The sequence below is a fragment of the Candidatus Sysuiplasma jiujiangense genome (genome assembly GCA_019721075.1).
Classification (GTDB): domain Archaea; phylum Thermoplasmatota; class Thermoplasmata; order Sysuiplasmatales; family Sysuiplasmataceae; genus Sysuiplasma; species Sysuiplasma jiujiangense.
The window spans coordinates 1-56,844 of the sequence record JAHEAD010000010.1; the positions used below are offsets into that span (position 1 = coordinate 1).

The 56,844-nt window shown below is 52.3% G+C and carries 55 protein-coding genes, 1 tRNA gene, 1 rRNA gene and 1 other RNA gene (1 of these 58 only partly in view); 30 read left to right on the top strand and 28 right to left on the bottom strand.

Translation table 11 applies throughout. The features are described 5' to 3' along the window. Positions 1-788: 788 nt before the first annotated feature. Entirely contained in the window at positions 789-1,172 is a 384-nt protein-coding gene (locus KIS29_06735; GenBank protein MBX8640016.1) for a helix-turn-helix domain-containing protein, read from the bottom strand. 100 nt (positions 1,173-1,272) lie between these two features. Here KIS29_06735 and KIS29_06740 point away from each other — a divergent pair, with 100 nt between their 5' ends. From KIS29_06740 to KIS29_06755, 4 genes are all read left to right on the top strand, one after another. Beyond that, the gene (locus KIS29_06740; protein MBX8640017.1) at positions 1,273-1,677 is read left to right on the top strand and encodes a DUF302 domain-containing protein; all 405 of its coding nucleotides are present in this window, start codon (positions 1,273-1,275) and stop codon (positions 1,675-1,677) included. A 13-nt stretch (positions 1,678-1,690) separates the two neighbouring features. Further along, positions 1,691-2,116, top strand: a complete 426-nt coding sequence (trxA, locus tag KIS29_06745; GenBank protein MBX8640018.1) for a thioredoxin — start codon at positions 1,691-1,693, stop codon at positions 2,114-2,116. A 51-nt stretch (positions 2,117-2,167) separates the two neighbouring features. Continuing rightward, complete coding sequence (locus KIS29_06750) at positions 2,168-2,752, top strand: methyltransferase domain-containing protein (GenBank protein ID MBX8640019.1); 585 nt, start codon at positions 2,168-2,170, stop codon at positions 2,750-2,752. A 109-nt stretch (positions 2,753-2,861) separates the two neighbouring features. After that, positions 2,862-3,011 carry a 50S ribosomal protein L40e gene (locus tag KIS29_06755; GenBank protein ID MBX8640020.1) on the top strand — a complete coding sequence of 50 codons (150 nt, stop codon included), beginning with the start codon at positions 2,862-2,864 and terminating at the stop codon, positions 3,009-3,011. Between the two features lie 79 nt (positions 3,012-3,090). On the opposite strand, the gene KIS29_06760 is transcribed toward KIS29_06755, so the two are convergent. Beyond that, positions 3,091-4,110 carry a replication factor C small subunit gene (locus KIS29_06760; GenBank protein ID MBX8640021.1) on the bottom strand — a complete coding sequence of 340 codons (1,020 nt, stop codon included), beginning with the start codon at positions 4,108-4,110 and terminating at the stop codon, positions 3,091-3,093. 96 nt (positions 4,111-4,206) lie between these two features. On the opposite strand from KIS29_06760, the gene KIS29_06765 reads away from it, so the two are divergent. Next, on the top strand, positions 4,207-5,115 hold the full coding sequence (locus KIS29_06765; GenBank protein ID MBX8640022.1) for a TIGR00269 family protein: 909 nt from the start codon (positions 4,207-4,209) through the stop codon (positions 5,113-5,115). Here KIS29_06765 and KIS29_06770 read toward each other — a convergent pair. Further along, entirely contained in the window at positions 5,108-6,406 is a 1,299-nt protein-coding gene (locus KIS29_06770; protein ID MBX8640023.1) for a serine hydroxymethyltransferase, read from the bottom strand. The genes KIS29_06765 and KIS29_06770 overlap by 8 nt on opposite strands. A gap of 143 nt (positions 6,407-6,549) precedes the next feature. Here KIS29_06770 and KIS29_06775 point away from each other — a divergent pair, with 143 nt between their 5' ends. Further along, positions 6,550-7,284 carry an RAD55 family ATPase gene (locus tag KIS29_06775; GenBank protein MBX8640024.1) on the top strand — a complete coding sequence of 245 codons (735 nt, stop codon included), beginning with the start codon at positions 6,550-6,552 and terminating at the stop codon, positions 7,282-7,284. A 143-nt stretch (positions 7,285-7,427) separates the two neighbouring features. On the opposite strand, the gene KIS29_06780 is transcribed toward KIS29_06775, so the two are convergent. Beyond that, positions 7,428-8,895, bottom strand: a 16S ribosomal RNA gene (locus tag KIS29_06780). Positions 8,896-9,380: 485 nt separating this feature from the next. Then, positions 9,381-9,524 (bottom strand): hypothetical protein, encoded by a 144-nt coding sequence (locus tag KIS29_06785; GenBank protein ID MBX8640025.1) that lies wholly within the window; start codon positions 9,522-9,524, stop codon positions 9,381-9,383. On the opposite strand from KIS29_06785, the gene KIS29_06790 reads away from it, so the two are divergent. The 3 genes from KIS29_06790 (at position 9,523) to KIS29_06800 (ending at position 11,744) form a co-directional block, all read left to right on the top strand. Beyond that, a complete protein-coding gene (locus KIS29_06790; protein ID MBX8640026.1) occupies positions 9,523-9,702 on the top strand; it encodes a hypothetical protein in 180 nt (59 codons plus the stop codon). The two genes, KIS29_06785 and KIS29_06790, sit on opposite strands and share 2 nt — an antisense overlap. Positions 9,703-9,975: 273 nt before the next feature. Further along, on the top strand, positions 9,976-11,451 hold the full coding sequence (locus tag KIS29_06795) for an ATP-binding protein (protein ID MBX8640027.1): 1,476 nt from the start codon (positions 9,976-9,978) through the stop codon (positions 11,449-11,451). Beyond that, positions 11,448-11,744 (top strand): DUF357 domain-containing protein, encoded by a 297-nt coding sequence (locus tag KIS29_06800; protein ID MBX8640028.1) that lies wholly within the window; start codon positions 11,448-11,450, stop codon positions 11,742-11,744. The genes KIS29_06795 and KIS29_06800 overlap by 4 nt, the downstream gene beginning before the upstream one ends. Before the next feature lie 22 nt (positions 11,745-11,766). Here KIS29_06800 and coaBC read toward each other — a convergent pair whose 3' ends face one another. The 5 genes from coaBC to KIS29_06825 all read right to left on the bottom strand — a co-directional run bounded on the left by coaBC (position 11,767) and on the right by KIS29_06825 (position 17,158). After that, the gene (gene coaBC / locus KIS29_06805) at positions 11,767-12,945 is read right to left on the bottom strand and encodes a bifunctional phosphopantothenoylcysteine decarboxylase/phosphopantothenate--cysteine ligase CoaBC (protein ID MBX8640029.1); all 1,179 of its coding nucleotides are present in this window, start codon (positions 12,943-12,945) and stop codon (positions 11,767-11,769) included. Next, the gene (gene tmk / locus KIS29_06810) at positions 12,945-13,580 is read right to left on the bottom strand and encodes a dTMP kinase (GenBank protein ID MBX8640030.1); all 636 of its coding nucleotides are present in this window, start codon (positions 13,578-13,580) and stop codon (positions 12,945-12,947) included. Before tmk ends, coaBC begins: the two co-directional genes overlap by 1 nt. Positions 13,581-13,648: 68 nt before the next feature. Further along, complete coding sequence (gcvPB, locus tag KIS29_06815) at positions 13,649-15,109, bottom strand: aminomethyl-transferring glycine dehydrogenase subunit GcvPB (protein MBX8640031.1); 1,461 nt, start codon at positions 15,107-15,109, stop codon at positions 13,649-13,651. After that, the gene (gene gcvPA, locus KIS29_06820) at positions 15,106-16,428 is read right to left on the bottom strand and encodes an aminomethyl-transferring glycine dehydrogenase subunit GcvPA (GenBank protein MBX8640032.1); all 1,323 of its coding nucleotides are present in this window, start codon (positions 16,426-16,428) and stop codon (positions 15,106-15,108) included. The genes gcvPB and gcvPA overlap by 4 nt, the downstream gene beginning before the upstream one ends. A 46-nt stretch (positions 16,429-16,474) precedes the next feature. Next, complete coding sequence (locus KIS29_06825; GenBank protein MBX8640033.1) at positions 16,475-17,158, bottom strand: DNA replication complex GINS family protein; 684 nt, start codon at positions 17,156-17,158, stop codon at positions 16,475-16,477. A 77-nt stretch (positions 17,159-17,235) separates the two neighbouring features. Here KIS29_06825 and KIS29_06830 point away from each other — a divergent pair, with 77 nt between their 5' ends. Beyond that, complete coding sequence (locus tag KIS29_06830) at positions 17,236-17,637, top strand: DNA primase (protein MBX8640034.1); 402 nt, start codon at positions 17,236-17,238, stop codon at positions 17,635-17,637. A gap of 55 nt (positions 17,638-17,692) precedes the next feature. Here the strand turns inward: KIS29_06830 and KIS29_06835 are convergent, their stop codons facing one another. After that, on the bottom strand, positions 17,693-19,480 hold the full coding sequence (locus KIS29_06835; protein MBX8640035.1) for a Rieske (2Fe-2S) protein: 1,788 nt from the start codon (positions 19,478-19,480) through the stop codon (positions 17,693-17,695). Positions 19,481-19,942: 462 nt separating this feature from the next. On the opposite strand from KIS29_06835, the gene KIS29_06840 reads away from it, so the two are divergent. The 5 genes from KIS29_06840 to KIS29_06860 all read left to right on the top strand — a co-directional run bounded on the left by KIS29_06840 (position 19,943) and on the right by KIS29_06860 (position 24,762). Further along, positions 19,943-20,039, top strand: a tRNA-Lys gene (locus tag KIS29_06840). 248 nt (positions 20,040-20,287) lie between these two features. Beyond that, the gene (locus tag KIS29_06845; GenBank protein ID MBX8640036.1) at positions 20,288-22,756 is read left to right on the top strand and encodes a penicillin acylase family protein; all 2,469 of its coding nucleotides are present in this window, start codon (positions 20,288-20,290) and stop codon (positions 22,754-22,756) included. A gap of 13 nt (positions 22,757-22,769) precedes the next feature. Then, complete coding sequence (locus tag KIS29_06850) at positions 22,770-23,153, top strand: hypothetical protein (GenBank protein ID MBX8640037.1); 384 nt, start codon at positions 22,770-22,772, stop codon at positions 23,151-23,153. 470 nt (positions 23,154-23,623) lie between these two features. Beyond that, complete coding sequence (locus KIS29_06855) at positions 23,624-24,394, top strand: ATP/GTP-binding protein (protein MBX8640038.1); 771 nt, start codon at positions 23,624-23,626, stop codon at positions 24,392-24,394. A 143-nt stretch (positions 24,395-24,537) separates the two neighbouring features. Further along, complete coding sequence (locus KIS29_06860) at positions 24,538-24,762, top strand: hypothetical protein (protein ID MBX8640039.1); 225 nt, start codon at positions 24,538-24,540, stop codon at positions 24,760-24,762. A 67-nt stretch (positions 24,763-24,829) separates the two neighbouring features. Here KIS29_06860 and ilvD read toward each other — a convergent pair whose 3' ends face one another. Both ilvD and KIS29_06870 read right to left on the bottom strand, forming a co-directional pair. After that, the gene (ilvD, locus tag KIS29_06865) at positions 24,830-26,503 is read right to left on the bottom strand and encodes a dihydroxy-acid dehydratase (protein ID MBX8640040.1); all 1,674 of its coding nucleotides are present in this window, start codon (positions 26,501-26,503) and stop codon (positions 24,830-24,832) included. 65 nt (positions 26,504-26,568) lie between these two features. Continuing rightward, on the bottom strand, positions 26,569-27,861 hold the full coding sequence (locus tag KIS29_06870; protein MBX8640041.1) for an adenylosuccinate synthase: 1,293 nt from the start codon (positions 27,859-27,861) through the stop codon (positions 26,569-26,571). Between the two features lie 122 nt (positions 27,862-27,983). On the opposite strand from KIS29_06870, the gene KIS29_06875 reads away from it, so the two are divergent. From KIS29_06875 to KIS29_06890, 4 genes are all read left to right on the top strand, one after another. Next, on the top strand, positions 27,984-28,388 hold the full coding sequence (locus KIS29_06875) for a DUF302 domain-containing protein (protein ID MBX8640042.1): 405 nt from the start codon (positions 27,984-27,986) through the stop codon (positions 28,386-28,388). Between the two features lie 62 nt (positions 28,389-28,450). Further along, on the top strand, positions 28,451-29,161 hold the full coding sequence (locus KIS29_06880; GenBank protein ID MBX8640043.1) for a hypothetical protein: 711 nt from the start codon (positions 28,451-28,453) through the stop codon (positions 29,159-29,161). Beyond that, positions 29,162-29,407 (top strand): hypothetical protein, encoded by a 246-nt coding sequence (locus KIS29_06885; GenBank protein ID MBX8640044.1) that lies wholly within the window; start codon positions 29,162-29,164, stop codon positions 29,405-29,407. It begins immediately after the preceding gene. Between the two features lie 16 nt (positions 29,408-29,423). Beyond that, the gene (locus KIS29_06890; GenBank protein MBX8640045.1) at positions 29,424-31,553 is read left to right on the top strand and encodes a hypothetical protein; all 2,130 of its coding nucleotides are present in this window, start codon (positions 29,424-29,426) and stop codon (positions 31,551-31,553) included. Here KIS29_06890 and dnaJ read toward each other — a convergent pair. From dnaJ to KIS29_06915, 5 genes are all read right to left on the bottom strand, one after another. Further along, entirely contained in the window at positions 31,540-32,679 is a 1,140-nt protein-coding gene (gene dnaJ, locus KIS29_06895; GenBank protein ID MBX8640046.1) for a molecular chaperone DnaJ, read from the bottom strand. The genes KIS29_06890 and dnaJ overlap by 14 nt on opposite strands. A 29-nt stretch (positions 32,680-32,708) precedes the next feature. Then, on the bottom strand, positions 32,709-34,592 hold the full coding sequence (gene dnaK, locus KIS29_06900; GenBank protein ID MBX8640047.1) for a molecular chaperone DnaK: 1,884 nt from the start codon (positions 34,590-34,592) through the stop codon (positions 32,709-32,711). An 18-nt stretch (positions 34,593-34,610) separates the two neighbouring features. Next, positions 34,611-35,285, bottom strand: coding sequence for a nucleotide exchange factor GrpE (locus KIS29_06905; GenBank protein MBX8640048.1), 675 nt, complete (start codon positions 35,283-35,285; stop codon positions 34,611-34,613). Positions 35,286-35,423: 138 nt separating this feature from the next. Continuing rightward, on the bottom strand, positions 35,424-37,070 hold the full coding sequence (locus KIS29_06910; protein ID MBX8640049.1) for a TCP-1/cpn60 chaperonin family protein: 1,647 nt from the start codon (positions 37,068-37,070) through the stop codon (positions 35,424-35,426). Positions 37,071-37,353: 283 nt separating this feature from the next. Next, positions 37,354-37,971, bottom strand: coding sequence for a class I SAM-dependent methyltransferase (locus KIS29_06915; GenBank protein ID MBX8640050.1), 618 nt, complete (start codon positions 37,969-37,971; stop codon positions 37,354-37,356). 685 nt (positions 37,972-38,656) lie between these two features. Here KIS29_06915 and KIS29_06920 point away from each other — a divergent pair. Next, positions 38,657-39,283 carry a hypothetical protein gene (locus KIS29_06920; GenBank protein ID MBX8640051.1) on the top strand — a complete coding sequence of 209 codons (627 nt, stop codon included), beginning with the start codon at positions 38,657-38,659 and terminating at the stop codon, positions 39,281-39,283. After that, entirely contained in the window at positions 39,276-39,761 is a 486-nt protein-coding gene (locus tag KIS29_06925; protein MBX8640052.1) for a DUF2240 family protein, read from the top strand. The genes KIS29_06920 and KIS29_06925 overlap by 8 nt, the downstream gene beginning before the upstream one ends. 27 nt (positions 39,762-39,788) lie before the next feature. Here the strand turns inward: KIS29_06925 and KIS29_06930 are convergent, their stop codons facing one another. Beyond that, positions 39,789-40,295 carry a TIGR00270 family protein gene (locus KIS29_06930; GenBank protein MBX8640053.1) on the bottom strand — a complete coding sequence of 169 codons (507 nt, stop codon included), beginning with the start codon at positions 40,293-40,295 and terminating at the stop codon, positions 39,789-39,791. A gap of 229 nt (positions 40,296-40,524) precedes the next feature. Here KIS29_06930 and KIS29_06935 point away from each other — a divergent pair, with 229 nt between their 5' ends. Beyond that, positions 40,525-41,739, top strand: a complete 1,215-nt coding sequence (locus KIS29_06935; GenBank protein ID MBX8640054.1) for a proteasome-activating nucleotidase — start codon at positions 40,525-40,527, stop codon at positions 41,737-41,739. On the opposite strand, the gene KIS29_06940 is transcribed toward KIS29_06935, so the two are convergent. Continuing rightward, positions 41,726-41,902 (bottom strand): TFIIB-type zinc ribbon-containing protein, encoded by a 177-nt coding sequence (locus tag KIS29_06940; GenBank protein MBX8640055.1) that lies wholly within the window; start codon positions 41,900-41,902, stop codon positions 41,726-41,728. The two genes, KIS29_06935 and KIS29_06940, sit on opposite strands and share 14 nt — an antisense overlap. 266 nt (positions 41,903-42,168) lie before the next feature. On the opposite strand from KIS29_06940, the gene KIS29_06945 reads away from it, so the two are divergent. Further along, positions 42,169-42,513, top strand: coding sequence for a winged helix-turn-helix domain-containing protein (locus tag KIS29_06945; GenBank protein MBX8640056.1), 345 nt, complete (start codon positions 42,169-42,171; stop codon positions 42,511-42,513). 266 nt (positions 42,514-42,779) lie between these two features. Next, positions 42,780-44,381 carry a B12-binding domain-containing radical SAM protein gene (locus tag KIS29_06950; protein MBX8640057.1) on the top strand — a complete coding sequence of 534 codons (1,602 nt, stop codon included), beginning with the start codon at positions 42,780-42,782 and terminating at the stop codon, positions 44,379-44,381. A gap of 9 nt (positions 44,382-44,390) precedes the next feature. On the opposite strand, the gene KIS29_06955 is transcribed toward KIS29_06950, so the two are convergent. From KIS29_06955 to KIS29_06965, 3 genes are all read right to left on the bottom strand, one after another. After that, positions 44,391-44,852, bottom strand: a complete 462-nt coding sequence (locus KIS29_06955; GenBank protein MBX8640058.1) for a hypothetical protein — start codon at positions 44,850-44,852, stop codon at positions 44,391-44,393. 120 nt (positions 44,853-44,972) lie between these two features. Next, positions 44,973-46,043: an AmmeMemoRadiSam system radical SAM enzyme gene (gene amrS, locus KIS29_06960; GenBank protein ID MBX8640059.1), complete on the bottom strand. Its 1,071-nt coding sequence runs from the start codon at positions 46,041-46,043 to the stop codon at positions 44,973-44,975. Positions 46,044-46,098: 55 nt separating this feature from the next. Beyond that, a complete protein-coding gene (locus KIS29_06965) occupies positions 46,099-46,836 on the bottom strand; it encodes a PAC2 family protein (protein ID MBX8640060.1) in 738 nt (245 codons plus the stop codon). A 523-nt stretch (positions 46,837-47,359) separates the two neighbouring features. Here KIS29_06965 and thiL point away from each other — a divergent pair. Next, on the top strand, positions 47,360-48,304 hold the full coding sequence (thiL, locus tag KIS29_06970) for a thiamine-phosphate kinase (GenBank protein MBX8640061.1): 945 nt from the start codon (positions 47,360-47,362) through the stop codon (positions 48,302-48,304). Then, on the top strand, positions 48,195-48,986 hold the full coding sequence (locus KIS29_06975; protein MBX8640062.1) for an endonuclease III domain-containing protein: 792 nt from the start codon (positions 48,195-48,197) through the stop codon (positions 48,984-48,986). The genes thiL and KIS29_06975 overlap by 110 nt, the downstream gene beginning before the upstream one ends. Here KIS29_06975 and KIS29_06980 read toward each other — a convergent pair. Then, positions 48,970-49,842 (bottom strand): hypothetical protein, encoded by an 873-nt coding sequence (locus tag KIS29_06980; protein MBX8640063.1) that lies wholly within the window; start codon positions 49,840-49,842, stop codon positions 48,970-48,972. The genes KIS29_06975 and KIS29_06980 overlap by 17 nt on opposite strands. A gap of 55 nt (positions 49,843-49,897) precedes the next feature. Beyond that, positions 49,898-50,791 (bottom strand): cation diffusion facilitator family transporter, encoded by an 894-nt coding sequence (locus KIS29_06985; GenBank protein MBX8640064.1) that lies wholly within the window; start codon positions 50,789-50,791, stop codon positions 49,898-49,900. Positions 50,792-50,929: 138 nt separating this feature from the next. Here KIS29_06985 and KIS29_06990 point away from each other — a divergent pair, with 138 nt between their 5' ends. From KIS29_06990 to KIS29_07005, 4 genes are all read left to right on the top strand, one after another. Next, positions 50,930-52,090 carry a DUF373 family protein gene (locus KIS29_06990; GenBank protein ID MBX8640065.1) on the top strand — a complete coding sequence of 387 codons (1,161 nt, stop codon included), beginning with the start codon at positions 50,930-50,932 and terminating at the stop codon, positions 52,088-52,090. Beyond that, complete coding sequence (locus tag KIS29_06995) at positions 52,087-52,812, top strand: DUF115 domain-containing protein (GenBank protein ID MBX8640066.1); 726 nt, start codon at positions 52,087-52,089, stop codon at positions 52,810-52,812. The genes KIS29_06990 and KIS29_06995 overlap by 4 nt, the downstream gene beginning before the upstream one ends. Before the next feature lie 96 nt (positions 52,813-52,908). Further along, positions 52,909-54,471, top strand: a complete 1,563-nt coding sequence (locus tag KIS29_07000) for a site-2 protease family protein (GenBank protein ID MBX8640067.1) — start codon at positions 52,909-52,911, stop codon at positions 54,469-54,471. 90 nt (positions 54,472-54,561) lie between these two features. Then, complete coding sequence (locus tag KIS29_07005) at positions 54,562-55,137, top strand: hypothetical protein (protein MBX8640068.1); 576 nt, start codon at positions 54,562-54,564, stop codon at positions 55,135-55,137. 19 nt (positions 55,138-55,156) lie between these two features. Here KIS29_07005 and ffs read toward each other — a convergent pair. The 3 genes from ffs to KIS29_07020 all read right to left on the bottom strand — a co-directional run. Further along, positions 55,157-55,466: signal recognition particle sRNA (ffs, locus tag KIS29_07010), an RNA gene on the bottom strand. A gap of 61 nt (positions 55,467-55,527) precedes the next feature. Next, entirely contained in the window at positions 55,528-55,866 is a 339-nt protein-coding gene (locus KIS29_07015) for a winged helix-turn-helix domain-containing protein (protein ID MBX8640069.1), read from the bottom strand. A gap of 140 nt (positions 55,867-56,006) precedes the next feature. Next, a protein-coding gene (locus tag KIS29_07020; protein MBX8640070.1) for a hypothetical protein crosses the window boundary here: on the bottom strand, positions 56,007-56,844 show its 3' portion. Its footprint extends 806 nt past the window's final position; 838 of the gene's 1,644 nt are visible here — the last part of the coding sequence; the start codon falls outside the window, past its right edge; its stop codon occupies positions 56,007-56,009.

Here is a 56,844-nt window from a genome sequence, read left to right on the forward strand (position 1 = left end):
CACGGCTGACACTGCTCCTGCAAGAATGGAAGGTCGGTCATGTTTCAGAAGCTGATGTATCTGCGGCACTCATTGCCTAACCCTTTATGTCCGCCATAGCTGAATGACGGGCATCTCCTGCGTCTACGCCGTTGCGTAAATGCACGGAGACGAAAAACGGAAACGATCCGACATCCAAATATATGTCCCATCATTCCCCGGACAGTTGTCGTTACATTAAGGTTGCTTTGCGCTTTATGTTCCGGCAGGCAATAAAACAGGTGAGTGACAGAAACACGGTTATTCCTGCGCGTTCAAGTTGAGTAGGCTGAATCCGTTATCATCGCAATATTCCAGCGGTGTAGACCTGAGAAACGGGAAACACATCTTAACAATTGACCTGTTGACATCTTCATACACGCCGTCTTCCTCATCATCCTGTGTATCTCTTCCCATGGTCCGGGCACGGGGCACCGCAGGCTTTTTCCGGCGTTCGATTTACAGAACGGTCTGTCATTCGGGGACACAGCAGTTGCAATATCCCTTTATGGAACGCTGTGCAACGGTTTGGATATAAAACAACATATTTCGGAATAACTGATGATATCAGACCCCTCCCACGTTGTTATTCATTACCGCCTGTCTTGACCGGTTGTCCGCCTCAATCGGAATTCACTTTTTGACGCCAAAATCTGTGCCTGCCTGTATCACATCTATCGGACTGCATTATGTTATTTTCCTTCAGCAATATTGTGTGTCCAGTCTGTGCACTGCATAGCACGGGCGATACCTTTTCCAAGCATTCCGTTTCAAATTCCGCCAACCATCTTTTCAAAATTCCGGCTGAAATTTGAAATAAGCAGGTCGAGGGCTGCCACCATTTCCCTTACATCGCCATCCACTTTCCTCCTTATCTGTTCGGTGTCGACCAGGCCGTAGACGTGATAATAGCCGCCTCCGCGAATTCCTTTCTTTGTCCTGTAGCACATTCCGAGGACCAGAAGTTTTGAGAGGCTCCTGTGCACGGTGCTTCTGTCCCTCGAAAGGGCGGCGGAGAGCTCATCAAGGGACGACTCCTCCTTCGATGCCACTGCGCGCAGTACGGCGATATCACCCTCCCCCAGATCGTAGAGGCAGGAGAGGAGGCTGGAACATTCGCTGCCCGGACCGAGTAGAGATTTTATGCCTTTCATGCTGGCGGACATACAGGTCACAGGCTAATAAAGTATTGCATAATATTGGCAATACCATCAAATATTTATACTTGAAAAATCTCTCGACATCAGGAGCAGAATGAAAACAGAAAGTCAGCCTGACATACAGTTTACAGCAAGAACCGGACTGCCCCTGACAGCGACAGTCGACCGGCTGAGTGAGCGCCTGAAATCAAGCGGTTACGGCGTCCTCTCTACCATCGATGTGGGCAGAACGATAATGGAAAAGACAGGAAAGGACACGGGTGAAATGATCGTGCTGGAGGTGTGCAAACCCGCTCATGCCCTGACGGCGATTCAGGGCGGAGGCCCCGGAATGCTTTTGCTTCCGTGCAGGATTACACTGCGTGCAGAGGGAGATCACACGGTCGTTTCCACAATAAGTCCGCGGTTGATGATAAAGATGGTCGGAGACAGAGGGCTTGAGGAAATGGCGGGAAAGGTAGAGGAAGATCTCAGACAGGTGATGGCAGACATTGAATGAGGGTGTTGAAACAATGGATTTCGACAGCGAGATAGAGGAGATCAGAAAAAGGAAACTGCAGGAGATGATGAACACCAGCAGGGAGAGCACTGCGAAGCCGGCACAGCCGAAAGGCGTTACTGTCCTCACAGACACCACCTTCAGGCCTTTTGTACAGGGTAACAGTGTTTCACTCGTCGATTTCTGGGCACCATGGTGCGGTCCCTGCAGAATGGTATCCCCGGTAGTGGAGCAGCTCGCAGTTGAATATGACGGCAGGGTAGCGTTTGGAAAATTAAATGTTGATGAAAATCCCGGTACTTCCGCTCAGTTCAACATAATGGGGATTCCAACGCTGCTGATTTTCAGGAAGGGCAGAAATGTGGATTCCATCGTCGGAGCGCAGTCGAGAGGAGCTATTGCTGCCAGGCTCAACAGGGCGATCAGCCTTCCCGGCTGAGGTGCCGGCAGGGGAATGACGGCAGTTGCTGTGTAGCTGAAGGCAGTTGAAATGCGCATGACAGAGACACCGCATGACAGGCATCCGCCTCCCCGCCTTTTTGATCTCGGTATACGCAAGCTTATGGAAAGGCAGAGTGCGTTTGACGCATATATTCACAATGGAGACAGTGTGGCCGACATAGGATGCGGACCAGGATACTTCACTATTCGCTTCTCCAGGCTGGTCGGCCCTTCCGGAAAGGTCTATGCAGCCGATACAGGCTTGAAGGCAATTGAAATACTGAAGAAAAAAATCAGTGAAAACAGCATACGGAACATAGAGTGTTACACGGATTCAGCGGCTGATCTCAGGGGAATACCGGATTCGAGCATCGATTTCCTCCTGTCCCACAGGGTAATTTGCTGCATGTCCGACCACAGAAGGGCGATTTCTGAGATAAGGAGGGTCCTGAAAAAAGAGGGTGTGGCGTTTCTCAGCGTAACCTCCTTCGGCAGGAGGGGGGACAGCAGACATGTGGGCGCCGCAGAGTGGGAGGACCTTCTTTCAGGATTCAGGATTGTCAAACACGGGAAAACGCTTACCGGAAGATGGTCACTTGTATCCTTTCCCCGGGAAGTGCAGGAGACGCGTTAAATTCAATTCGGCCCGGAGGAAGCCGGACTGCAGGCAACTTCCTTACTGCCATCCGCGCCAAATGCGCAATTTCTATATATGGATTGCAACTCTGCTCAACAGAATCCAAATGGCGAAGTTCAAAGAGGCGGAAGCGAGACTTCTGAACAAGAAGGTATGTATGAACTGCTCTGCAACCAATTCTATCAGGGCCACCAGGTGCAGGAAATGCGGTTACACAAAGCTGCGCATAAAGGCAAAGGAAATCAGGAAGGTATAATTCACGCCCGTTACCTCTGCGGCACAGGCTGGATTCCCAGCTGCTGAAAGCGTTGCATGTGGATGGTCTGCCGTAGATCCTAGCGAAACGTCTTCTGTCTTATCGCTCTGCTGTCTTCACGTTTGCCTATCAGCCCTATCTGTGCTATGAGCGATTCAAGCTGTATTCTGTCGTTCCCCCCCTGAACGACATGGAACTCTGTTTCACCTATCCTGCTTATTATCTCGAGGAGGGCATCCTCCGGGATGTCCATTTCGAACACTGTCCTGTGCATGGAGGATATAACATCGGGAGCGCTCATGCCCCTGTCGAAGAGAAAGGCGTCCAGAACGCTCCTTGCCTTGAGGAAATGACCATGGAGCGCGTACTCTATCAGCTGCTTCATTTCCTTCGGATCAGGCGTGGATGTTGCCAGATATACAGTATTCTGATCGATATCGCTGCTCAGAAATGCGCTTGCCTGAAGTGTGTTTATTGCTCTCCGGGAATCTCCCCTTGAGTAACGGACGATGTATTCAACGGCAGCCCTGCTGATGCGAATGCCCTCATTGTCTATGATCTTCTGCAGACACTTTTCTATGTCTGCATCGGCAAGAGGGGAAAACTGGAAGACTGCGCATCTGGACTGGATTGGATCTATTATCCTGCCCGGATAGTTTGCTGAGAAAATGAACCTGCAGCTCCTCGAATAAAGTTCCATCGTCCTCCTGAGAGCTGACTGGGCGTCGGGCGTAAGCGCATCGCTCTCATCCAGGAATATAATTTTGAATGAAGCATTGCCCAGAGGGGCAGTTCGCGCAAAATTCTTGATCTTGCTCGGCACATTGTGCTCCGGATCCCCACGGACGATCTTTATACCCCTTTCATCGGAAGCGTTGAGTTCCATGAAATTTTCCTTCCAGGACTCACCGAACAGCTCCCTGGCAAGTACTATGCTGCATGTGGTCTTGCCTGTTCCCGCGGGTCCTGCGAAGAGGAGGTGCGGAAGATTCCTGCTCTCGGCGTATGAACGCAGCCGGGACACAATGGCCCCCTGTCCCACGATGTCGTCAAATCTTTTTGGCCTGTACTTTTCAACCCAGAGTTCCGTTTCGTCCATGAAACCGCAACATCATTGAAGAGCATACTAAAAGCGTTTTGCCCATGATGCCCGGAAAACAAAATATCTTTATTCGCGATGCAGCTGCTTAATGCCGTGAAATGTTCCTTCTGCAACCTGAATGCAATTTATTTTGCACGATACAGCGGCAGGCACTACTGCACACGGCATTTCAGCGAATCTGTAGAAAAAAGGGTGAACAGGGAAGTAAGAAGACAGAATATACTGTCAAGGAATTCGACGGTATGCGTGGCTGTTTCCGGCGGGAAGGACAGCATGACAGCCCTCAAACTGATCAGGAAGGCGGCTGAAAACAGGAATGACATCAGGCTGATTGCGATTACTGTCGACGAGGGAATCACAGGCTACAGGTCAGAAGCTGCAGGGATCGTGGGGGAGTACTGCCGCAGGGAGGGGATTGATTGGAGGTGCAGATCGTTCCGTGAAGAGGCGGGTTTCACAATGGACAGGCTTGCAGCGGCGGAGCGGCAGCGGACCACCTGCGCCTACTGCGGCGTCTTCAGAAGAAATCTGCTCAATTCAATGGCGAGGGAAGCGGGCGCGGAACGGCTGGTCACCGGACTGAATCTCGATGATACAGCACAGTCTGTAATGATGAACATGGCCAGGGGGGATACCGGAAGAATGGCAATGATGGGACCGCATTTGAATAAGGTGGAGGGCCTCGTACCGCGTGCCCAGCCACTCCGCATGATACCTGAAAATGAAGTTCTCCTCTTTGCAATGCAGAACGGCATACCGTTTCTTCGATCGTCATGCCCTTACTCGGAAGAAGCCTCAAGAAACCTTTTCAGGGAAATCGTCCTGAAAATGGAGAGCGAAATGCCGGGAGCAAGATACTCCATTGCCAAATCTGCCGCCTCCTTTTCATCCGCGCGGAAGAAAATGAATGCGTCTAAATGCACGGCATGCGGCGATATCACCTCCGGGAATGTGTGCAGGGCGTGCACACTCAGGGAGGAGCTGAAGCACATACTCAACTGATCGAGCGAAGGAAATGCTCGTACCTGTAAGCAGGGTAGCCTTCACCATAACAGTATTTCAGCCTGCTGTAGCGGCGTTTGAACTTCACCACATCCTTCCTGACCGAAGCAACATCCTCCTTCCTTATCAGCAGTCTCTCGAAGAAAGATGCTATCTCCTCCATTTCATCCTTCTTCATCCCCAGATGCGTCACTTCCTGCGTTCCCAATCTCAGACCGCTCGGATTCACCGAACTGGTGTCGTCCGGAAGAAGATTCTTGTTGACGATTATATTCGCCTTTTCGAGGAGCGTCGCGCATCCGCTGCCTCCCCCGATCTTCGAAACATTTACGGCCAGTGTGTGAGACTCTGTGAAACCGTAATTGGAGGCAAGAACATCGAAACCCCTGTCATAGAGGGACTGCGCAAGCGCCTTCGAGTTGGCGACGATCTGCCTTGCATAGCTCCTGCCGAACCTTATCATTTCATCGAGCGCTATGCAGAGCGCGGCCATCTCATGCAGATGGTGGTTGCTTGTCACGCCGGGAAAAACGCCGCGCATAAGAGCCTTCTCCATCTCCTCGCTTTTGGGATTTGCGAGGACTATGCCGTGATTTGGACCGGGAAACGTCTTGTGGGTGCTCGCCGATATAACATGCGCGCCTTCCCTCAGCGGGTCCTGGAACTGTTTTCCCGCAATCAGTCCGAGAACATGGGCACCGTCATACCAGACAGTGCATCCCACTTCACTGAAAACATCCGAAAGCTCCCTGAGCGGAGCGGGAAACAGGAAAAGCGACATGCCGAAGAGCGCAACCTTCGGTTTCACTTCCCTCAGTACTTTTGCCGTGCCGTCAATATCGAGCGCCATTCTTTCCCTGTCGAACGGATATGTCACCGTCTTCAGTCCCCTGAAGCCCACTGCGCCGAACCTTGCTGTTGAAATGTGTGCCCCGTCAGACAGCGCCGGTGCGGTAATTGTTTCGCCCGGAGCGGTCAGGCCGAAAAGAACAGCCATATTTGCGACTGTGCCCGATATTGGCCTGAGGTCGGCGAAATTGCAGTTGAAGAGCTTCTTTGCGAGCTCGATACCCTTCAGCTCCACCCTGTCCACAAACTCGTTTCCCTGGTAGTACCTGTGACCGGGCCATCCCTCGGCGTATCTTCCGTTGAAGTCCGAGTTGAGCATTTCCCGCTGAAGGGGGCTTATAACATTCTCCGATGCAATGAGCGGAATTGATTCTTCAAAAAATCTGTTGTGCCTCATCACATTGTCCCGAACATAGGCGGAACTTCTCGATATTCCCTTCATATTGGAGGACTAAGCAAGCTGACCATTTAATTATATTGAAGGCCGGGAGCTGAAGGAGGAGGGCAGGCATGATACTGAAAGCGAGGGAATCTGACAGACACCAATAAATATTGATTAGAAGCATCCGAAAAGAAAGTGATAAATTGGGTGGTGACGGACCGGAGACTGAAATCGCAAGGATACCGACCAATATCGAGGGGTTTGACGCCGAGCTTGAGGGCGGCATACCATTCGGCTCGATAGTTCTTATTGCCGGAACACCGGGAACGATGAAGTCGACAGTTGCGTTCAACATGATGTATTCCAATGCAGTGAGTAAAAAAGTGCGCGGCGTCTACCTTACGCTGGAGCAGAACAGAATCAGTCTTGAGAGACAGATGAGGCGATTCGGCATGAGTGTCGAGTCCGGCGGTGACAGAATGCGAGTGCTGGATTTCGGCATAGTGCGGAAGAATCTCAAACAGCTTACAGCAAAGAGGAGCTGGCTCGAAGTTTTCAAGATGTACGTGACAAATCTCAAGGACAGCGTTTCCTTCGACTTTCTCGTCATAGATTCGCTGGACGTGCTGGAAACCGCAGCCAGCCTGCAGAACAGAAGAGACGAGCTGTTCTACTTCTTTGAGTGGATGAGGGGACTCGATTCCACCGTCCTCCTTACAATGGAGTCTCCTGCCGACAGGATAGCCCACATGGGAAAGGACGAAACATATCTTGCCGACGGCATTATTGCGCTTTCGACACAGGATTTGAGCGACGTAGACGTGCAGAGGAGGATAAGATGCATGAAGATGAGGGCGACAAACCACAGCATGGACTCATTTACATTCCTGTTTGAAAACGGCAGATTCATGGCGATAAGAGCCATATCCAAGCCATGACAGAACGAACATCCAGGCCGTTGCAGATGAAACTGGGAAGAATCATTCCGCCGCGGCGCGCAGCCGCTTGCGGATAAAGGATTTTCGGCCGGCTCGTCTGACGCTGTTGGTGGACTCTCTGCGTTTGCACACTTGATATACAAAGGAGGTGATCCATCTGCAGGTTCCCCTACAGATACCTTGTTATGACTTAGCCCCCCTTACCAAGCTCCAGTTCGAGCTCTCCAAAAAGAGAACCCTCACTCGAACCCGACTCGGATGGCTTGACAGGCGGTGTGTGCAAGGAGCAGGGGCATATTCACCGCTTGATGTTGACAAGCGATTACTACGGAATCCAGCTTCGTGAGGGCGAGTTACAGCCCTCAGTCCGAACTACGAACAGGTTTCGGGATTACCTTCCGCTTTCGCGGTCGGAGCCCATTGTCCTGTCCTTTGTAGCGCGCGTGTAGCCCGGGAGATTCGGGCCATACTGACCTACCGTCGACCTTTCCTTCCTCTGACTTAGCGTCAGCGGTCCCCGTTATGTGCCCGGCTTCCTGAGAAACCGGTTGCAATTAAGGGCAAGGGTCTCGTTCGTTATCTCACTTAAGAGAACGCCTTACGGTACGAACTGACGACGGCCATGCAACACCTCTCGGAAAATCAGGCAAGGTCATCAGCCTGGCCTTCATCTAACCGTCGCTCCCGGTGAGTTGTCCGGCGTTGAATCCAATTGAACCGCACGCTACTCCCGTTGCGGTGCTCCCCCGCCAATTCCTTTAAGTTTCAGTCTTGCGACCGTACTCCCCAAGCAGCAGGCTTAACAACTTCTCTCCGGCACTGGAAGTTCCCTTAGAACCTCCAACACCAAGCCCGCAGCGTTTACACCCTGGACTACCGGGGTATCTAATCCCGTTTGCGCCCCAGGGCTTCGTCCCTCACCGTCGGATCTGTTCTAGTCAGACGCCTTCGCCACTGGTGGTCCTTCCAGGATTACAGGATTTTACCCCTACCCCAGAAGTACCTCTGACCTCTCCCAGTCCCAAGTCCTGCAGTCTCCGCGGAATTCGAACAGTTGAGCTGCTCGATTTACCCATGGATTTACAAAACCGGCTACGGACGTTTTAGGCTCAATAATATCAAGCACCACTTGGGCCGCGGGTATTACCGCGGCGGCTGGCACCCGTCTTACCCGGCCCTTACTTCTCTTGCTTTTTAGGCAAAAGAACAGCTAACGCTAATGCATTAGCACTTGGAATTCCCTCATCGTGGTTTCCCACAGTGTGAAGTTTTCGTAACTGCTGCGCCCCGTAGGGCCTGGACTCGTGTTTCAGAGTCCATCTCTGGGCTTCCTCTCCCGAGGCCCATACCCGTCGTAGGCTAGTGGGTTCGTTACACCCACTACTACCTGATAGGCCGCAGACCCATCCTCAGGCGCCGAAGCTTTCGTTCTGGAAGCATTCCAGCATCCCAGAACTATGGAGCATTATTCTCAGTTTCCCGAGGTTATTCTCCACCTGAGGGCAGGTTATCCGCGTGTTACTGAGCCGTGCGCCGAGGGCTTACCCCTCTCGACTCGCATGTCTTAATCGAATTCCAATAGCGGTGCCCGCCGGCAGGATCGACCGGAATCTGGCCGCATAAATGCGGCTGGGCAATCGCCCGATATTATTCATGAATTGGCAAAGAGACACTCACATCAACCAACAACGTCAGAATCGAGAGTTCACGGCCAGCCGGGGTTCTCGATTCCCCACTAATGTGAACGATTACGAACAGATTTGTTTCACAGCAGGCACAATGCCAGCTCACAATCTCGCCGGTAATCAGTTCAGTAACAGATGCTAAGAAGCAATGGGTATTTATTGCTTGCTGTCAGCTGATTTGCTTGTTCCCGACCCGGATGGCACATATTTGATTACTGCGTTACTCTCAGAAGATCCAAAGCGGCGAAACCCCGGAACAGGTTTTTTATTTTGGCGCCAGATTGGGTTTCGGGAGCAAGGTCACCAAATACGCTATGATGCTTATGGGCTTTTGGCACCCTTCTGATCAACGGAGGGATGTGTTGAGGGGGTGCATTCTTATCCCTCTCATTTATGAGTTTTCTCATTGCCTCATGGAAATATGAAGGAATCGAGCAGCGTCTGCATGAAGCACGACGCCTTCCTCACCGTGCTCTTCACTCTCGCCTTTATTCCCGTCTCCTTCGTGCTGCCTGATGTGTGTTTGTGGTGGCCATATCCCCGCAGCCTTGCCATGAATTCCTTACTGCATCTTTTGCAGACAAATTTCTGGTTCTACACACCGCTAAGCTGGGTAAACGTAAATGTGACAATAACGAAAATATTACCGGTCAGAGAAACAGGGCATTCTGTTTCTTCTTTTTCCGCCCTTGAAGCGCCGGAGACACTGGTCATGGCTTCAACAAGGCACTGAGTTTTTGATTTTGTGATTAAACTTGTTGGTGTCTGAGACGAAACTGCACTCAAGGTTCGATTGACGGCCCTTTTTCGATGGGGAATGGTGTCGTCCCGAAGTGGTCATCCGCCAGACTGTTGAGATTCAGCGTACCGGTCTCTATTTCATCTGTGTTACCAGCACGGAGAATTTGCTGCCTAAACACCGAAAACATCTGAATTCAGGAGCAAATCCTTTGATAACAAAGAAATTAAAAGCATACAGTCATACAGGAAAGCGGGATGCGCTCAGATGGTTGAGGCTGCGTTTAGATCGGATGCCGGAAAGGATGACGACAATACAGACCTGGAACAGGAAGGCGTCGTTTTCGGAAAAACAGGCACCTATAAATTCGATTTTGTGGTAACAGGCGAAATTGAACGGAACAATTACATCCAGGTCCGGCACCATGAACACGGATGGCTCCTCGCATACGTGAACGAGGTGCAGATACAGACGGACCTGTCTGATGGGGGTGCAAAGAGAATTGGTGCAGGTGAGGAAATACAGTTTGAGAGATCGGACATAGGGCATGCCTCCGTCATCGGTTTTCCGGACGGCCGCGGAGGAATGTCCCAGCCCGGAACACCGGTTGCGCCCGGGAGCCGGGTTTTCAGGGCTTCTGATGAACTGATATCCAGCACGCTCGGACTGAACAACAGGAAAAACGGTGCCTTCATAGGACACCTCAGAGGGAGAAATATTCCCGTCGTCCTCGACATAAACGTGATGGTTCAGAAGCACATCTCCGTAATGGCCAAGACCGGCGGAGGGAAAAGCTACCTCGCCGGCGTGATAATCGAGGAGATGATTAAGAACGGTGTTACCGTTGTGATACTTGACCCACATGGCGAATACGGAACTCTGAGGGAGAGGAGGAGTGCAGCTGACGCCTCATGTGATTACCCGGGCATCGTAAGGGAATTTGCATTCGACACCGAAATAAACAGCGGCGCCTCAAAGATGCTGCTGACGCTGTCAAACTTCACACCCCAGGAATTACTCTCTCTTACCTCATTCAGGGAGAGCAGACAGCACCTGATGCTTCTGACCGCGGTAATGGAAGAGGCGAAAAGCGGCGGCAGCTGCGATCTGCGCATGATTGCGGAAAAACTCGATAGTGCGGACAGCCAGTATTCAAAGCAGCTCGCGTCGGAGCTTAGATCGATTGACGGCACCGGCATATTTGTCACGGAAGGCACAAAGATAACGGAAATGGTAGTTCAGGGGAAGACGACAGTGCTCAATCTCAAGGGAACCTCTCCGGAACTTCAGTCTCTTTTCGTCAAAAGGATGCTGACCGCACTCTTCGAACTCAGGAAAAGGAAGAAAATCCCGCCACTGCTCGCTGTTTTGGAGGAGGCGCATAACTTCTGCCCGCAGCAGGGGAAAACCGATGCCAGCAGAATAATACGGACAATCGCATCAGAGGGAAGGAAATTCGGACTCGGTCTTATGGTGATAACACAGCGCGCTGCAAAGGTGGACAAGAATGTAATCAGCCAGTGCAACACGCAGTTCATACTCAAGATAACAAATCCGATAGACCTGAAGGTCGTCTACAGCTCAATCGAGGGGCTTACGCAGGAAATTGTCGAGGAGGTTCCCAGGCTACAGACGGGCGTATGCATAGGCATAGGCGGTGGACTTCAGCTTCCGATGATCATCGAAGTGCGCGAGAGGGAAACGGTCCATGGCGGAGACAGCACAAACGTGGTGAACGGATGAAGAATGACAGAATAACGGAAGAGAAGATAGGCAAGTACACCCGGATGACAGCGGCTGCGCTGCAGAAGATAAGCATAGCCATACCGGAACAGGGCTCGCTCAGAAGGAATGCCGATGACTTCCTCAGAATGGCGACGAACTACTTCAACGACTCCAGGCACTTTTATTCGAAGGGCGATCTTGTGAACGCTTTTGCCTGCATCAACTATGCTTACGGCTGGATAGACGCCGGTGCAAGGTTGGGCTTCTTCAACGTAGGTGCCGACAGCGTGATGTTCACGCTTTCCGTCTGACGAACGGATACCGGCTGCGCGGTTATTTGAGACGTGCGACCTTCGCAATCAGGGCTTCCGCGAGCTCCCTCTTTGTCCCTGTGACTGTCTGCACACCGTCCGCGTCGATTATATGCGCCCTCGTGTTTTCAGCAGAGACATCATCAAGGCTGTTCGCCACAATGATGTCGAACTTTCCTTTCCTCATCCTCTTCCTTGCGCTTTCAATTACATGCGCGTCGTCGCCTATTTCTGCCTTGAACGCAACGAGCGCCCTGCATCTGTCTCTCACCTCGTCCACGAACTTGGGAGCCCTCTTCAGCCTCAGTGACAGTTCACTCCCCGAAGATATTTTGCCGCTCCTCTTCTCAGGCACAAAATCCGGAAGTGAAGCCGGAACAATGACTATGTCAAATTTTCTGCCGGATATATTCGCGCTCAGATCGGAGAGCCTCCGGAATGGCCTTGAACCGACAAATGAGGGTATCTCGGCATCCATCCTGCCGTACCAGAGCATAACGTTTGCCTTCTGCTCATATGCACAGGTTGCGATTTCGACAGCAGTCCTGCCGCTGCTCCTGCTTGTAATAAAGCGGACATCGTCGAATGACTCCTCGCCCGCTCCGCCGACGACAAGCACGTTTCTCCTCTTCAGAAGGCCGGCAGAAAAACACCGTGATGCCTCGGCGAGTATCGTGCTCGCATCAAGCAGTTTGGCCTCGTTTTCCGCCACGACTGCGGGAAGCACGTTTATCCCCTGCCTTCTCAGCCTTTCCATATTCACCTTCACAAAGGGGTTGTCCATCATCGATGCACCCATCGAAGGTGCCACAATCATCGGCACTCCGCAGCCCAGAGCATTCAGGCAGAGCGCGCTCACTGCATCGTCCGCAAGGCCATGCGAAATCTTGCCGATAATATCGGCAGTTGCAGGTGCAACGATAACAGCGACACGTTCCCCGGAAACAGCCGAAATGTGCTCGACCGCACCGGTAAGCGATGTGACGGGTTCGTTGCCGCTTGCGAAATGGAGCGCATCCGGACAGATTATTCTGCATGCGGCCTCCGTCATGAAAGGTACAACCCTCGCTCCGTGCCTGATCAGCTCGCGGGCAAGTTTCACTGTCTCTGTGGCAGCAATGCTTCCGGTAACGCACAGCAGTATGGTGTTTCCACCGAGTCTCCGGTCCTTGCTGCCAAAAATCCTTTCAGAAGGGTGCATCACTTCACTTCCAGGCTTCTCTTTATGAACACAAGTGCATCTTTCTGCACATCTTCAATCTGTCTGTCGGAATTTATCCTTATCTTCCTTCCACAGAATCGTTCATATTCCCTGCTGTAAATGCGTGAAACCTCACCCAGGAAATCTTCCGATTCAAAGTCAGACCGTCCTGACTTTCTTGCAATTACCCGGCGCATGGCGGCGGACGGCGTGCTTTCCAGATATACGAGTATATCGGGTATACCCAGAAACGGTTCGTTTATCGAACGCAGCCATTCATTCATGTCGATACCGCGCATCGAGAACTGCGCGCCCTGATAGGCAAGTGTTGACATGAAATACCTGTCGCAGAGCACGGTTCTCCCTTCGGCTGCCCATTTTTCCATCAGGAGCGTGTGGCCTGCCCTGTCACAGGTGAACAGAAGGGCACTGCATCTGATGGCATCAATGCGCGACTTCGAGAAGAACGATTCGAAACCTCTTGCCGTCTCCAGTACCTTTCTGTCATACGGCTCGGAGGTGAGCTTTACACTCATTTCCTTCCTCAGCTTTGAGTACACGTAACGCGAAACGGATGTTTTACCGCTTCCGTCAATGCCCTCAAAAACAACAATGGCTGATTTTTTTCTCGCCATCTTACCCCCATACTGCCAGGTATATTGAATAAACACGTACCGTGAGAACTGTGAATCCTCCGGACCTGCTATGCGCCGCCAATCCTCCCGAAATCCTTCCAGGTGAAAACCATTTCCCTGGCTGCCTTCACCTCATTTATCCTCTTTCTGGGTGTCGAATGAGGAGAGTTTTTGAGGAGTTCTGCCGGCTCCCCGGCGATCCTGTTGAACGCATCGGCAACGAAATCCACGGACTGCTTTGACAGGTTTTCTGTAGGCTCTATCATCAGCGCTTCGCCTACAATGAGAGGAAAGTATATCGTGGGGGGATGGACTCCATAATCTATCAGTCTCTTGGATATGTCCAGTGCGGTTATGCCCTTTTCCGACTTCAGTCTGCCTGCACTCGCCACAAACTCGTGCTTCTTCAGCCTCTTATACGGAATTTCGAACGAGGAGGACAGTCTGGCCATCAGATAATTTGAATTGAGAACCGCCTGTTCGCTGTTGCGCCTTAGGCCGTCCTTTCCATTGAGCAGGATGTAGACATATGCCCTGAGGAGTATGCCGAAATTGCCGTAGAAGGAATGAAGCTTTCCTATACTGTCCGGCCTGCTGTAGTCAAAACTGTAGCGGCTGCCCTTCTTCACAATCCTCGGCACGGGAAGAAATCTTGAAAGATGTTTCTTCACCCCGACGGGGCCTGCCCCCGGTCCGCCGCCTCCATGCGGTGTCGCAAATGTCTTGTGCAGGTTGAAATGGACTATGTCGAAGCCCATGAGGCCCGGACTGGTTTTGCCCACAATTGCGTTCATGTTTGCGCCGTCATAATAGAGCAGACCTCCCCTGCCGTGCACGATGTCCGCAATCTCCTCGACCTTCTCCTCGAAAAGGCCGAGCGTATTGGGATTGGTGAGCATGAGAGCGGCAACATCATCTGTCATCGCTTCCCTCAGTATCTTGGTGTCGACCATGCCTCTGTCTGACGGAAGCTCGACAACCTCGTATCCTGCCATGGCAGCGCTCGCCGGATTGGTCCCATGCGCCGAATCCGGTACAAGAACGCGTTTCCTGGTTTCGCCCAGACTCCTGAAATGTGCTCGCGTAATCAGCATGCCGGCAAATTCACCCTGGGCACCTCCTGCCGGCTGGAGGCTCACCTCATCCATGCCGGAGATTTCTGCGAGGTATCTTTCGAGCTCGTACATCAGGCGGAGGGCCCCCTGCGCCGTTTCCGCCGGCTGAAGCGGATGCAGTCTGGTCACCTTGTTATCGGAAGCAATGTTCTCGGAAATCTTCGGGTTGTATTTCATCGTACAGGAACCGAGTAGGTGCGGGCCGTTGTCAACGGAATAATTCATCTGAGAGAGGTTAACATAATGCCTCATGAGATCGCGTTCAGATATGCCGGGAAGATTCAGCTCCCGCCTGTTGAGTCTTCCCTTGTCGATTCTCTCTGACGCGGGAACTTTCCTGTCGAAACCGAAGACCGGAGGCGAGTGTATTTCGTTCAGCAGCGGCTCGTCCCACTCAGCCTGAGCGAAAGTCATACGAATTCCCCCGCGATCCTTGCCGCCCTGATGATCTCTTCCTCGGTTGTGCTTTCGCTTACCGCCCATAGCACGGAACTTTCCATGCCGTCGACAATGCCGTCCAGCTGAAGTCCTCCGATTATTCCATGTTTCAGGAGCTCCTCAATCATTCGTCCGGTATCCGAATGGGATGATGACACGAATTCGTTGAAGCCGGGTCCTTTGAATGGTATCTCCGAACCGTGCTCCGCAAAAAGTTCCATCGCCCTGCGTCTGTTTCTTTCAGTTCTGCTTGCCACGTCTGCGAGGCCTTCCGGTCCCATCGCAGCGACATACACGGACGCGGCAACCGCGAGCAGCGTCTGATTCGTGCAGACGTTCGAGGTTGCCTTGGAGCGCCGTATATGCTGCTCCCTTGCCTGAAGCGTCAGGCAGAAGGATCTTTTACCTTCCGAATCAACGGTTGCGCCCACAATTCTTCCAGGCATTTTCCTGACATGCTCCCTGCGGCAGCCGAATATACCTAGAAAAGGTCCGCCGAAATTCATGTTGAGTCCGAGCGACTGCCCTTCGCCCACGACAATGTCCGCACCGTATTCTCCCGGCGGAATTACGGTGGCGAGCGAGAGAGGATTTACACCCGCCACGAGCATCGCGTTTCCGATCATGCCCTTGAGCTCCGTTATGTCTTCCTGATAGAGGCCGAGAAAATTGGGCATTTCGATATAGACGCCTGCAGCTCCCTGCTTCGCAATGGCCGATATCTCGCGCAGTTCTGCCTGACCGTTGTTCCTGTTGAATGGATATTCCCTGACTTCGAGCCCCATTCCGGCTACGTAATTTCGCAGGACGGATTTCTTCCATGGGGCCATGGCGGCGGGGATCAGGAAGAAACTGCCGTCGCTTATCCTGCCGCACATGCAGGCCGCCTCGCCGAGCGCACTTGCACCGTCATAAAGGGATGCATTGATCACGTCCATTCCGGTCAGCTCGGCCAGCAGGCTCTGATACTCGAAAATAAGCTGAAGAAGCCCCTGGCTCAGCTCAGACTGGTAAGGTGTATAGGATGTGTAGAGCTCAGATCTTCCCACGACTTGCTGGACTATGGCGGGTATGAATGTGTTGTACACGCCTCCGCCGAGAAAACAGGCATATTCGGAACAGTCCGTGTTGGCATTGAGCACATTGTGCAGATGTCGTAGAACCTCGATTTCACTCATACCGTCAGGGAGATTAAGTCCGTCCGATCTGAATTTGACCGGTATGTCAGCAAAAAGTTCATCTACCGAGCCCAGACCCAGAAAACTGAGCATTTCCTGATTTTCCTTGGGATCCATCGGTGACGGTCTAAAGTCGACTATGACTTAATCTTTCCTGAGCGCATTATCGGCCATCTGCGTCAATTATGACGGCTGCCTCTCTTTCTATGAGTATCTTCGCATAACGTTCCGGCAGATTTGCAACGTCTCCACGAGAAGCCCTGATGCTGCCGAATTCCGTTGTGAATTCCGGTATATCGGAAACAAACCTTATAAGGAGCATTTTGTTCCCGCCCAGCGTATCCTCTGATGATGCAGTACGCGGATGCTCCTCACTGACATGCACTGAATCGCCGTCTGTTCGCTGCACCTCTTTTCCTGCCTGCCCGGCCGCCGCTTCTTCAGCGGCGCGGGCAGGATGGACAGTTTCATCCGGACTTCTCATCGCAGTGTCCTCATGCGCCCTGACCAGTTTTCTGGCCGAGGTGAAAAATTCCCTCTCCTCGTCTGCCAGCCCCCGGATCTCGTAATCCTCCTGCTTCCTCTGACTCACTGCAAGGAGCAGCAGCTTGCGCGTCCTGAATTCCCATATGTGGCGAAGGAGCTTCACCGTTTCTCTAATCTGGGCAGATGCGGTGACGGCGTACTCTGTGCCTGGTGCAGATTTGCTCTCAGTCCTCAGTTCCTCGATGTAAGCCCTCGCCTTTGCGTAGAAATCAGGCGGTATTTCTGCAAGGGGCTCCTTCCGTTCGTTTCTGTAGATCTTTGTGATTTCGCTGTAATTGACCCGGTATTCGTCGGAGACCATCGTTAAATGATACGAGCGACATTATAAGAAACCTTTTTTTATTCATGCTGTGATAGGACTTCAAAACGGCCGCTTCCATGAACTCTTCCGTTAAAATGCTCGAAAAGATGGAAAAGCTGATTGACGAGCTATCGGAACTCAATACACAGTTTCCAATAGTAGTTGAAGGCATCAACGACAGGAAGGCTATGAGAAAACTCGGCATAGGAGGGGAAATTTTTGTTCTCAACGGCCGGCATACGCTGTTCGAAATGTGCGAAGAAATGAGCAGAAGCTACAGAAAAGTCATAATAATGACCGACTGGGACAGGAAAGGGGGGCAGCTGTGCCGGGCGCTTTCAAACGGCTTCATTTCCAACGGTGTAAAAACGGTAGAGCATCTAAGGGCGCAGATCGCTTCCCTGAGCGTAGGGGAGTCCAAGGATGTTGAGGGCCTGCCGTCGTTTTACGAACGGCTGCGCAAACGAGCGCTCAGGTAACTCGTGTCGCCCTTTCGGCATTGTGCGAAACACATCCGTTGCACTGAATTTCGAATCATTCATCAGATGCATACAGCGTCTCTCCCCTCTCAAGCCTTGTTGCAATGCTGAATGTCTGCAGATCGGCTCTGTCTGTGGGTGAATGGGCTGCCACATACCGGGCTGCGGCGATCGCAACCAGTCTTGCGGATTCCGCAGACAGTTTTCCCCGCCTGACAATATTCATGCAGGCATCAATCAGCTGGTATGTGTGGAATTCCGCATCCTCCCGCAGAACACATTTTGCAAGCAGTTTCATCAGACCCAAAATTTCGCCTCCGCGGGCAAGATATGTGTTCACCAGATCCTTTGCCCTTCCCACGTCCTTCGCGTTCATGGATTTTTCAAGTTCGTCAAGCGGCGACTGGACACCTGACACAACCGAATGAACCTGGTCAATGTCCGCTGCGGGCATGTTTAGGAAACGGTTCAGATAAGTGTTCATTGCACCGTGGTAAATTGCTTTTATTACAGGTTCGTTGGAGAGCACCCTGGATGCCGAGTTGTACACCGCATTGGAATATGTGAATGCATGAAGGACGGTGATCCAGTCGTCGAATTCGTTCTGATCGTGGAAGAGGGCAATTCTGAATGCGGATGCAAGTGTCAGTGAAAAAGCACAGTCGAGTGTCGTCCACCCCGATTTCAGCCTGCTTTCTATTGCCGAAAGTATTGCTTCAGGTTCGCCTTCAACGATCTTCCACGCAAGAGCATCTATCTCTTCCGCAGATGCGTTTCTGTTCCCTCCATTATTCGCGATTGAACCTGCACGACCTTCATATTCGGACAAAAGCGACGCAATATCGACCGGATTCCTCCAGGCACTGTCCTCCTCGTGTCTCCTTGCATTGCACAGCTGCCTCACGACCGACAGTAGTGTCTGTGGCGCACTTTCCCAGCCGATTGTATCCAGCAGGTCAAAAGCTTTGTTTATGAAATCGTAGACATGCCCGCCGTCAATGAAAATATGGTCCGTTGCAGCCTGCAGCAGGGCAGTGGCGCAATCATTTTTCGTGGAAAGGCATGCCATCGTCAGTAGCGTGCGCATTGCAGCGTCCGGCTCACGCTGCTCTACGAAAGTCCTCAGCCAGAGGGATAGATTTCGCATGCCGTCATGCGAGACCGGATGTCCAAGCGGTTCCACCTGCGGTCTGTCGGCTCCGTTGAAATAATCACCGGCGACATGCATTACACCCTTGAACAAAGCCGTTTCTGCCCACTCCCTGTCCAGAAACGGAATTATGTTTCCCATGCAGGTAAGTATTGTAAGTCCGGAAGCCCATCCGCGCTGCTTTACAGTACCGTAGGCCGAGGCAATGGAAAGTATCCTTTTCCCGCCTTCCTCCAGGCCACGCTGATTCACTTCACGTATGATGGATTTGGCAATCACAAGATTGATCGACTGCACTATCCCGGTCCTGAGTCTCGAATCTATTTGTTCGAGGACACTGCCGCCTCGGCTGACTGCCTTGTCTTCGATGAAGACACGGCCGTCATGTGTCCTCACCTCAAAAACAGCCGCATCGTCAGCAAAGAGATCAAAGGTGCAGCCGCTCTCTGCATCGAATCTTGCGTGGTGCCAGTGGCAGGTCAGCATACCCTGCTTCAACGTTCCCTTTGAAAGAGGGTACCCCATGTGCGGGCACCGGTTATCTAAAGCATATATCCTTCCGCCTTCGTAAAAGAGTGCCACAGGGCGCCCGGATACGGTAACGGTTTTGACACCGGCGTGCATCAGCTCGTCAACAGAGCACACATCCGTGCGATCTGTTTTTCCCTTTCCATCCGTCATGTTTGGGGACATTGCGAAGAGAATCCGGAGCAGGTTATTTAAAATTAATTGTTTATAAATTTTATGAATATCACGGCGACCACACTGCTGAAGCAGCCGGGACTGCAGGTCTCCCAGGCCTGCCGTTGAATTGCAGCTGAAATTCGTACTGCGTAACGTAGCAGCTTATTCCGCCGCGGCTCATCAAACGGGAATAATTCCATTCGCTCATTTTCAGGTTCGGCATCAGCCGCACGGTGATGCGAGTTTCGAGACCGGCGTTCAGATGGGAGTCTGCACGCGCAATGAGAACATATCCGGCGGCTGAGAAGACAGCATCTTCTCAAGATGGCAGGCAGCCTGTTTACTTGCCCGAAATTCAACAGGTGCACATAACAGTCGCCGCGCCGCACAGATCATGTTTGCCATTTCAGGACAGAGATTCACCGATCTAAGAAAAGTTATTAATTATCCTCCAATATGGACGCGCCTGACGGGTCCGTAGCTCAGCTAGGTAGAGCAATCGGCTCTTAACCGAAAGGTCGAGGGTTCGAATGACAGTATATGTCCGAACATCCCTCCGGGCCCGCCATCCGGTGATGCCGGAAAGTTTGCGTGGGGGGCATACTGAATCAGGCTGCCATGCTGCCGGCATATCGCCGTAACGGCGATTTGATTTGCGGTTCCGGCTGCATCCGTTACTGCCAGTCGTCGCGGCTGAATCTCGCACAACTGTGTGCACATGGAATGGACTACCCGAAGGAATTGCCTCGTGGGGATGCGACCATCAGAGGGTGCGCAACATTACTCATTTAATAGGTGCAAGCACATGGAAGCCTGATGAAATTCAGGTGGGTTCCAGTCCTTATTGTAATACTGGTCATACTCTCGTTCTTTTCATCCCAGACCGGACTTTTGAATCCCGCCAATGGCCTCTGGACGACAATCAACAATTCACGGTATACTGGAGGAAAACTGAATGTCGCCCACCTTCTTGAACCGGTCAATGTCAGCATAGATAGTTCAGGGGTGGCACATATCGTGGCGCAGAACAACCATGACCTTTTTGTGGCGCAGGGATATTACGTGGCGAGCAACAGGCTGTTCCAGATGGAACTGCAGGTGCTGCTTGCATCCGGAAACCTGAGCCGGTATGTAGGGAAGGCTGCACTTGGTTCTGACATTACAATGCATCTCATCGGCCTGCCGCAGGATGCCTATCGTCTCCAGATGCTCCTGAAGGAAGAGTATCCGCAGTACTACGCATACCTCTCCGACTACAGCACCGGTGTCAACGATTTCATCAACCATACGCAGAATTCGCTTCCATTCGGATTCAAACTTCTTGGGTTTCATCCATTCTACTGGACGCCTTTCGACATACTCGTGTGGCAGGAATTCATGTCATGGTCGCTCATTACGGGTTCGTCGGACCCGCTTGCATCCGCCATTATGTACAATGCGTTCGGATTCAGCAACCTGACACAGATATGGCCATACTACCCGTATTACACGCAGTCGGTGACAGTTGTTCCGGGAAGCGGCAGTGTTAACGGATACGGGCTTTCCTCCCAGTCCGTTCCTCCCGGATACCTCTGGTCTCAAAACTGGTATTCCCAGTGGGCAACCGGTGTAAACACATCGTATCTCGGGACTTTACAGACACTGCTCTTCGGGGCGCTGGAAAACATCTCTGATCCGTACGCCGGGATAATGACCAGCTATCTGGACAATGGCGTCGGCAGCAACAGCTGGGTTGTGGCTTCATCCTATTCGACAGACCATAATCCGATACTGGCAAACGATCCACACCTGACGCTGTATGCTCCGTCGCTCTGGATACCGTTGCAGCTTAAGGACAGCAGCATGAATGTAACAGGATGGGCCCTTGCAGGCATTCCCGGAATACTGATTGGCCATACAAGCAGAACTGCGTGGGGTCTGACAACACCTGAAGGCAACTCTGCCAACGATTATCTTGAAATCCTTCAGGGCAACAGCTACCTTTATGATGGCACCTGGCATCCTATGACCGTCCTGAATTATACGCTGCTTGGCCACATACACAGCATTTACTATACGAACAACGGGCCGCTCATTGCAAGGAGTGCGAACGCAGGCATCAGCATGCGCTGGTCAACACCTTCCTCATCGCTGGATCTGGTGGCAGAAATAATGCTTGACCAGTCTGGCAATTACACGCAGATGGTGGATGCACTGCAATACTGGGGATCGCCGCCTCAGAACTTTGCGCTTGTTTCAGTACACAATGCCGGAATAATTACTGCCGGAAAATATCCGCTGATAAATGAGACACTGCCTGACGGAAAAACTGTCAGCGTGGTCGGATCCAGGACTCTGCTGAACGGGACTACCGGGGCCTACGAGCCTGTGGGATATGTTCCATTCAAGTACCTGCCCCAGGCGGAGAATCCGGCAAGAGGCTTCCTGTTTGCGCCCAACCAGCCCACGGCAGGCATGAACTACCCGTACCCGTTCATAGGCGGTTTCTGGGCTTCAGGCGGCAGGGCCGAAACAATATTTCACTTCCTGAATAACAGCGGGGGCATGGACATTCGGCTGATGATGTCTCTGCAGTCCAATGTCAGCGATTACTGGGCGAGCCAGTTTACTCCGCTTGTAGTGAAGGCTCTGTCTGGACTGACCATGACTCAGGTGCAGAGCGAAGCCTACCAGTATCTTGCGTCGTGGAACTACACGGCTTATCAGGACGAGGTAGGAATCACCGTTTACTGGTATTTCCTGTCGGAATTTTACAACATGACATTTGACCGAATCTACCAGGATCACGGCCTTTCCGGTATGCCGTCGCCTTACACATCCTCTGCAATATATCTTGCACAGAATGCTCCGGATTCGTTCTGGTTCAACGGCAATTTTACGGCGACGGCGAGGGCCGCATTTTCGGCTGCCGTCCAGTTCCTTGCACAGAAACTCGGTGCAGTAAGCGGATGGACTTGGGGTAGGGTCCACAGGCTGGAAATTTCCAGCTACACGGGACTCAGCGCACTGTCCATAGGGCCTATCCCGATATGGGGCGACAGCCATACAGTCAGTGTCGGCGGAGTTCCGCTCAGCCTTGCTGTTCCGGAACAGAATGTTACAGTGAGCTCGTCGCTGAGAGAAATAGCCGAACCCGCTTCCGGCACATTCTTCGGAGTTTTTCCCGGCGGACCGAGCGAGAATATACTGAGCCATTATTTTGACAACCAGCTTCAGACCTGGATTAATCATGGATATTACGACATGAGCACTCAGAGGACGGTGTATTTTTACGAATATACGTAGAGTCATCGAGCAGGTGGCACTGGTTGTGATCGCTGTTGCACTCGCATATCTCGTGATGGAGGCGACACCGTATGCCCTCCTGGCAATCGTGGCGGCTGTCCCGCTTTTCCGGTTCAGCAAAAAGACGGGTTTCATCGCAGGACTGGTAATAGGTTTCCTTGTTCCTGTTTCCACCTACCTGAGCTATCCTGCTTCAGATGTTGCGAAACTGTCTGATATCATATCTTCTATTGCCGGCCTGCCCGTTGTTGCAGTGGTTTTCCTCTATCCGATTGTGTTTGCGCTGATCATGGGATTTTCGGCACTCCTGTTTTCAGGCACATATGAGGAATTAATGAAGCGGCGGAAACGCGCTGACATTAAAAGCGGCGGCGAATCGCATGGGGAGGCATCATGAACATAAGGCCGAATAATGCGGATGCGATGGTGCAATAGCGTGTGCATTGCACTTTCGGGCAGCACAGAAAGGATTTATTTTGCATTGGCGCAGTGGATGGCGATGAGGAAGCAAATGCCTGACCGCTTGCAACCAGTACAGACAGCAGCGCGAATGATGCTGCCGCGCCCGCAACTGCACCACTGCTTCCGCTCAGTTTTGCAGCCGTCGTCTTTGGTATCGGCCAATGAATATTGACCGTTTTTGACAAATCTTAACCAAATCACCGCGACAGGGACAGCGTTTTTCAGCGCCGGAAGGAGCAGCGTCCCCGGGGACAGCCGGGCGGCACCTGAAAAATGGGCAGTCAACAATAAATAACAGGAAATTACGATGCAGGAGGGGATCACTTCATATTAGTTGACACTATGGAACAGTAAAGGGAGAGTGCATCTGATGACAGCCGGGACAGAACATGGGAGAAGGAGACGATGAAGAAAATAATGTTTGTAGGAACAGCAGGAGCAGGTAAAACCACACTCACAGCCGCCTTTCAAAACTGGATGCACGATAACGGCCACGACGCAATAACGCTCAACCTTGATCCTGGGGCTGAAAAGCTTCCATATCAGCCTGATGTGGACATCAGGGACTGGGTAAAGCTCGACGAGGTCGTAAAGGAGTACAGCCTCGGACCAAACGGAGCTCAGATTGCGGCTGCCGACATGCTCGCCCTCAATATGGAAAAGGTGCTGGAGCCGGTAGAAAAGATTGACAGCGATTATCTGCTCGTTGACACGCCGGGACAGCTGGAGCTCTTTGCCTACAGGCAATCAGGAAATGTTGTGCTGCAGAAGCTGGGAATGGATGAAACAGTAATTGCCTTTGTGACAGATCCGTCAATTTGCAAAACACCTTCGGGCTTTGTCTCCTCCGCGCTGCTCTTTGCAAGTGTAAATTTCAGATTTGATGTGCCTGCGCTTAACGTGCTGACCAAGACCGATACCATTACAGAGGAAGAACTGCAGAACATAATCGGCTGGTCCACTTCGGAGGACAGGCTCTACGACGACCTTATGGAGTCGGACATACGATCCGCAAAGCCTCTCAGCCTCGAAATATTCAGGGCGCTGCGGGATGTAGGTGCATATAGCGAGCTGATTGCGGTGTCTTCCGAAGACTATTCCGGAATGGGAGACATATATACAATGGCTCAGGGCATCTTCCAGGGAGGAGAGGATCTCGACAGGCGTCTTGCCTGAATCTGCCGCTGTCCGTATTCGCTTCACGACACATTTCCGTCCGAAAATTTACATGCCGCCCATCGTGTGCCGGGGTCTCGCCGGCATTCATGCCCGTTGTGACGGAGAGGGGCGGGATAGCACTGCCTGCGGTTATTCTGTGAATGGAAACAGGCCATGCGGCTGTTGCGATATTTCCTGACACTGCAGACGACTTCACTTCAGCTGCCGGAAGTGCATACTGTGCCGATCCGGGAGAGAACGTGTCCTACGGATTTCACATCATTAACGCATCGCCTGATCCTGCCCGCCTTCATCGTACATGGCCATACGGCAGGACATGGACGGCCCAGGGACGGCAGCCGCATACTGCAGAACTGCTGATGTGACCGCGGTGGGAGCGCCGGGGCTGCCGTGAACATACAGCGCAGCACAGGTAACGGTCGAAACGGGAAATCACTTCTGTTTCATTACCGCGCCCTTCGATGCGGAGGATACGAGTGCCGCATACTGTCCAAGAAGGCCCGATTTGTCCTTTTCCACCGGCCCCTTCCATTTGCTCCTCCGTTCATCCAACTCCTTTCCGTCGACGAGCAGGTCTATCCGTCCCTTTGCCGTGTCTATGAGTATCTCATCTCCGTTCCTGACAAGAGCGATGTTGCCGCCTGCATAGGCCTCAGGGCAGACATGCCCGACCATTATGCCCCTGGTCGCGCCGGAAAAACGGCCGTCAGTCACAAGGCCGACACTTTCCCCCAGTCCCTGACCGACAATGGCAGCTGTCACGGAAAGCATCTCTCTCATTCCGGGTCCGCCCTTCGGTCCTTCGTAGCGTATTACAACAACATGATTCTCGCTGACAGTGTGTGACAGGACTGCGTTGAACGCTTCCTCCTCGGAGTCGAAGACAAGAGCCTTCCCTTTCATCCTTTCGACAGACGAAGCCGATGCTTTGATCACCGCCCCTTCCGGCGCAAGCGAGCCCCTGAGAATCCTGATGCCGCCTCTCCTGTAAAGCGGTCTGGAGAAGTCGCCCACAATATCGGTTCCGGTGTGGGCAAAACTGAATCCTGAGAGATTCTGACCCATCGTCCTGCCGGTGACTGTCATGGCTTCTTCCTTCAGGTAGCCGGCGTCCATAAGCTTCCTCATAAGGTACGGGACGCCTCCGATGCGGTAGAGGTCGGCCATCACATACTTTCCGCCAGGTTTCATGTTGACTATTTCGGGTATGCGCTGCCCGATGGCATCAAATTCATCCAGATCAAGTTTTATTCCGGCCTCCGATGCTATAGCTATCAGGTGGAGCACGGCGTTGGTTGAACCGCCCGATGCCATCAACACTGCAATCGCGTTTTCAAATGATTCGTGGGAGAGTATATCGCGTGGCCCGAGATCTGTTTCAATGAGCTTCATCAGCGCCCTTCCGGTTTCGAATACGAAGCCCGACTTCGCGCCTTCGACGGCCGGCGGCGCGGCAGAGCCGGGCAGAGCGAGTCCGAGTGACTCCGTCATCATTGCCATCGTATTTGCCGTATACAGGCCGCCGCATGCGCCGGGCGTCGGTATTGCATTGTCCTCCATGACCTTGAGTTCCTGCAGTGAAAGATTTCCGGATGAGTACGACCCGACAGCCTCATAGACGTCTCCGATAGCAATCGGTTTCCCGTGATAGCTGCCCGGCAGTGTCGTCCCGCAGTAGATGACGATTGACGGTATATTCAGCCTGGCCATTGCCATCATCATACCGGGGCTGGTCTTGTCGCAGCCTGACAGACCGGCAAAACCGTCGTAGCCGTGCGCATTTACCGTAAGCTCCACGGTATTGGCGATAAGCTCCCTGCTTATCAGCGAGTATCTCATTCCTCCTGTCCCCATTGCAATGCCGTCAATGACGACGGGAGCGGTGAATATCCTCGGTGTGCCTTTCTCGGCCCTTATTCCCTCCTTTGCCCTTTCGGCAAGCGAAAGGACATGAATGTTGCACGGGCCGGCCTCGTTCCAGGCTGCTGCCACCCCGACAATCGGACTCTCAAGGTCAGCGTCAGTCAGGCCCATCGATTTCATGAAGGCGCGATTCGGCGATCGTTCCGGGCCGCCGTAGATCCCGGCAGATCTTCTTTCTTTCATGCAGCTAGACTTGATTTCCTGTAATTTAACATTACGCAGATCGTGCCGGTGTGCCGCCGCGGCGCTCAGAAAAACCGGTGCTTTCCCCTGACGATTGTCCTTTCCCTCGTATGCCCGACAGAAACAATGAAAATTCTGGCACCCAGAAATTTTTCAATAAATTCCACATATCTCCTGGCAGACTCCGGAAGTTCACGGTAGGTGTTGATGCCCTCGTCCAGCTGCTCTTCCCAGCCCCTGAATTCGCGGTAAACAGGCATGACAGAATTCAGCTGCGCAGAGGAGGAAGGATAGGAGGAGAGTTTTTTTCCGTTCAGCGTGTATCCGACGGCCACCCTCAGCCTGTCTATGCCGGAGAGAACATCCAGTTTGGTAAGTACAATCTCCCTTACGCCCGAAACCATGACGGCGTACTTCGCTGCAAATAGATCCAGCCAGCCGCAGCGCCTCTTCCTGCCTGTGGTCGTTCCGACCTCCATCCCCTTCAGCGCGAGATGGTCCCCGACGCTGTCTGTAAGCTCTGTCGGAAAGGGGCCGGCGCCGACCCTCGTAGAATATGCCTTGAGGATGCCGACCGGCCTTATGTCGTAAACAGGCGAGAGCCCGCCGGCGGCATAAACGTTGCCCGCAACGGTGTTTGAAGAAGTGACAAACGGGTAATTGCCATGGTCGATATCCAGCATTATGCCGTGTGCGCCCTCAAAGAGCAGCTTCTTTTTCCTGGACATCATGCTGTTGATGAGCGATGACGTGTCTGTTATATGCTCCTTCAGTGCCACGGAGTATTCTGTCATCTTCCTGTATATCTCCTCTGCATCAACCGACACGCCGAGATTCAGGGCCGATGCGTATGCGTTCTTAATCCTGGAAACGAATTCGATCTTTTCCCTCAGGCCGCCGTTTTCCAGCAGTTCGCCCATCCTGAAACCGATCCTTGCGTGCTTGTCGGAATAACACGGTCCTATTCCCTTCCTTGTCGTGCCTATCGCCCGTTCCCCCCTCAGAGATTCCTCAGCGCCGTCAAGCTGTTTGTGATACGGCATCACGATGTGCGCCCTATCGCTTATGAACAGCCTGGAAACAGAGAAACCCTTCTTTTCCAGCTCATGCATTTCAGACAGCAGTTCCTCTGGATCCACGACCGAACCGTTCGCTATGATGCCGGTCACCTTCCTGTGAAGAATTCCGGAAGGGATCTGATGGAACTTGAAGCGCTGATTGCCTATCTCAACAGTGTGCCCTGCATTCGCGCCCCCCTGGAATCTCACATTCGCATCCACATCGCTAGCGATGAAGTCTGTAATCTTTCCCTTTCCTTCATCCCCCCATTGTAGACCGACAATTACGGTTGCAGGCATATTTGCCACAACTCCGGTTGAGTAATAAAACTATTCCGTGTGAATGATTCGCGCGTCCGCTGTCTGCGACTGCGCCGCGCCGGAGAATCATTTATTCACCCGGACATGCCATGGAGTGCTTTATGTCAATTAAAAAGACTGAAATTGCGGCCCGGCCTGCAGAAGCCGCGGAACTGCTGAAATCGGTCATTGAAGGGGAGGGGATGCACGTGGATTGCCTCATCGACCATGCATCTGTTCTCAGAGAAGCAGGCATAACGCCCGTCGACGCCTATACGCTGCTCTTCAGCTCTGCGAAAATATCATCAAGGCTCCTGTTAAAAAACAGCGAAATTGCGCTGGACATCCCTCTGAGGATAGCTGTTGTTAACGAGGGTGGCAGAACACTGCTGGTATACAGGGATATGCACCCGCTTCTCAGCAGTTACCAGGGAGCCGGAATGGTTGATGTCATAAACAGTGTCAATGGTCTGACCGACAGTGTTGTTCAAACGGCCGTGAGCAGAGCGCGCGGGAACAGCGTCTGACTGGCTTTCGGCCACCTCTCTTCCCCGAGTCGGTTAAATACAGTGCCGCTGTGAGCAGCTTCATGCAGAACGAAATGAGATATACCGTCCCCAATGAAACGGGAAATGAAGCGGCAGCGGTGCTGTCATGCATGCCGCTTTTCGGCAATTCCGGCAATCTTCTCAAACGCGGATGCAGCTGCCTTCTCAAAGGTGAGACTGCTGTTGCCGGAAGAATACTGCACTCTGCAGTGTTCAGGGCAATGTCGTACTCCGGAGGCACTGTTCTCTGGGTTGACGGTGGAAATGTCTTCGATCCCTACACAATGACCGATCTGTCTGAAAAATGCGGCAGCGATACGGAGGAGATGCTTTCAAGGATAAAGATTGCAAGAGCATTCACGGCACACCAGATGAACGCCATCTCGCTGTCTGCACTTGAGGAGGCGAAAAAGGGAGAGGTCTGCTTTCTTGCGGTTTCCTCCCTCCCGGACCTGTTCATAAGCGACGTGCGCTGGAAGGAAGGAGTGCAGCTGCTGAACAGCACGCTGAAAACATTCCGTGAGCTCACAGGCATGCATAACTGCTGGTCAGTGATGACGGCGGACTGCAGCATGCCTGATGGCGCAGAGATTGGTAAAATATTTGCGGAAAATTTTGAGAATGTCATTGAGGTTGATTATTCCGGCGGCAGACTTGAAATAGATTCCATGGACGATTTCGCTTCAGTGAGAAGATGGAATCTGCATGAATACCAGAGATCCCTCTTCGATTTCAGCTGCAGGGATGATTAAATGGGCAGAACAGTTCCGACGTTCAGGGAGGAAATGGAAAGAATAATCGGAAGATGGGAAAGATTCGGAAAAGGCATGCGCAGTGATGACAGGGTTTATCTTGACAGGATTGTGGCAAAAGCGAGACACAATGCGGCCGCCTCGGCGTATGCGGCCCTGCTGAATCCTGTTGAGGGCATGCTGCTTTCTGTTCTCATAGAGCAGGAAAAGGAGATCGACGGACTCAGAAACAGATACCGTTTCTGAAGGAACTGAACGGAAGATGGAAGGATGGCTGCTTGATGCATATGCAGATACGGGAAGCAACAGCATAGTGCTGTGGCTGAAGGATGGAGGCACCAGGAAAGTCGAATTACGCTGCACCTCGTATTTCTATCTGCATGGCGACTGCGGGGACATAGAAAGGAAATTCTCAGGGATGGATGACATAGATATCCGGCATGAGGAGAGGAGGATTGCCCCTTCGATGAAAAGAGCCGATCTGCTGAAAATCTCCTCCGGGAATCTCTCCCTCCTGAGAAAAATTGCTGACGGACTGTGCCTTTACCATGCAGCGGCGGGCATTACGCTGTACGATGTTGACGTGCCGTACGAGCAGCGCTTCATGGCCGACAACGGCATATTCCCCCTGGCGCGCATACACATATCACGGGGAAATGAAATCACATGCATGGACTCCTGCGATGACATACTGTACGATATGCCCCCTCTGAATACAAGCCGCCTGGAGATCAGATACGGCTCCGGACATGGCGAAATTTCCATAGCGTCATCTGTCCTGGACGGTGAAGAGATAACAGGGAGCGAGGAGTACATACTTCTTGAAACGGCGAAACGACTCAGGGAGAAGGATACAGACATAATCATAACGGAGGGCGGTGACAGGGGAGGCATACAGGAGATGCACAGAAGGGCTCACGCTCTTGCCCTGCGCTCGTTTGCACTGGGAAGGGAAGGGGGGCTGCAGGAATCGTACAGGTCCAGGAGCTATACAAGCTACGGAAGGGTTCTGTTCAGGCCGTCTCCCGCCCTGCTCAGGGGAAGGATACACATCGATGCCGGCAACTCGTTCATTTACATGGAGTCGGGCATCGAGGGGCTGGCAGAAATTTCACGTCTTTCGCTGACAGGAATGCAGCGCATGGCAAGGCTCTCCCCCGGAACAGCCGTAAGCGGCATGGAGAATATCGAGGCGCTGAGGAGACGGATTGCTGTCCCTTACAGAAAGAACAGACCGGAAGATTTCAAAAGCGCCGCAGAGCTGATAGAGGCGGACAGGGGGGGATTCATTTACACGCCCGAAACAGGTTTCAGCACAGGCGTTTACGGGGTTGACTTCTCTTCGCTGTTTCCCAGCATAATGGACAAATGGAACATCTCCGCGGACTCGCTTAACTGCTCATGCTGCGGCAGCGGCACAAATGCGGCTCCGGGCCTTCCGTACCATTTTTGCGGCAGGAGAAGGGGGATTGTACCTGCCGTTGTGCACAGACTGATTGCGAGAAGAATGAGATACAAGAAGATGGGCGATGAAATATCGCTGAAAAAAAGCAATGCGCTGAAATGGGTTCTTGTCACCTCCTTCGGCTACACAGGGTACAAAAATGCAAAATTCGGCAGCATAGAGTGCCATGAAGCCATAAACGCAATTGGAAGGGAGATCCTGCTGGCCGCCTCACGCATAGCCGGGGAAATGAACTTCCGAGTGCTGCATGGAATAGTCGATTCCCTTTGGCTTTCCGGCAGCGGAGACATAAATGAATTTGCTGCAAGAGTTGATAAGACAACGGGTCTGCACATAGAAGTCGAAGGAAAATACAGATGGATTGTTTTTCTCGGTAACAGGAGCAACGGTGAAGGCAGCCTGAACAGGTACTACGGTGAATTCGAAGACGGCACAATGAAGCTGAGGGGGATAGAGCTGAGAAGATCCGATACGCCGGGCGTTGTACGGTTTGCGCAGAACATACTGCTTGAGAACCTGCGTGGTTCAACAGACATGGATGACTTCAGGCGCAGGGCCGTAAAGGGCATTGGGATGGTAAGGGAAGTTGTCCGGTGCATCAAATCAGGAGACTGTCCCGTGGAAGAGCTTGTGATTGCCAGACGCGTTTCGAAGGAATACGGGGAATACAGTGCCGGGACGGAACAGAAACGGATACTCTCCTCCCTTAATGGGAGGGGAGTCAGGGTTAATGCCGGCGAGGTCGTGAGATACCTGGTTACCAGAGACGTGGAGGGGAAGGCGGCAATACCTGCAGGACAGCTGGACGGAAATGAAAATTATGATGCGCATTACTACACGCGACTGGTCGCAAGGGCGTTGTCTACAATGCTCTGCCCGCTCGGTTTTACAGAAAAGAAGATACTCGGAATGCTCAGGTATTTTTAAGCCTGGAAAAGAAGCTGCGTCCCTTTTCCTCCTCAATCGTATCGAATTTGCGCAGCAGCTCCTTCTGCTCCGATGTGAGCTTCTTCGGTATTTTCACCTTCACAGTAACGAAAAGGTCACCGTTGGATCTTCCCTGAAGCCTCGGCAGGCCAAGGCCCGCGAGTTTGAGGACTGTGCCGGGCTGTGTGCCCGGCGGTATCTGGAGACGCGCCTTTCCCGTTATGTGCGGCACATCTATCTCGCCGCCCAGCGCAGCAACAGTGAACGGCACCTCCGCCGAATAGTGGAGGTTTTCGCCGTCACGCTCGAAAACATCATGCCTCTTCAGATTCATTACAACGTAGAGGTCACCAGGAGGGCCGCCGTTTACACCCGGTTCCCCGGCCCCCGGGATGCGAAGGCGCATTCCGTCCTCGGCGCCCTTTGGTATGTTGACCTCTATCCTGGAAACTGTCTGAACCCTTCCCCTGCCGCCGCATGTCCTGCATTTTTCCCTTATGACTTTTCCACGGCCGCCACAGGTCGAACAGGTCCGTACGGTGACAAAATTGCCGCCGAGCGCATTCTGCCTGTAGGTTATCTGCCCCCTGCCGCCGCAGGTTGTGCATGTCTCCAGTCTGCCCTTTTCGGCCCCTGTGCCGCCGCAGTCCTTGCATGCGACCGATCTTGGAACTTCAATAATCCTCTTTGATCCTGAATTGACCTCCTCAAGAGAAATTTCGAGATCGTACTGCAGGGATGCGCCGCTCTCAGCATAATTCCCGCGCCTCTGACCCTGTCCGCCGAAAAACACGTCAAAAATCGAACCGCCGCCGCCAAAGCCAAAACCGATGTTGCTGAAGATGTCGTTGATGTCCTGGAAATGGGTGAAATTGGACCAGTCGAAACCGCCGCCGCCGAAGTTCACCGCTTCGCTGCCGTAGGTGTCGTAATTTTTCCTTTTTTCCGGATCCATAAGGACTTCGTACGCCTCGGATATGTCCTTGAACTTCTCCTCCGCGACCTTCCTGTCTATTTTTGCCACGTCCGGATGGTATTTCTGCGCAAGCTTTCTGTAGGCTCTCTTTATCTCGTCCGGGGTAGCACTCTTTTCCACTCCCAGGACCGCATAATAGTCCTTCGCCATCCTACGATAACCTCAGGCAATCAAGTAGTTTACTTGTCATCAACTATTTTGTAGTTTGCGTCAACGTATCCGCCGTCTCCTCCGTCCTTGCCGTGGTCTCCGCCGCCGGGCGTACTCTCCTGGCCGGGACCCTGGGAGGAGCCTTCTGTCTGCTGCTTTGATTCCTCGGCCTGCTTCTGATATATCCTTGAGGTGACCTCATACACAGCCTTGCTCAGCTCTTCAGTCTTCTGCTTGATCTTTTCGATGTCGTCGCCCTTGAGAAGTTCTTCAAGTTCCAGTCTGACCTTTTCAATACTCTCCCTGTCCTGCGCCGAAACCTTGTCACCGAGATCGTCCAGTGTCTTCTTTGTCGTATATGCCATGGTCTCTGCCATGTTCCTCGCTTCGGCCTTTTCCTTTAACTTCCTGTCCTCCTCCGCAAACTGTTCCGCCTCCCTCATCATTCTGTCTATCTCGTCTTTCGAAAGTTTGTTCGACGCGGAGATGGTTATCTTCTGTTCCTTTCCGGTGCCCATATCCTTTGCGCTGACATGGAGTATGCCGTTCGCGTCAATGTCGAATGTAACCTCTATCTGCGGTATTCCTCTCGGCGCCGGAGGAATGCCGATAAGACTGAATCGCCCAAGCGTCACGTTATTAGCTGCCATTGGCCTCTCTCCCTGCAGCACATGAACCTCGACGCTTGTCTGACCGTCCGAGGCAGTGGTGAAGATCTCAGACTTCCTGGTGGGTATCGTCGTATTTCTCTCAATCAGCTTGTGAAACACACCCCCCTGGACCTCAACCCCAAGTGAAAGAGGCGTCACATCGAGCAGCAGTATATCCTTGACAGTCCCTTCAAGAACGCCGCCCTGTATTGCGGCGCCCATTGCAACGCACTCCATCGGATCCACTCCACGAACGATCTTCGAGCCGAAAATATCCTCGACGAACTTCTGTATCACAGGCATTCTGGTGGGGCCGCCCACGAGTATTATTTTATCGATTCCGGAAGCGCTGATTTTGGCATCGCCAAGCGCGCGGTTCACCGGTTCGCGGCACCTTTCGACGATTGGTCTGACCAGATCTTCCAGCTTTGCCCTGGTGATTTTCATTGTCAGATGCTTTGGACCTGAGGAGTCCTGTGCTATGAATGGCAGGTTGATTTCTGTCTCGATTATTGTGGAGAGCTCAACCTTTGCCTTTTCACATGCTTCCCTGATGCGCTCCATCGCCATGTTGTCCTTTGTAAGGTCCACACCGCTTTCAGTCCTGAAGGCGGATACAACATAGTCGATCAGGGCACGATCCATGTCCGTGCCGCCGAGCTGCGTATCACCGCTTGTCGAAATTACCTCGAAAACGCCCTGGCCGAATTCCATTATAGTGACATCCAGCGTTCCGCCGCCCAGGTCGAAGACGAGTATCTTCTGTTCCTTGTCCGATTTGTCAAGGCCGTATGCGAGAGCGGCCGCAGTCGGTTCGTTGATTATCCTCACGACTTCAAGACCTGCAATCGTCCCGGCATCCTTTGTAGCCTGGCGCTGATTGTCGTTGAAGTACGCTGGCACTGTTATTACTGCCTTCTGCGCAGGTCCGCCGAGAAACGCTTCTGCGTCCCTCTTTATCTTCTGCAGGATTAATGCAGAAATCTGCTGTGGGGTGTATTCCTTCCCGCCCACTTTGTACTTGTAGTCGGTGCCCATCTTCCGTTTCGCTGCGAAAATCGTTCCGGTCGGATTGGTTATTGCCTGCCTTCTGGCGGGTTCGCCAACGAGGACACCATCCTTCGTAAACGCCACGACCGAAGGAAACGCCTTTCCGCCTATGCTCGTCCCTTCCGCGCTGGGTATAATTGTAGGCCTACCGCCTTCAATAACTGCAGCAGCCGAATTGCTTGTTCCCAGATCTATACCGATAATTTTTGCCATGTTATCACCTTTTGATATTCACACGTCCCTTTCAGTTTCATCCTGACTCTGCTTTCCTTCGACCCTTCTTGAAACTCGCACCTTTGCCGGTCTGATTACCTTTGTTCCGAGCGTATACCCTTTCTGGTATACCTCCATTATTTCATTATCGCCGAATTCGGAGTTTTCCTGAACCACAATAGCTTCATGGTAATAGGGGTCGAAGAGTTTGTTTGTAGGTATTTCCCTCACTCCTTCCTCAGTCAGTATCTGCATTGTGTTTTCCCTTATTTTCTCGATGCCCGCCCTGAACGGATCGTTGTTGCCGTTCTTCGTTTCGTCGAGGCCGCGGTCCAGATCATCTATGACTGTTATCAGTTTCCTTACCATCCTCTCCACAACAAGCTTGCTGTATTCTTCCCTCTCTCTTTCAATCCTTTTCCTGTAATTATCGAAATCAGCCTGTATTTTTTTCAGAAGACTCTCATAGTCTCTGATTATGGATTCCTTCTCGTCAAGGGATTTTTTGAGAAGGCTGTTCTCACCTGTAAGGTTTTCAATCAGTTCCAGCTTTGCACTTGTTTCTTCTGACGGCGCTTCGCCTTCACCGGCAGCGACAACGCTCTTCTCTTCGTTACGAACAATCTCAGCCTTTGGATTAGTTCCCTGCCCTTCTGCCTGTGTCGCTTCCTTGTCGGAAGAATTGTTGTCCATCGTTTCACCTTGCTGCATACCGGACCGGCTGCATGAACCATCTTTCCGTTTCCTGTGTTATTAACCTTGCGGAAACGGAAACCGGCATCACGAGCGCAGCCGTGCGGATGCCGGTCCGGGAAGAGCTTTCCTGGCTATTCAGTCTTCGCCTTCAGAGGGTCCTTCTCCTCCGGGCGGTGTCTTTCCGCCCCCTGGAGAGGAGGATTTCGTCGCGATAACGTCATCTATGCGCAATATCATGCAGGCGGCATCGGTGGCCGACTGGATGGCCTGCCTGCCTACCCTTATCGGCTCCAGCACCTTGGCCTTCATCATATCGGCTACCTTGCCATTGAGGACATCCACCCCATGATACCTGTTGCCGTTCTTGTGGCTGCTCCTGAGCTCAATCAGTATGTCTATCGTGTCCATACCCGCGTTTTCAGCAAGCGCCGAAGGTATCACCTCAAGCGCCTCAGCGAAAGCCTCTATGGCAATCTGTTCCCTGCCTCCGACGGATGTTGCGTAATCACGCAGTTTCTGCGACAGTTCTATTGCGGCAGCGCCTGCGCCCACCACCATCTTGCCATCCTCCACTGCGAGAGCGGCAACGCTGATTGCATCCGTCATGGACCTTTCCACTTCATCGACAACATGTTCACTCCCTCCCCTGATCAGGATGGAAACGGATTTCGGGTTCTTGCATCCCGTTACAAATGTCATCTCGTCGTCCTGTATCTTTCTTGCCTCGACCAGGGATGCGTAGCCAAGATCCTTTGCTGTCAGATCGCTCAGCTTTGTGATTACGCTTGCGCCTGTTGCCTTTGCGAGTTTGTCCACGTCCGACTTCTTTACGCGGCGCACTGCAAATATTCCTTCCTTCGCGAGGAAATGCTGGGCAAGATCGTCTATCCCTTTCTGGCAGAACACGACGTTTGCCTTCACGTTCTTTATGCTGTCAACCATCGAACGCAGCATGTGCTCCTCTTCATCGAGGAAGCCGCGAAGCTGGGAAGGATCGCTTATCTCGATCTTGGATTCGAATTCCGTCTTCTTGATTTCAAGCGCAGCATCGATTACAGCAATTCTTGCGTCCTTTACGAGTTTTGGCATAGCCGAATGGACAGGCTCCTTGTCCACTATGACACCCTTCAGAAGCTGTGTGTCACCGACACCGCCGCCCTGCTTCTTTACGATTTGAATATCGTCATCATCCACTGTGGTCTTACCGTCCGACTCTTCGGCAACACTGAGCACGGCGTCAACGGCTATCTTCGCCAGCTGTTCCCTTACGCCGGCCACACCCTTGGAACTCATGGCTGTCGCAGCTATTTCCCTGAGCGTTTCCCTGTCATCGCGTGAGACTTTAGTGGCGATTGAGTCGAGAAATTCCATGCACTTGCCGGCTGCATCCTTGTACCCTCTGGTAATAACAGTGGGATGGACGTTGCTGTCTATAAGCTCCTGGGCTTTCTTGAGCAGTTCGCCTGCAAGGACAACCGCGGTGGTGGTTCCGTCGCCGCATTCGGAGTCCTGTGTCTTTGCAACTTCAACCAGCATCTTTGCCGCGGGATGATCAATTTCCATTTCCTTGAGAATGGTTACGCCATCGTTTGTTATCACAACATCGCCCATGCTGTCGACAAGCATCTTGTCCATTCCTCGTGGTCCGAGAGTGGTTTTTACAGCGTTGGCGATTGCCATCGCTGCCTTAATGTTGTTGGCCTGCGCATCTTTGCCTTTCTCTCTCTTTGTTCCTTCCTTCAGTATCAGTATCGGTACCTGTCCACCCTGTCCAGACATCATATTTTAACTCTCCTGGATTGCTTTTGATTGCTTATGTTTGCTCTTCTATATAATACTATCTTAGACCTGATCTGCAACGTTGCCAAGTCATTACCTACAGGCATCATGGCATGTCCACAAGTTCCATGGAACCGTTTTGCAATTTGCAGCGGATTCATAAATGGAGGCAAGTGTCTGCCTCAACAGGACAGGCATGAAAAATATTTGCATGAAGTCATCAGAACCAATGCAGCATCGCGATTCTATCATGAGCTTTCGTGGGATCAGGGATGCTCGCCGCCACCTATTCCTTTATCGCCTTCAGGAAGAAGAGACGGTTATGTGCCACAAAACTGCCATTTTTCCTGATGAAACTGTCGAGCCGCCTTAATTTTTCCCCATATGCCGTTACTTCGAAATCAGGTATCTGCCATTCGACTATTCTCAGATAACTTACCACCGCGCCTATGTCCTTGAAAATTGCGCGCGGTTCCGCCTCCGCCTCCTCAACTATGCTGAAGCCTGCATTCTTCAGCTGTCTTTTCGCCGTGGAAAGTGTCCACTTCACTTCCGGCACTTTCGCCCCCAGGAATGCATTCAGTTCAGATTTCAGCCCGTTTCCCACCTGCTGTGTTATGAAAACTCCTCTCGGCCTGAGGACGCGCAGAACTTCGCCGGCCTTGAACGACTCATGTCTGTCAATCACCAGATCTATAGACGAATCCCTGAACGGGAGAGCGCCTCTCTGCGGGACAGCATAATTGTCATCGCAAAACGTTCTTATCACTTCCACGCCAAGCGGGGCAAGCTTCTTCCGCGCTACAGGGACGTTGGGTGCATATCCCTCCGTTGCACAGCTGAATGGCGGCAGCGGCATCAAGTGTGAAAGCAATTCCCCTCCCCCTGTTCCCAGATCAACCATTACATTGGCACCGGGAAAATGCGCTTTCACTATCGCACTGTAGTTCCATGGAGGAGGTTCCTCGACCAGTCTTCCCCTGAGATATGAGAAGTCCCATCCGGAAAACTGCCACGACAGCGCCTCATCAATAAGTTCATCAAATGATTTTTCAGGAATTACCCGATCACCCGGGTAACAGGCACTTCATTCCGCTGCAAAAGCGTTTGCCTCAATATACCGAGTGCGGAAGGAAGGCGCAAGTCCCGTCCATTCGCTATGCGGACGGAGTTGAACCCTATGGATTTATTGGGAATTTGTATTCGCACAGCGGATTGCACATGCCGAATACCAGAATTGATATCACATCCGGTCGCCTGTTCTGCGGACTTTCTGCTCAAAAATAGAATTCTCGAACGACCTTTGTGCCAATGACCTGCGGCCTTCGAATTCACTCTATTCGGCAATATGCAACGGTTGTGGGGCCGGAAAAAACACTGCCAAAGCGGCTTTTGACATTTATTGACAACATTACAGGTATAAGATGCAAGGCCGCCGGCCTGACCGGGCATGCCTGACCTCAATTTCCGATATAACTCTGTGGCCATTTCAGAATACAGGTCCGGCTGGTTTGTGCTGTCCTGAAGCGTTGCCTATTTACGACTGCATCATATTTAATAATCAGCTCAATTGTCACTCCTGGATGCCGATGACCGAAAGAAGGATTATCGAATTCGATCTGACGAAAGGATATGCACTCATAGACGATGAAAGGACAGATCCGTTCGACATAATAGATGCGATACAGGGAGAAAGCGATCTGCTCCTCATGCACGATCTCGACAGCCTTAACAAAAACAAACAGCAGCTGGACGTTCTTCAGGACATGGCGGAAGAAGTCGGCATATGGTACGAGGGAGGACTCAGATATGCCGACAGCCTGATAGATCCGCTGGTTTCTGGTGCTCAGAAGGTGGTTGTCGGCAACGCCTACTTCAGGGACGAAGAATATGAAAAGGCAATCAGGATGACTGACAGCGTAGTGATAGATATTGATGCAGATTACCCCGACCGGGTCACGGGATACACAAGATCGAAATGGGATAATCTTGTTTTGAGGAGACTCGTTGGGACAGGATACGGAACGGCGATTGCCTCGCCGACCGCGGCGCAGGACGTAATGGGCTCGCTGAAAGGCCTGAATCTTGAGCTCTGGATCCGGACGGATGAAGTCGCGGACGGGTTCGATAGGATTACTGCCGAAATGAAAGCTGCCGGCCTGTCGGTTGCAGGCAGAATAGCAAGTGTGAAGGAGCTGCTCGAAAACAATGACTGACACCGAAAAACTCAGGGAAGCCGTGGCAGCGATCTACAGGAGGAAGGGGAAGAAGACGCTTACAGAAGAGGAGATAAAATTCACCTGCTCGATGGAACTTCGATGGTTTCCTCCCGAAAAGGCCGAAGTCTTTTTCCACAATGCAAAGACGGCGCGCCTGCTCGTAGCCCGGGAACAGGGATATGCTCCCGCTTTCGATGTGGACGACAGGCACATAAGACATGTGATTAAGCCTGACGAAAGCATTGTGCTGAAGGGTGCGGACCTGGTCTCTGAAGTCGTTGAATTCATTGCTTCCTCTCTGAAACAGAGCAAAAGCGAGGTGATGGGTAAAATCAACAGGATGAAAAAAGAGATGGATATCGAAACGGCCACTGCCGCCATACTTGTCGGACTGAAAGAGGGCCTGGAGATGGAGGAGTTTGCCGGTCTGGCCCTGGATGAGCTGCAGCGCACTTACGCCGGCGGCGACACCTGAAAAGGCATGTCCTGCCAGTACTGCGAATCACTTTTCAATGAAATCGCCAAGAGTAAGCTCACGCCTCTTCGCCTGCGGTACAGTGAATTCATGCCTGGTCTCTTCAATAAGCGTTATTTTGAGCTGTTTTTCGAGCTTCCTTATCAGTGAGTCGGTGGGGACAAGGGTGCCTGCCTCCAGATCGCGGATAACGCTTTTCTTTTCATTGAGTCTGGCTGCGAGTTCCTCCTGCTTCAGGCCGAGCGAATTTCTTGCTTTCATAATTCTCTTCGGGAAATCAGGGGCGAGTTCACCGATGCTGTCTAGTGCGTCCGGGGTTTCTTTCACGGAAGAGCTAACGGCCGTCGGCCGGGCCTTGGGTCCGGGAACAATTTTCCGGCCCTTCGTAACTGAGCGTGATGCTGCTGCAGGCAGGTCGACGGGCTTGCCGAACCTTGCGCATTCCTGTCCAACCATCATTATGGCGTTTTCTATTTTCACCCTGATCAGTTTTCCCGATTCCCTGCCGCACATTTCACAGACTGCCAGATTCACACCTCCCGTGACAGGTACGCGCAGCACTCTGCAGTTGTCTCAATGCAGTCCGAAGGCGACTCAAAAATCTCATATCCATTTCTCTCAACTCTGTATCCATGTTACATAGAACATACTATCTAACATTTGCTAGCAGGCATTTTGGACGATGATTTTCTATCACAAAGTTTTTAATTAACGGAGACCAATAAGCCACTAGAATTTTAAGACGGCATGAGGTGCATAAATTTTGTCTGAAGGGACCAGGATCGACAGCGAGGATGAGATTTACAGAAGACTGCTTCTTCTCGAGGAAAGGAACACACAGCTGATGGAGCAGGCAAGAAGGGTCGAAGGCGAAAAAAGATATGTTCAGAGTGAGCTGGACAGGCTTCAAAGAGAGCTCAAAAGGCTGAAAAATGAGCTTGACAGGCTCAAGGCGCCGCCTCTTATCATTGGAAACATCAGGGACATCCTGGCCGACGGACGTGTCGTTGTAAAGAGTTCGACAGGACCGGATTTTGTTGTCAACATTTCGGACAATGTTGATGCGGCAGATATAGAGATCGGCGCAAGGGTAGCGCTGAACAAACAGACGCTCGCAGTAATGGGTCTGCTTCCCTCGTCTCTTGATCCAATAGTCACTGGCGCAGAAGTTATAGACAAGCCTGATGCATCATACGCGGAGATAGGCGGTCTTGAGAAACAGCTGGTCGAAGTCAGGGAGGCGGTGGAGGACCCGCTGCTTCGCCCAGAACTCTACAGGAAAATAGGCATCGAGCCGCCAAAGGGCATTCTGCTGGTCGGTCCGCCGGGCACAGGCAAGACGCTGATAGCAAAGGCAGTTGCACACAACACTAATGCCACTTTCATAAGGCTTGTCGGCTCTGAACTTGTCCAGAAATACATAGGGGAGGGTGCTAGACTGGTCAGGGAACTCTTTGAACTGGCCAAGCAGAAGGCACCAAGCATCGTCTTCATTGATGAACTTGACTCCGTCGGCGCGAAGAGACTAGATGCGGCAACTTCAGGTGACAGGGAAGTACAGCGCACACTGATGCAGCTGCTCGCCGAACTGGACGGTTTCAATCCCCTCGGCAATGTCAAGATAATTGCGGCATCAAACAGACCGGACATACTGGACGATGCGCTTCTGAGACCGGGCCGCTTTGACAGGATCATCAAGGTGCCGCCTCCCGGGGTGGAGGCCAGAAAGGAGATTTTCAGGATACACACCGTGAAGATGAACACGGACCATTCGATCGATTTTGATGAGCTTGCGGTCAAAACTGAAGGCGCTACCGGGGCGGACATACATGCCATCTGCACAGAAGCTGGCATGTTCGCCATCAGGGATAACAGGGACAGCGTTCTGATGTCAGATTTCGAAAAGAGCATTTCCAAGGTGCTCGGCGAAGAAATGCCGCATACCCCTGCAGGTGAAGCTGGCCCTATGTTCGCGTGACACCTTCGCCGCTGATTCGCTCCTCAACATCCTCTTCAAACACGAGGGGACCGATGTAATTGCATCTCTTGCAGTGATATTTCTGCCCTGTAATCATGCCTGCTTCATAATACAGATCCGTTGAGCCGCAGCTGGGACATTTCCTGACGGTCCTCCGTGTCACCGTAAAGCCGCAACTGGCACACCTGAACCATCTCGTTCCGCCCTTCCTGGTGACATTTGTGTCGGCGGAACCGCACTCCGGACAGCTGCTTTGTTTGAATCTCAATATTGGTTGAAGGGCGTCCGGGTATTTTACGTTTCCATACGGTATGCTGGCCCTCAACCGTTGCCGTCCACAGGGAAGGCACCTTGCAAAATCAAGAGTGATAATGACCTGTTACAGCTTATATACTGCATAATTGCCTCTCCCCAAAAAAGGCGAGGGAAATGCAACCTTTTGAAGCAATGCAACTGATGACCGACGAATATGCGGTAAAGATACTTGTGGGAACGATGCGGAAGCCGAGAACTGCAATAGATCTCTCCGAGCTGTTCGGGATACCCATTGCGGCCTGCTACAGGAAAATAAGGCTCCTTGAAGAGATGGGTCTCATCTCCTGTATCGAGCGGCGGCTTACAAGAGAAGGCAAGCGCATAAGCGTTTACCAGTCGCAGCTCAAGAATGCCTATATGTCATTTGAGGACGGAAGACTCAGGGTCAGGTTTGAGCTGGCAAATGGCGTGGTACAGGACTCCGGGGATCAGAGTCTGGTAACTTCAATAACTGTCTGAAGCAGATAAGCCTGAAACTGCCGGACATTAAACACCTTTCTGCCATTTCGTCTGAGCGATTGTTTTTTTTATCCGGCCGGTTGCCCAATACTGTTGCCTGCTGCCGGCCTTTTGACAGTTTAATCGTGAAACGGAGAGGCTGGCGGGCGTTCCGGCTTTCGAATGAATACTGGTCTCACCTTGATACTTAGTAATTTTATTCTACATGGATTTCAGATAATACATTTTGACCAAAGATTTATACTGAAACAGTTAATTGCTTAACGATGCGGACAGTGCTGATAAGGCCTACGAATCCGTCCGGCAGTGCATATCTGACCAAATGGGGATTCCTCCCTGCCCCGCTCGGGCTGCTTCAGCTCGCCGGTGAGCTTCAGAGACTCGACAACTCCAGCATCAGGATTATCGACATGGAGGCCGAGAGCATGACAGTGGAGCGGGTGCTCGACGAGATTTCGGCATTCAGGCCTGACATGATAGGCATCACAATCCACGCGACCGCGGCACACGGCACCTCCTGCGAAATTGCTCGCAGAGTGAAGCAGCGTTTTCCTGATACTGTTATCGTGGCAGGAGGTCATCATGCAACCTTCCTTCCCAATGATCTTCTGCGGGAGGGGTTTGACATCGTCGTCCTGGGGGAAGGCGATTTCACTTTCGCCGAAATAGCATCTGCCGTGGATGCCGGCACAGACCTCGGCCTCATTCCTGGAATAGTCTACAAGGCCAAGGGGAAGTTCGTCCGCACAGGCCGGAGGGGGCTTATCGAGGATCTTGACACGCTTGCATTTCCGGCACTGGAACTGATAGATGCTTCAAAGTACACCTTCTCGGTTTTCGGAAAGGAGAGCAGGGTGCTCTGCCTGGAAACATCACGCGGCTGTCCGTATGCATGCGATTTCTGCTCTGTCACGCCGACATGGGGTAACAAGTGGCGGAACAAGTCAAACGCGAGGATTATTGAGGAGATGCACAACGCTGAAAAATTCGGCTACGACTGGATATTCTTTACGGATGACATATTCATCGTTTTCCCGAACACAAAGCAGAGGGCTTTGCTCTTCCGGTCAATGATGGATAACGGTTTTGATTTCAGATGGATCGTTCAGATGAGGGCCGACGTGACAGCAAAGAATCCGGAGCTGATAAGGAAGGGAGCTGAGGCAGGCATGAGCGTGGCCTTCATGGGCATCGAGTCCGGCAGCCAGGAGATCCTTCGCAAAATGCACAAGGGTATTTTTACGCCGCAGTCTGTGGACGCCGTAAGGATACTCAGCGGAAACGGCGTGATTGTACTGTGCGGCATGATGATCGGCGCGCCGTACGAAAGGCTCAGGGACATGATTACGACGGTCAGGTTTTCGAACAAACTGGCGGATGCCGGTGCTGATGCCGTACAGTTCAGCATATACACCCCGCTTCCCGGTACAAGGGTGTTCGACGATGCACTCAGGAACGGCAGGCTCTTTACGCTTGACTGGGACAGGTATGATGTTCTTACGCCGGTCATGAAGACAAAGGTGCATCCTGCAGTTGTCCAGCTTGTCCAGTTCTATGCCAATTATTCCTTCTATGTCAGAAAATACCTGCTCTCGAAGATGGGGCGGAGAGCCGTACATGAGAGAAAAGAGAAGCTTGTTTCTGACGCAACGCGGTTCATATTTGAAATGATGCCGGAATACATAAGGGATATGACAAAGTTCCCTGCGCAGCTCATCAGAACCAGCAGACTGTATGCGTCCCTTGCCAGGAACGCAGGCATTGCGAAAGATGCTGTGGCCGAACTTATGGAGAACTCAAACAGCGTGATTTACCTGCAGAAGCCAGGCACTGCCAATCCCTATTTCAGGATAAAGCAGGAGCAGTGAGCCTTTCTGCTACTGCTTCTTCCGCCTGTTCCTTTTCGATACGGCATAATCCATTTCCAGTGCGGCCCTGTATTTGGCCCACATTGCACCGACCCTTGCCTCGAATGTAGAGGCCGGCTCGGGTTCACCTGTCTTGAAGGTTTCGCGGAACACCATGTTGAGGACAGTGCGGTTGCGCCCATCTTCGCTTAACGTGTAGTCGCCTATCTCGTTGACGCCGTCATCATAATCAACAAGATGCCAGGACGACTTGGGTTTCAGGGACACAATCCTGATGCCCTCAGTGCTCCTGCCGCCGGTATTGTAATGTGCTATCCATACAACCGTGCTCTTTGTCTTTTCAAAAATATGTCTCGTCCATGTTGCGCCGATCAGCTTTGCGTCGTCTTCCCTGTAATCGGTGCACCAGTCGTAGACAAACGTCCTCGGTGCCTCGAACGTCACTGAAAGGCGGTAAACACGTGTTTTCATAATCAGAGTATTGCAATGATGGATTATAAACATGCATCCGTAAAGAGCTGCAGATTGCGGCACTGACTTTTTGAATGGCGCTGGAACCGGGACGAGCTCTGCCGAGCTGCCGCAGGCCGCTCAGTTGATGGAAATGTCGAAAACAGACTCGAAGCGTTTTCGCCGGTAGTTTGCACCCAGGCTTCCCACGACCGGAAGCTGGTAGGAACACTTCATGCACCTGTTCCTGCCGTCAAGATTCCATGATGTTATTTCAAACCCGTATCTGCCGATTGCGACACTGCCGCATCCCGGGCAGTATGTGCTCTCAAGCCTGTGCCCTGGCACATTACCGATATAGACATACCTGAGCCCCTGGGCGCGGGCAACCTCGTAGTGCCTTTCAAGCGTCTCAACAGGAGTGAAGGGGAAATCCATCATCCTGTAGTCCGGATGGAAGCGGAGGAAATGAATGGGCACATCCGGTCCGTAGCTGTCGTAAATCCATCTGCAGAGTTTTTCGGCCTCCGCGAGGCTGTCACCGACGCCAGGCACAATGAGATCCGTGAACTCCACATGTATATTCGTCTTATTCCTTATCTCGTCAAGATATGTGAAAATAGGTCCGGCGTCTGGAATGCCGATATATTTCCTTACAAAATTCCTTTCTGCATTTCCCTTGAAGTCAACGGTTATCGCGTCGAGGAACGTTGAAAGATGGCTGACACCTTCCGGAGTCCCGTATCCGTTTGACACAAACAGGTTGAACAGTCCTCTAGATCGTGCAATCCTGCCAATGTCTTCCGCAAACTCAGTGTAGATTGAAGGTTCATTGTATGTGTAGGCAATGCCCTCACAGTTCTTTTTCACTGCCATTTCCACAACTTCGGCGGGCCGGAGTTCCGCGCCTTCCACCTTTCTCCTCTGACTTATGTCAAAATTCTGGCAGTAATGGCAGAGCCAGTTGCAGCCAGTTGTGGCAATAGAGAATATACGTGTGCCGGGATTGAAATGGACCAGCGGTTTTTTCTCTATGGGGTCTATGTGCCCGGTGATCACCCTTCCATAAACAAGCAGCTGCAGTCTCCCGCCCACATTCTGCCTTATGCCGCACAGACCGGTCTGTCCCTCGGCAAGTCTGCAGTACCTGGCGCACGCTGTGCATCTTATCCTGCCGTTGTCCGCGATTTCGAAAAGGGTTGCTTCCTTCATCCGTCACCGTACTATCCTGCTGCAGCTTAAAAAGGGTTTGCAGCAGAATTTCCGTTCAGCTGTAAAGGCCGTACGGCTCCTTTATTGCGGGTTCCGCCTGCTTCCTCACCTTTTCCATCTGTGCCTGTATCTGAACGGCTTCCGCCAGAAGAGGTCTTATTGAAAAATTGAACGGCTTGAACAGGCTGTTGAGTCCTTCGACCACAGCAGCGGCGGCCGCCGCGTCCGGAACGTCGACCATGGATTCGGCAAACAGCCCTATCACATCATGATTTCCCATTCTCCCCTCGTTCAGCATGATTGCTGAAACACCGGAAATCATTCCTGTATCGAGAACGTCGAGCTTTGCATCGCTTATCATCCTTCTTGCATTGTCCGTCGTGCCAACGGCCCACATACGCGGCTTGGTTGCAAGCGGTCTGGTGTCATCCTCGGCTGAAAGACCGTCGAGCGAAACAAAGATTTTACATCCGGAGTCGAGTCCCCACTTTATCAGTTCCCTGACAACCGGTCTGTGCGTCCTGGGAGGCAGCGGTATCTCGCTTGTGAATATCGCCATGTTCAGCTTTTCCGAGCAGTATATCCTCGACGGAAGTTTGGGCCTCGCGTTATAAACCATGGACACGGGCGGAAAGTCATCCGAGTCCATGGCTGCAACCTGATTCATTGAATTGCTCGCAATTATATGATTTGCGGCGATGCCGGCCACCATTCCGATGCCGGTGGAGCTTTCAATCAGGACGCCGTCCTTGAGATGCACATCACTCAGTTTTCTGGTAACAACATCTGTCAAGCAAATTACCTCTCGCACATATTGTCTTAACTACTATTTTATTTAGACCGGAAAATCCGGCAGGACAGGAATGATCACATGCGTAACAGTCTGATGTTGTCTTCTGAGCAGACAGAGAATATGTTCTGCGAATCCGCCAAAAGGGTTGATGCGCATCGGGCATCCGGGGAAAATGCGATTCTTCCTAACTTGTTTGAAACAGTCTGCCGGAAAGAACGATTTTTCAGTAAGCAGAGTGAAGGTCTGTTCTCACAGCCTGCGTGAGCCCTGCCGGATGGCCTCTCCGGGGAAATAAACGCATCTGGCTGACAGTTTGACCAGCCTCAGGCATGAAATCAGCACGTCGTTCCGACACCCTTCACATCCGGTTGCAGTGCAAGCGCGCAACACTTGTCCGAAATACAGATTTCAGACTAAGACGGTGCGGGAGGCGCAGTGGGTAAGGAGAAGGGAAAATTATGAATTGCAGCACATGATGTCTCATTCCCGGCTGAACGCCGGGATGGAACTCTGTTTGAAGGAAATGAATGAAAGGCAGCTGATAAACTCCCTGCGGAGTATATTCGATTCTCCCGCCCCTCCGCTGGGAATGGGAGATGACTGTTCGGTAATCGGAATCGGCGGTAGAAAACTGCTTGTGACGACCGACATGCTCTTTGAGTCCACGCACCTGAAGTACTGCGACACCTATCGCAAGAAGGGAAGAATGGCAATGTCGGCCAATCTCAGCGATATTGCCGCGATGGGAGGCAGACCGCTGTATGCCTTTACAGGGCTTGGGCTTCCGCAGGGAATGACACCGGCTAATGCCCATTCGCTCGCACGTGGAATATCGGAGGTTGCAAGGGAGCACACCGTAAGCGTGCTTGGCGGAGACACGAAGCGTGCTCATGAACTCACCGTATCGATAACGCTCATAGGGGAAGCCGAAGGAGCACCACTCCTCAGAAGCGGTGCGAAACCCGGAGATGTTGTTGCGGTCACCGGTTTGATGGGAAGGGCAGCCTACTCGTACTCATTGAAGAGGAGCGGCATGCGATCCGTCCCGGGAATTTGTGAGGTGCGCCCCAGGATAGAGGAAGGCATTGCGCTTGCCAGGAGCGGACAGGTCCACTCGGCAACAGACATCACCGATGGTCTCGCGCTTTCACTGCATTACATAAGCGAAGCGAGCGGCACGGCCATGGAAATAGACGCCGACAGCATTCCGTTTTACAGCAGTCGCCCGCCTCCTGGAATGAGTGCATCAAAGTGGAGGGAAATGGCATTATGCTGGGGCGGCGACTATGAGTTGCTTTTCACGGCCGACAGCGGACTGGACATCGGGAGGCTGAGAAAAGAGGGTTGCGGGGACGTTCATGTCATTGGAAGGGTTACGGAAGGGAAGGGGGTGTACATCACTGAGGCCGGCAAAAGGAAAAGTATTCCGGCAAGAGGTTACGACAGCCTCAGGGGGAAAAGCACCTGACGGTTCCGGCACCGCATGCGCTGAAATACTGAGGCTTTACGGAAAATGCAGCACATTCTACGGTCGTTTCGGATGGTGGCCGGCTGAAAGTCCTTTTGAAGTTTGTGTTGGTGCTGTCCTGACGCAGAACACGAGCTGGAGGAACGTAGAGAGGGCACTGGAAAACATAAGGGCCGGGATAGGGATCACGCCATATGCCGTTGTGAGTGCAGGAACAGAAAAAATTCAGCAGCTCATACGTCCGAGCGGTTTCTACCGCCAGAAGGCGAGGACACTGATCGCATTTTCGAAATTTGCAATGGAGAATTTCGGAGGGGACATTACACGTCTGGGTAGAATGGGCGAAGATGAAGCGCGAAAGCTTCTGCTGGGTATCAGGGGCATAGGCAATGAAACAGCAGACTCGATGCTTCTGTACGCCTGCGGTATCCCTTCATTCGTTGTTGACGCATACACACGCCGCCTTTTCCACAGAATCGGCATCGCTGATGAAAATGCTGCTTACGACAGCATCAAGCTGGCCGTTGAAAAGTGCACAGGCAAGGAGTTCCGCGATATGCAGCAGCTTCATGCCCTGATTGTTGAACATTCGAAGAGATTCTGCAGGAAAAATCCGCTGTGCGGCGAATGTTTCTACCGCGCGGACTGCAGGCATGGAAAAATGGTCAGAGGTACACGATGACACTGCCTGACAGCAGCGTCAGGACCAGTCCGGCAGTGAGGAACACGATGAAGGGAATTTTCGGTGAAACCCATACAGTCTTCCAGCCGATGGATCGTATCCTGTCCAGCGTCTCCTCCTCGTCCGCACGACCGAGTCTTTTAAGCCTCACGGGTCTGCCTGACTCGTCCGGCGATTCCATCAGCCACTCCTTCTCCATATTCACCGACGCCACATCCTTCCGGAATCCGACGAACATCCTGGGAATCGATACATCCCCGCGTGAAGCGTTCCGGAAGAAAAGGAAGACGGGAACCAGAAGAGAAAGCACGGCCGCAAGAAGCAGCACATTCAGGAAGAAAGGAAAGGTAAATGATTCGAATGACGGAGGGATTCGACCTATAACCGGAACAGGGTAGACAGGGAAAAGCAGTACGAGGCTGACGAGTGCCTTTGCGTCGGCACCTCCCCTGATCACGTCAATATAAAACAGCAGAAGGATGAACAGTATCCAGAGCGATTCGGATGCGGCAATGTCCACTGAAGCAACGGAGGGCAGGCTGTAGACTGAGTAGAGTGTACTGATGCCGCACAATGCGCCCGCCGCATATCTCAGCATTTTTCCGTTCCTCCGGAACAGGGTATCCCAGTCCAAAAATATGTCCGCGAACAGGAAGGCCGGGAAAAGGATGGCAAGAACAGCGGGAAAGGCATCGGATCCGTTTCCCAGCAGCATAACGGCCGATATGACCACTCCCACCAGACCGGAAAATATCCAGAGCAAATCCGATACCTCCCTGGTTTGCAAATCCTGGCAGGAAGCGATCAGAAAGGCAGAAAGTGCCGCAGCAGCGGCCGCAATGTATGCGTCATTCACAATTCAGGGCAGAGCTTCCGGCGGATAGATAACACTTGCTTCAGGAATTCGAGTTTCAGCTTTCCGGCTCTATGATTACATGCTTCAGCTCAGTTATTTTCCCCCTGAGTTCGCTCTGGACCCTGTCTATGGCCTTCTCGAGTTCGTCTGTGTTGAGGCCGTCTGAAAAATTGATCCTGACAACCATCATAAGACTCTCGGGGCCCAGATATATTGTCTTGATGTCCCTTACAAGCTGCACAAAAGGCAGTTTCAGTATGTCCTGTGCAATACTTGCCATTTGTGCCTTTGTAAGCCCCTTCCCTATCAGCAGTTCCCTTCCCTCCGCAGCAAGCGTGATGCCGGTAACCAGCAGAAGAAGGCCGTTTGCTATTGCTGCAATCGCGTCATATCGTGTATTGTCCTCATAAAGTGCGAGCGTTATCCCGGTAATTGCAATAACGCTCGAAACTATGCTCATTACATCCTGCAGCAGCACCGTTTTGACACCCTGGTGGTACCTTTCTATTATGCTCTTTGGGTTGTCATAATAATTCCTTATTCTGTGTATCAGATAGAGGAGGCTGAAACTGCTCACGATGATGGTAACAGCGAGTATGAGGATGCTGTAGCCGTACTCTGCGAGCGGATAAGGCACGAGAAGCCCGTAGAAGCCGTAGGCCATTACCGCCACGCCGCTCACCGAGAATGCAAACACGCCGCTGACAAAAGACCAGAAGAACCTCTCCAGACCGTATCCGAAGGGATGGAGTTCGTTCGCAGGCCTGAGAGAACTCCATACGGCAAAAAGGAGCATTCCACCACTCGCTATATCGCTGAGCTGGTAAATCGACTCTGACAAAACAGCCCTGCTGTGCCCGTAAAGGAAGACGATTATGGAGAAAACGAAAATCAATGCGTCACCGATCAGCGTCATGTAGATTGTTCTGTAGCTCTTTTCGGTTTCCATCTGTTCTGTTACCTGTCGAAAACAATGGGCACTGCAAATAAAAATCTATTTGATGGAACGCTGACGGTTATCAGCAGAGGGTGCAGATTTTTACAACAATTCATTTAAATAGCTTACAAATGTTGAATTAAACAGGAAATGCGAACGGTAGTGCTCTGCGTCGACAGGGATAATGACATAGGCGAAAAGGCGTCGCTCAGGGGACCCTTTGTCGGGAGGGAGAGGAACCTTGAAGCGGCAATGGCGCTCGGCATGGCTGATCCGGAGGATCCTGATTCAAACACCGTCCTTTCTGCAATCGGCATGTATGACGAACTGCTCAGGCGCGGCCTTGATGTGCAGGTAGCGACGATCTGCGGAAGCCAGGATGTGGGATTCGAATCGGACAGGATACTGTCCGAACAGCTCGAGGAAGTCATGGATGCTGTCAAGCCGGACAGGGCAATACTCGTGAGCAACGGCGCTGAAGACGAGTATTTCTACCCGGTCATAGCCTCGCGGATAAAAATCGATTCAGTAAAGAGAGTGTTCATAAAGCAGACGCCGACGGCGGAGGGTCTCTACTACATAATGATAAAGACGCTGAAGGATCCGAAACTCAGAAGGAAGCTGCTTTCGCCGTTCTCGGCGATACTCATCGTCTACGGTTTTTTCCTGATGTTTTCCGATCTTGTGATGCTGAGCAATACGCACAGCATCGGCTACATCTCTGGAATCGCCCCGGGCCTCATCACCTTCCTCATCGGCCTGTACATCGCATGGTACGCATATAACGTGACCGAGGGATTCCGCTCCGCATTCGGCAGGCTCTGGAAAGCGATGAAGTCTGGGAGCCAGCTGCTGCCATTTGCAATATTTTCGGGTGTTCTGATAGTCGTCGGGGTGCTCTACGCTTCTTCGACTGTAACCCAGGCCCGAAATGTTCCTCTCCAGATACTTGCGTTCGTGTTCGTTTACAACTTCCTCTGGATAGGCGTGTTCGCGGCGCTCGTTTTTGAAACCGGGCGTTTCACAAATACATACTTCAGCAAGCGGAAGATTTCCTGGTCGTCAATAATAGTGGGCCTCATGTTCGTGGCGCTCGGCATGATACTGCAGGGCGCACTTGACGCGATTGTTCTGCTTTACCGCCTTGGCCCTGTCAACGAGACGCTTATAGGCGTCGAAACTGTTTCGGGCATTCTGATAGCGATGTTCGGCGGCCTCCTCAATTCCACGATCCACGGGCAGGAAGAGACGGCGCTCGATTCTTCCGAAGAGAAAGAAGGCGCGGAACTCAGCACCAGGGCATTTAAATGAACTGGCAGGATTGGATGCCCGTCTACGAGGAAATTCTGGATGATTTTTCTTTCGACAGGGCCTCGGAACGCAGGGCGATCGATGCGGCCAGGCAGGCTGCGGCGCTGTACTGTCCGGATCCGGGCGCTTCGCTGGAGCTTCTCGGGAAGCTCACGGGAAAGGAGGTGGTGGTAGCGGGAAACAGCGCAAAACTCGAAACTGACTTCAGGGCACTGAGCCGGGCAGGCATAATCGCGGGGAGGACCATCATGTCTGCGGACGGTGCTTCAACCAGACTGGAAAGGCTCGGTGTGCGTTCGGGGGTGATAGTCACAGACATGGACGGAAGCGCTGATGATGAGATACAGCAGAACGGAAGGGGAAGCATGCTGCTGCTCCATTTTCATGGAGACAATTACAGAAGAGCGCACAGCATTGCATCAAGACTCAGAGGCCCGTGCCTGATTACAGTCCAGGGGGAACCGGGAGGCGGAACATTCAATTTCGGCGGCTTCACAGACGGCGATCGTGCCGTGCTGACGGCAGAGTCGTTAGGCGCCGGCACGGTATATCTTGCCGGTTTCGATTTCGATCATCCGAAGGAGAAGGGAAAGGCGGCTGCGCTGAAGATAAGAAAACTGGCATGGGCAAAGAGAATTATAGATGGTGCTTCTGCAAGAGGAATGAAAATAAGGTTTGCGTCTGAATATGGCGGTACTGCGCGTGTTTACAGTGAAAAGTGATTCGTATCCATATTTTGTGCACTGCGGCTCCGGGCCGGTTCTTGTTTCGGATGCCGGACGGAGACGCTGCCGGTCCGGATTGACGGGGTGTATGCAATGAATCCGCTGTTCATCGCACTGTACGTGGCGATTGCCTATTTCCTGGTAATCATCGCGTTGTGGAAAACGGGACTTGCCTCGAAATACAATATCAGCTTTGCCGGACCCATACTGATGCTCAGGACTGAAAGAGGGAAGAAGACACTGGACTCTGTTGCACGACCCAGGAAATTCTGGCTCTTTTACGGAGCACTCTCCCGCATCATATTCATAATCGGAATGGTGCTGATGGTTATGCTCCTTCTCTGGGAAGCGACGCTTGTATTCAGCATACCAAAACAGAGCGTTCCGGCGCCACAGACATATCTGCTGCTGCCCGGTATAAATCCGTTCGTTCCCGTGGGATACGGCATACTGGGCCTGGTTGTTGCCGTTGTATTCCATGAGCTGTCGCACGGCGTGCTTTCAAGGGCGCAGGACATAAAGGTGAAGTCGATGGGCGTCCTTCTGCTCATCCTCCCGATAGGCGCATTTGTTGAGCCGGATCAGGAGGAGCTTGAAGCTGCCTCGCCGTCCAGGCGGATAAAAGTTTTCGGCGTCGGGCCCGCAACCAATATGGTATTCGCGCTCGTCTTCCTCCTGATCCTGGTCTTCCCGCTCATGGGCACGGCGACACCCATTCACAGTGGCCTTGTGGCCGATGCGGTTTACACCGATTCGTCATCCTACGCAGCAGGCATAAGGCAGTGGGGCGAAATCATATCCTTAAACGGAACAGCACTGTCAGGCGCATCCCAGTTCTACGGCATAAACGGACTTGTGCCCGGAAAGAACTACAGCATGGAGTACATACTGAACGGCAGATACCACAACGGGAGCGTGACGGCAGGAGTCGTTGTCACCGGCACAATAGCGGGTTCGCCGGCAAAGGCGGCGGGAGTCATGCCGGGTTCCATCATCTACAGCATGAACAACACGGTCATTTACAACTACAACCGCCTCCTCGCCACATTCCAGAATACAACACCGAATGAGACGGTGCCCTTTGTTTTCATTCAGCATAACGGAACACGGCAGAGCATGAACATCAGGCTGTCAAGCGAGGCTGCGGTCGAGGGGATAACGCCGAAGGGGAAACAGATCGGTTTCCTTGGCATCTACCTCGCCTACATGGGCATGGAAGTGACGCCGTCGGCGCTGCTTGTGGGCCTGCTGAAAAACCCGTTCTATGGCGCCAACTCCATTTCAGGGTATCTGCAGAGCGGGCTCCAGTTCCTTCTTTTTCCGTTCGAGGGATTGTCCCCTGTTCCTGCCGGGATACAGTCCCTTTTTACCGGAACAGGTGTTGCATCCCAGTGGTTCTGGATTGCCGTCAACAGCTGCTACTGGATCTTCTGGATTAATTTGTGGGTCGGCCTTTTCAACATGCTGCCCGCCATACCGCTGGACGGCGGCTACCTGTTCAGGGATAACCTCAGGATCCTGCTGAAAAAAGTTATGGCCGGTGCAAGCGACGAAAACAGGGAAAGGGTGGCGCTGAGGGTTACATCGCTTTTCTCCGTTCTCATATTCCTGCTCATCCTTTGGCAGATAATAGGACCGCGCCTGCTTTACATCTGACCTGATACCTCCAATGCGCAGGCAGCGCAGGAATCCGGCAGCCACTGGAAAAGTATTTGTTATCATGTCTGCATACAGAACAGGATAAAATTGTTCAGCCCTGAAAAACAGCTGAAGGAGATAATAATCGAGGAGCTCAGGAACGAGCCTGTGTCAATAAGCGCTCTCGTGAGAAAACTGAAGGCCAAGGGCATCAACATGCACCGCCTTGTCCTGACAGGATATCTAAGGGCGCTTACAGATACCGGAATGATAAGGGAGAGGGCTGTTCCTCCGTCGAAAATATACATACCGACTTCAGGAAAGGACATAACAATCTACGAAGCGGTGGCGGACGCCTGCCTGCAGAACGGCCTTGATCCGAGAACTTCGAGCGCCGTCGCCGTCTACACGCTGGAAAGGCTCTTCCACAGGCCCGTGTTCAGGAGGGAGCTCAGCGAGATGCATTTCTCTGAGACACCGGAACTCAGGCCCGCGCCCGCCATGGTGGCATCGGAGTCCAGAAGAATACTGGCAAAATCCGGCTACAGGATACCGGAAAGCGAGCCGGCCTACATAGTTGAAGGGGATTACGACCAGGCGTTCAGAAGCGTACTGCTTTCGCTCGTCTCCACAGGCTTCAGGATATCGCATCTTTCACTCGACACGAAGCAGCTGACACTATAGCTGCCGGACCGGCGGAACAAACCAGGCCGCCTGCATCGTCGGCCACTTCAGCAATGGTGTACAGTGCGATTCTCGACCCCGCTTCCCGCCGAGCGTGCGTAGTCCGCGGTAAGGATGCTCCCGTCAGGGCCTGGCCTGGTGCCCGCGATCATTCCGGGAGTCACGCCCCTCCGGGCATGTCGTCCCGGCTCCTCGCGCCCCGGCGGACGAAGCCTCACTGTCACACACTGGGCCAATGCTGTCATGGTTACGCCTCTGCAGGCTGTCACCCCCGCTATCGACGATTTCGGTGTACAAGGGCACGCCGAGCGCCCCGGTCAAGCCTGGCGTCTGAAACAAGATTGAGACAATATATAACCAATTCGTTCCGATGCGCACGCGCAGTGGCTGTCAGACGCCGCCCTCGTCGGTTTTGTCCTCGAATTCCCTGGACACGCCGGAAACAAGATCCAGTCTTACGCGCAGCTTGCCGTCTTCGAAGAAGATGTATGCGTTCCTGACGACCGAGATGTAATAGTTGATTCGCTTTCCCTGCTGCGACAGCCTTCTCTCCCTGCATTCAATCAATCCGTATTTTTCAAGCAGCTTGATCCTTCTGTAGCAAGCGGCAATGGGTATGCCGTAGACGGCCGAGAGTTCCTGGGCTGACTTGGGAACCTTCATTATTGCGGTCATTATCTTTGCCGCATATTCGTCCGTCAGCAACTGGGAATATATGAATGGCGTCATCTGAATGCTGCCGCCTGATGATGCATGATGCCTCCATTATGAACTTAAATCTTTATTTAACTACTTAAATAAAACCCAACTGCCGTCTTTGAGCGGACGGCCGCGGACTGAGGGTGGGGTGCCGCCATATTTTCACCCCGTCAGGAAACGGGAACGAGATTCACCGGCAGGTTGTCGTCCATTGCCGGATCGGGCAGCATGCCGTAAAACTGGGTGAAAGGCTTCATACCGTAAAGAACGACTGTCCCCTCTATGTTTTCGAGTTTTATGTGCATCAGCGATATGTCGCTGAGCCACTGGAGATAGAGCCTGCTCGAGCTCAGAGCCTGCGCAACCATGACATGCTTTCCCCTCCTGATTGCACCGACATGTTCCACCAGACCGTCAAGCAGGCCGCTGTCGTCCTCCTTTCCATACATTGATTCGAGTATGTCGAATCCGAGAAGGGAGAGGAAAGGATGGTTCGAATCAGAGAGATTGTATTCTATGGTCTCCCATTTGAGATCCGTCAGAAGCTTGTTGCCTTCCAGGGATATCAGGTACGGAATGTCTGTGGGCGCGGCCGAGCTCTGCTCGAATATGCGCACGTTCTTTTCAAACCTGCCCTCGCCTATCATTCCCGAAATCCTGTCGTGCAGGAGGTCATAGCTTGCCTTCCTGGAGGGAATCCATGCCACGCCGTTGTTCCTGGAGGCAAAACTGGCTACCAGCGCGTCCTGAATTATGTCAGAATAGACGGACGGCACGTTTGCGCCAACCTCGATAAGTGTGACACTGCCGTAAGGAAGGCCACCGAAAATCCTGTCGAGCTGAACTGATCCGAATGATGCTGTTTCCGTGCCCGGATTCTGTACCGACCTCCACTTTCTCTCCGGCTGCTGAATCTGGTTGGGGGAAGGAGGGAATGTTTCGAGTCTTCCGTTGACAAGCGTGAACATGTACTTGTGCCTGTCAACCTTCACTCCCCTCAGTTTTTCA

What these genes read in the sequence shown, in the direction of transcription:
- KIS29_06790 (MBX8640026.1), top strand. Translation starts at nt 9,523, where the DNA reads ATGAATTCCTTACTGCATCTTTTGCAGACAAATTTCTGGTTCTACACA.
- KIS29_06825 (MBX8640033.1), bottom strand. Translation starts at nt 17,158, where the DNA reads ATGGTCTCCGACGAATACCGGGTCAATTACAGCGAAATCACAAAGATC.
- KIS29_06855 (MBX8640038.1), top strand. Translation starts at nt 23,624, where the DNA reads ATGAAGAAAATAATGTTTGTAGGAACAGCAGGAGCAGGTAAAACCACA.
- KIS29_06910 (MBX8640049.1), bottom strand. Translation starts at nt 37,070, where the DNA reads ATGATGTCTGGACAGGGTGGACAGGTACCGATACTGATACTGAAGGAA.
- KIS29_06890 (MBX8640045.1), top strand. Translation starts at nt 29,424, where the DNA reads ATGGAAGGATGGCTGCTTGATGCATATGCAGATACGGGAAGCAACAGC.
- KIS29_06795 (MBX8640027.1), top strand. Translation starts at nt 9,976, where the DNA reads ATGGTTGAGGCTGCGTTTAGATCGGATGCCGGAAAGGATGACGACAAT.
- KIS29_07000 (MBX8640067.1), top strand. Translation starts at nt 52,909, where the DNA reads ATGAATCCGCTGTTCATCGCACTGTACGTGGCGATTGCCTATTTCCTG.
- KIS29_06945 (MBX8640056.1), top strand. Translation starts at nt 42,169, where the DNA reads ATGCAACCTTTTGAAGCAATGCAACTGATGACCGACGAATATGCGGTA.
- coaBC (MBX8640029.1), bottom strand. Translation starts at nt 12,945, where the DNA reads ATGCACCCTTCTGAAAGGATTTTTGGCAGCAAGGACCGGAGACTCGGT.
- KIS29_06770 (MBX8640023.1), bottom strand. Translation starts at nt 6,406, where the DNA reads ATGAAGGGAATATCGAGAAGTTCCGCCTATGTTCGGGACAATGTGATG.
- tmk (MBX8640030.1), bottom strand. Translation starts at nt 13,580, where the DNA reads ATGGCGAGAAAAAAATCAGCCATTGTTGTTTTTGAGGGCATTGACGGA.
- KIS29_06925 (MBX8640052.1), top strand. Translation starts at nt 39,276, where the DNA reads ATGACTGACACCGAAAAACTCAGGGAAGCCGTGGCAGCGATCTACAGG.
- KIS29_06760 (MBX8640021.1), bottom strand. Translation starts at nt 4,110, where the DNA reads ATGGACGAAACGGAACTCTGGGTTGAAAAGTACAGGCCAAAAAGATTT.
- KIS29_06830 (MBX8640034.1), top strand. Translation starts at nt 17,236, where the DNA reads ATGAACTCTTCCGTTAAAATGCTCGAAAAGATGGAAAAGCTGATTGAC.
- KIS29_06915 (MBX8640050.1), bottom strand. Translation starts at nt 37,971, where the DNA reads ATGGTTGATCTGGGAACAGGGGGAGGGGAATTGCTTTCACACTTGATG.
- gcvPA (MBX8640032.1), bottom strand. Translation starts at nt 16,428, where the DNA reads ATGGATCCCAAGGAAAATCAGGAAATGCTCAGTTTTCTGGGTCTGGGC.
- amrS (MBX8640059.1), bottom strand. Translation starts at nt 46,043, where the DNA reads ATGAAGGAAGCAACCCTTTTCGAAATCGCGGACAACGGCAGGATAAGA.
- KIS29_06755 (MBX8640020.1), top strand. Translation starts at nt 2,862, where the DNA reads ATGGCGAAGTTCAAAGAGGCGGAAGCGAGACTTCTGAACAAGAAGGTA.
- KIS29_06885 (MBX8640044.1), top strand. Translation starts at nt 29,162, where the DNA reads ATGGGCAGAACAGTTCCGACGTTCAGGGAGGAAATGGAAAGAATAATC.
- KIS29_06905 (MBX8640048.1), bottom strand. Translation starts at nt 35,285, where the DNA reads ATGGACAACAATTCTTCCGACAAGGAAGCGACACAGGCAGAAGGGCAG.
- KIS29_06975 (MBX8640062.1), top strand. Translation starts at nt 48,195, where the DNA reads ATGTCATTGGAAGGGTTACGGAAGGGAAGGGGGTGTACATCACTGAGG.
- ilvD (MBX8640040.1), bottom strand. Translation starts at nt 26,503, where the DNA reads ATGAAAGAAAGAAGATCTGCCGGGATCTACGGCGGCCCGGAACGATCG.
- KIS29_06870 (MBX8640041.1), bottom strand. Translation starts at nt 27,861, where the DNA reads ATGCCTGCAACCGTAATTGTCGGTCTACAATGGGGGGATGAAGGAAAG.
- trxA (MBX8640018.1), top strand. Translation starts at nt 1,691, where the DNA reads ATGGATTTCGACAGCGAGATAGAGGAGATCAGAAAAAGGAAACTGCAG.
- KIS29_06835 (MBX8640035.1), bottom strand. Translation starts at nt 19,480, where the DNA reads ATGTCCCCAAACATGACGGATGGAAAGGGAAAAACAGATCGCACGGAT.
- KIS29_06990 (MBX8640065.1), top strand. Translation starts at nt 50,930, where the DNA reads ATGCGAACGGTAGTGCTCTGCGTCGACAGGGATAATGACATAGGCGAA.
- KIS29_06750 (MBX8640019.1), top strand. Translation starts at nt 2,168, where the DNA reads ATGCGCATGACAGAGACACCGCATGACAGGCATCCGCCTCCCCGCCTT.
- KIS29_06920 (MBX8640051.1), top strand. Translation starts at nt 38,657, where the DNA reads ATGACCGAAAGAAGGATTATCGAATTCGATCTGACGAAAGGATATGCA.
- KIS29_06950 (MBX8640057.1), top strand. Translation starts at nt 42,780, where the DNA reads ATGCGGACAGTGCTGATAAGGCCTACGAATCCGTCCGGCAGTGCATAT.
- gcvPB (MBX8640031.1), bottom strand. Translation starts at nt 15,109, where the DNA reads ATGACTTTCGCTCAGGCTGAGTGGGACGAGCCGCTGCTGAACGAAATA.
- KIS29_06875 (MBX8640042.1), top strand. Translation starts at nt 27,984, where the DNA reads ATGTCAATTAAAAAGACTGAAATTGCGGCCCGGCCTGCAGAAGCCGCG.
- dnaJ (MBX8640046.1), bottom strand. Translation starts at nt 32,679, where the DNA reads ATGGCGAAGGACTATTATGCGGTCCTGGGAGTGGAAAAGAGTGCTACC.
- KIS29_06860 (MBX8640039.1), top strand. Translation starts at nt 24,538, where the DNA reads ATGGAAACAGGCCATGCGGCTGTTGCGATATTTCCTGACACTGCAGAC.
- KIS29_06995 (MBX8640066.1), top strand. Translation starts at nt 52,087, where the DNA reads ATGAACTGGCAGGATTGGATGCCCGTCTACGAGGAAATTCTGGATGAT.
- KIS29_06740 (MBX8640017.1), top strand. Translation starts at nt 1,273, where the DNA reads ATGAAAACAGAAAGTCAGCCTGACATACAGTTTACAGCAAGAACCGGA.
- KIS29_06985 (MBX8640064.1), bottom strand. Translation starts at nt 50,791, where the DNA reads ATGGAAACCGAAAAGAGCTACAGAACAATCTACATGACGCTGATCGGT.
- KIS29_07015 (MBX8640069.1), bottom strand. Translation starts at nt 55,866, where the DNA reads ATGACGCCATTCATATATTCCCAGTTGCTGACGGACGAATATGCGGCA.
- KIS29_06845 (MBX8640036.1), top strand. Translation starts at nt 20,288, where the DNA reads ATGAAATTCAGGTGGGTTCCAGTCCTTATTGTAATACTGGTCATACTC.
- dnaK (MBX8640047.1), bottom strand. Translation starts at nt 34,592, where the DNA reads ATGGCAAAAATTATCGGTATAGATCTGGGAACAAGCAATTCGGCTGCT.
- thiL (MBX8640061.1), top strand. Translation starts at nt 47,360, where the DNA reads ATGAATGAAAGGCAGCTGATAAACTCCCTGCGGAGTATATTCGATTCT.
- KIS29_06880 (MBX8640043.1), top strand. Translation starts at nt 28,451, where the DNA reads ATGCAGAACGAAATGAGATATACCGTCCCCAATGAAACGGGAAATGAA.
- KIS29_06800 (MBX8640028.1), top strand. Translation starts at nt 11,448, where the DNA reads ATGAAGAATGACAGAATAACGGAAGAGAAGATAGGCAAGTACACCCGG.
- KIS29_06735 (MBX8640016.1), bottom strand. Translation starts at nt 1,172, where the DNA reads ATGAAAGGCATAAAATCTCTACTCGGTCCGGGCAGCGAATGTTCCAGC.
- KIS29_06955 (MBX8640058.1), bottom strand. Translation starts at nt 44,852, where the DNA reads ATGAAAACACGTGTTTACCGCCTTTCAGTGACGTTCGAGGCACCGAGG.
- KIS29_06785 (MBX8640025.1), bottom strand. Translation starts at nt 9,524, where the DNA reads ATGGCAAGGCTGCGGGGATATGGCCACCACAAACACACATCAGGCAGC.